This window comes from Streptomyces sp. NPDC026672, from assembly GCF_040638185.1.
In the GTDB taxonomy this organism is placed as follows: domain Bacteria; phylum Actinomycetota; class Actinomycetes; order Streptomycetales; family Streptomycetaceae; genus Streptomyces.
Genome location: NZ_JBEZXS010000038.1, coordinates 1 through 57313 on the forward strand (window position 1 = coordinate 1; position 57313 = coordinate 57313).

At 73.8% G+C, this 57313-nt stretch carries 47 protein-coding genes, 1 pseudogene and 1 riboswitch; of the genes and pseudogenes, 26 read left to right on the forward strand and 22 right to left on the reverse strand.

Features of this window, described 5'->3' with window-relative positions:
• Nucleotides 1-105: 105 nt before the first annotated feature.
• Entirely contained in the window at nt 106-882 is a 777-nt protein-coding gene (locus AB0F77_RS32950; RefSeq protein ID WP_358079747.1) for a hypothetical protein, read from the reverse strand.
• A gap of 185 nt (nt 883-1067) precedes the next feature.
• Between AB0F77_RS32950 and AB0F77_RS32955 the strand changes: the two genes are divergently transcribed.
• Entirely contained in the window at nt 1068-2039 is a 972-nt protein-coding gene (locus AB0F77_RS32955) for a nucleoside hydrolase (RefSeq protein ID WP_361955354.1), read from the forward strand.
• Nucleotides 2040-2055: 16 nt separating this feature from the next.
• Here the strand turns inward: AB0F77_RS32955 and AB0F77_RS32960 are convergent, their stop codons facing one another.
• Complete coding sequence (locus AB0F77_RS32960) at nt 2056-3132, reverse strand: HoxN/HupN/NixA family nickel/cobalt transporter (protein WP_361955355.1); 1077 nt, start codon at nt 3130-3132, stop codon at nt 2056-2058.
• A 28-nt stretch (nt 3133-3160) separates the two neighbouring features.
• Nucleotides 3161-3346, reverse strand: a riboswitch (cobalamin riboswitch).
• A gap of 129 nt (nt 3347-3475) precedes the next feature.
• Nucleotides 3476-4462, reverse strand: a complete 987-nt coding sequence (locus AB0F77_RS32965) for an LAETG motif-containing sortase-dependent surface protein (RefSeq protein ID WP_361955356.1) — start codon at nt 4460-4462, stop codon at nt 3476-3478.
• Nucleotides 4463-4756: 294 nt separating this feature from the next.
• Here AB0F77_RS32965 and AB0F77_RS32970 point away from each other — a divergent pair, with 294 nt between their 5' ends.
• The gene (locus AB0F77_RS32970; protein WP_361955357.1) at nt 4757-6415 is read left to right on the forward strand and encodes a glycoside hydrolase family 13 protein; all 1659 of its coding nucleotides are present in this window, start codon (nt 4757-4759) and stop codon (nt 6413-6415) included.
• 399 nt (nt 6416-6814) lie between these two features.
• On the opposite strand, the gene AB0F77_RS32975 is transcribed toward AB0F77_RS32970, so the two are convergent.
• On the reverse strand, nt 6815-7513 hold the full coding sequence (locus AB0F77_RS32975; RefSeq protein ID WP_361955431.1) for a DUF4142 domain-containing protein: 699 nt from the start codon (nt 7511-7513) through the stop codon (nt 6815-6817).
• Nucleotides 7514-7642: 129 nt separating this feature from the next.
• A complete protein-coding gene (locus tag AB0F77_RS32980; protein WP_361955358.1) occupies nt 7643-8134 on the reverse strand; it encodes a hypothetical protein in 492 nt (163 codons plus the stop codon).
• 186 nt (nt 8135-8320) lie between these two features.
• Here AB0F77_RS32980 and AB0F77_RS32985 point away from each other — a divergent pair, with 186 nt between their 5' ends.
• Together AB0F77_RS32985 and AB0F77_RS32990 are read left to right on the forward strand one after the other, a co-directional pair.
• Nucleotides 8321-8737 (forward strand): hypothetical protein, encoded by a 417-nt coding sequence (locus AB0F77_RS32985; protein ID WP_361955359.1) that lies wholly within the window; start codon nt 8321-8323, stop codon nt 8735-8737.
• Nucleotides 8738-8807: 70 nt separating this feature from the next.
• Entirely contained in the window at nt 8808-9707 is a 900-nt protein-coding gene (locus tag AB0F77_RS32990; protein ID WP_361955360.1) for a LysR substrate-binding domain-containing protein, read from the forward strand.
• Between the two features lie 317 nt (nt 9708-10024).
• Here AB0F77_RS32990 and AB0F77_RS32995 read toward each other — a convergent pair whose 3' ends face one another.
• On the reverse strand, nt 10025-10777 hold the full coding sequence (locus AB0F77_RS32995; RefSeq protein ID WP_361955361.1) for an SDR family oxidoreductase: 753 nt from the start codon (nt 10775-10777) through the stop codon (nt 10025-10027).
• Nucleotides 10778-11121: 344 nt separating this feature from the next.
• On the opposite strand from AB0F77_RS32995, the gene AB0F77_RS33000 reads away from it, so the two are divergent.
• From AB0F77_RS33000 to AB0F77_RS33010, 3 genes are all read left to right on the forward strand, one after another.
• Complete coding sequence (locus AB0F77_RS33000; protein WP_361955362.1) at nt 11122-11784, forward strand: SDR family NAD(P)-dependent oxidoreductase; 663 nt, start codon at nt 11122-11124, stop codon at nt 11782-11784.
• 146 nt (nt 11785-11930) lie between these two features.
• The gene (locus AB0F77_RS33005; protein WP_361955363.1) at nt 11931-12878 is read left to right on the forward strand and encodes an MIP/aquaporin family protein; all 948 of its coding nucleotides are present in this window, start codon (nt 11931-11933) and stop codon (nt 12876-12878) included.
• 169 nt (nt 12879-13047) lie between these two features.
• Nucleotides 13048-13407, forward strand: a complete 360-nt coding sequence (locus AB0F77_RS33010) for a metalloregulator ArsR/SmtB family transcription factor (RefSeq protein ID WP_361955364.1) — start codon at nt 13048-13050, stop codon at nt 13405-13407.
• A 29-nt stretch (nt 13408-13436) separates the two neighbouring features.
• Here AB0F77_RS33010 and AB0F77_RS33015 read toward each other — a convergent pair whose 3' ends face one another.
• Both AB0F77_RS33015 and AB0F77_RS33020 read right to left on the reverse strand, forming a co-directional pair.
• Nucleotides 13437-14918, reverse strand: coding sequence for an LCP family protein (locus AB0F77_RS33015; RefSeq protein ID WP_361955365.1), 1482 nt, complete (start codon nt 14916-14918; stop codon nt 13437-13439).
• A 153-nt stretch (nt 14919-15071) separates the two neighbouring features.
• Nucleotides 15072-15305: a hypothetical protein gene (locus tag AB0F77_RS33020; RefSeq protein WP_361955366.1), complete on the reverse strand. Its 234-nt coding sequence runs from the start codon at nt 15303-15305 to the stop codon at nt 15072-15074.
• Nucleotides 15306-15445: 140 nt separating this feature from the next.
• On the opposite strand from AB0F77_RS33020, the gene AB0F77_RS33025 reads away from it, so the two are divergent.
• Nucleotides 15446-16336, forward strand: a complete 891-nt coding sequence (locus AB0F77_RS33025; protein WP_361955367.1) for an ion transporter — start codon at nt 15446-15448, stop codon at nt 16334-16336.
• Nucleotides 16337-16363: 27 nt separating this feature from the next.
• On the opposite strand, the gene AB0F77_RS33030 is transcribed toward AB0F77_RS33025, so the two are convergent.
• Nucleotides 16364-17695, reverse strand: a complete 1332-nt coding sequence (locus AB0F77_RS33030) for a hypothetical protein (RefSeq protein WP_361955368.1) — start codon at nt 17693-17695, stop codon at nt 16364-16366.
• Nucleotides 17696-17808: 113 nt separating this feature from the next.
• Between AB0F77_RS33030 and AB0F77_RS33035 the strand changes: the two genes are divergently transcribed.
• Nucleotides 17809-19041 carry a molybdopterin-dependent oxidoreductase gene (locus AB0F77_RS33035; protein WP_361955369.1) on the forward strand — a complete coding sequence of 411 codons (1233 nt, stop codon included), beginning with the start codon at nt 17809-17811 and terminating at the stop codon, nt 19039-19041.
• A gap of 319 nt (nt 19042-19360) precedes the next feature.
• On the opposite strand, the gene AB0F77_RS33040 is transcribed toward AB0F77_RS33035, so the two are convergent.
• The 3 genes from AB0F77_RS33040 to AB0F77_RS33050 all read right to left on the reverse strand — a co-directional run bounded on the left by AB0F77_RS33040 (nt 19361) and on the right by AB0F77_RS33050 (nt 21905).
• A complete protein-coding gene (locus tag AB0F77_RS33040) occupies nt 19361-20143 on the reverse strand; it encodes a class I SAM-dependent methyltransferase (protein ID WP_361955370.1) in 783 nt (260 codons plus the stop codon).
• 431 nt (nt 20144-20574) lie between these two features.
• The gene (locus AB0F77_RS33045; protein ID WP_361955371.1) at nt 20575-21198 is read right to left on the reverse strand and encodes a DUF2064 domain-containing protein; all 624 of its coding nucleotides are present in this window, start codon (nt 21196-21198) and stop codon (nt 20575-20577) included.
• Complete coding sequence (locus AB0F77_RS33050) at nt 21195-21905, reverse strand: glycosyltransferase family 2 protein (RefSeq protein WP_361955372.1); 711 nt, start codon at nt 21903-21905, stop codon at nt 21195-21197. Before AB0F77_RS33050 ends, AB0F77_RS33045 begins: the two co-directional genes overlap by 4 nt.
• 163 nt (nt 21906-22068) lie before the next feature.
• Between AB0F77_RS33050 and AB0F77_RS33055 the strand changes: the two genes are divergently transcribed.
• A complete protein-coding gene (locus AB0F77_RS33055) occupies nt 22069-22791 on the forward strand; it encodes a response regulator transcription factor (protein ID WP_361955373.1) in 723 nt (240 codons plus the stop codon).
• Nucleotides 22788-23897 carry a HAMP domain-containing sensor histidine kinase gene (locus AB0F77_RS33060; RefSeq protein WP_361955374.1) on the forward strand — a complete coding sequence of 370 codons (1110 nt, stop codon included), beginning with the start codon at nt 22788-22790 and terminating at the stop codon, nt 23895-23897. The genes AB0F77_RS33055 and AB0F77_RS33060 overlap by 4 nt, the downstream gene beginning before the upstream one ends.
• A 13-nt stretch (nt 23898-23910) precedes the next feature.
• Here AB0F77_RS33060 and AB0F77_RS33065 read toward each other — a convergent pair whose 3' ends face one another.
• The 3 genes from AB0F77_RS33065 to AB0F77_RS33075 all read right to left on the reverse strand — a co-directional run bounded on the left by AB0F77_RS33065 (nt 23911) and on the right by AB0F77_RS33075 (nt 28677).
• The gene (locus tag AB0F77_RS33065) at nt 23911-24912 is read right to left on the reverse strand and encodes an NAD-dependent epimerase/dehydratase family protein (protein WP_361955375.1); all 1002 of its coding nucleotides are present in this window, start codon (nt 24910-24912) and stop codon (nt 23911-23913) included.
• Between the two features lie 74 nt (nt 24913-24986).
• Nucleotides 24987-26969 (reverse strand): peptidoglycan recognition family protein, encoded by a 1983-nt coding sequence (locus AB0F77_RS33070; protein WP_361955376.1) that lies wholly within the window; start codon nt 26967-26969, stop codon nt 24987-24989.
• Nucleotides 26970-27138: 169 nt separating this feature from the next.
• Entirely contained in the window at nt 27139-28677 is a 1539-nt protein-coding gene (locus AB0F77_RS33075) for a M1 family metallopeptidase (protein WP_361955377.1), read from the reverse strand.
• 144 nt (nt 28678-28821) lie between these two features.
• Between AB0F77_RS33075 and AB0F77_RS33080 the strand changes: the two genes are divergently transcribed.
• The gene (locus tag AB0F77_RS33080; protein WP_361955378.1) at nt 28822-29400 is read left to right on the forward strand and encodes a dienelactone hydrolase family protein; all 579 of its coding nucleotides are present in this window, start codon (nt 28822-28824) and stop codon (nt 29398-29400) included.
• A gap of 45 nt (nt 29401-29445) precedes the next feature.
• On the opposite strand, the gene AB0F77_RS33085 is transcribed toward AB0F77_RS33080, so the two are convergent.
• Complete coding sequence (locus AB0F77_RS33085; protein WP_361955379.1) at nt 29446-30351, reverse strand: hypothetical protein; 906 nt, start codon at nt 30349-30351, stop codon at nt 29446-29448.
• A 312-nt stretch (nt 30352-30663) separates the two neighbouring features.
• On the opposite strand from AB0F77_RS33085, the gene AB0F77_RS33090 reads away from it, so the two are divergent.
• Entirely contained in the window at nt 30664-31437 is a 774-nt protein-coding gene (locus AB0F77_RS33090; RefSeq protein WP_361955380.1) for a VOC family protein, read from the forward strand.
• Between the two features lie 79 nt (nt 31438-31516).
• Here the strand turns inward: AB0F77_RS33090 and AB0F77_RS33095 are convergent, their stop codons facing one another.
• Entirely contained in the window at nt 31517-33037 is a 1521-nt protein-coding gene (locus tag AB0F77_RS33095) for a ParB/Srx family N-terminal domain-containing protein (RefSeq protein ID WP_361955381.1), read from the reverse strand.
• A 340-nt stretch (nt 33038-33377) separates the two neighbouring features.
• Here AB0F77_RS33095 and AB0F77_RS33100 point away from each other — a divergent pair, with 340 nt between their 5' ends.
• Nucleotides 33378-35669 carry an N-acetylmuramoyl-L-alanine amidase gene (locus AB0F77_RS33100; protein ID WP_361955433.1) on the forward strand — a complete coding sequence of 764 codons (2292 nt, stop codon included), beginning with the start codon at nt 33378-33380 and terminating at the stop codon, nt 35667-35669.
• A gap of 165 nt (nt 35670-35834) precedes the next feature.
• Here AB0F77_RS33100 and AB0F77_RS33105 read toward each other — a convergent pair whose 3' ends face one another.
• Nucleotides 35835-37154, reverse strand: a complete 1320-nt coding sequence (locus AB0F77_RS33105) for an FAD-dependent oxidoreductase (RefSeq protein WP_361955382.1) — start codon at nt 37152-37154, stop codon at nt 35835-35837.
• A 269-nt stretch (nt 37155-37423) separates the two neighbouring features.
• On the opposite strand from AB0F77_RS33105, the gene AB0F77_RS33110 reads away from it, so the two are divergent.
• A complete protein-coding gene (locus AB0F77_RS33110) occupies nt 37424-38662 on the forward strand; it encodes a hypothetical protein (RefSeq protein ID WP_361955383.1) in 1239 nt (412 codons plus the stop codon).
• Nucleotides 38659-39312, forward strand: coding sequence for a hypothetical protein (locus AB0F77_RS33115; protein ID WP_361955384.1), 654 nt, complete (start codon nt 38659-38661; stop codon nt 39310-39312). The genes AB0F77_RS33110 and AB0F77_RS33115 overlap by 4 nt, the downstream gene beginning before the upstream one ends.
• A gap of 24 nt (nt 39313-39336) precedes the next feature.
• Here AB0F77_RS33115 and AB0F77_RS33120 read toward each other — a convergent pair whose 3' ends face one another.
• Nucleotides 39337-41820: a tetratricopeptide repeat protein gene (locus AB0F77_RS33120; protein WP_361955385.1), complete on the reverse strand. Its 2484-nt coding sequence runs from the start codon at nt 41818-41820 to the stop codon at nt 39337-39339.
• A 168-nt stretch (nt 41821-41988) separates the two neighbouring features.
• Here AB0F77_RS33120 and AB0F77_RS33125 point away from each other — a divergent pair, with 168 nt between their 5' ends.
• The 9 genes and pseudogenes from AB0F77_RS33125 to AB0F77_RS33165 all read left to right on the forward strand — a co-directional run bounded on the left by AB0F77_RS33125 (nt 41989) and on the right by AB0F77_RS33165 (nt 50915).
• A complete protein-coding gene (locus AB0F77_RS33125; protein ID WP_361955386.1) occupies nt 41989-45150 on the forward strand; it encodes a tetratricopeptide repeat protein in 3162 nt (1053 codons plus the stop codon).
• Between the two features lie 447 nt (nt 45151-45597).
• Nucleotides 45598-45978 carry a hypothetical protein gene (locus AB0F77_RS33130; protein WP_361955387.1) on the forward strand — a complete coding sequence of 127 codons (381 nt, stop codon included), beginning with the start codon at nt 45598-45600 and terminating at the stop codon, nt 45976-45978.
• Between the two features lie 173 nt (nt 45979-46151).
• Nucleotides 46152-46892 carry a DUF6879 family protein gene (locus AB0F77_RS33135; RefSeq protein ID WP_361955388.1) on the forward strand — a complete coding sequence of 247 codons (741 nt, stop codon included), beginning with the start codon at nt 46152-46154 and terminating at the stop codon, nt 46890-46892.
• Nucleotides 46889-47739, forward strand: a pseudogene (locus AB0F77_RS33140) (helix-turn-helix transcriptional regulator). The gene AB0F77_RS33135 and the pseudogene AB0F77_RS33140 overlap by 4 nt, the downstream one beginning before the upstream one ends.
• A 326-nt stretch (nt 47740-48065) precedes the next feature.
• Nucleotides 48066-48380 carry a DUF397 domain-containing protein gene (locus AB0F77_RS33145; RefSeq protein WP_361955389.1) on the forward strand — a complete coding sequence of 105 codons (315 nt, stop codon included), beginning with the start codon at nt 48066-48068 and terminating at the stop codon, nt 48378-48380.
• A complete protein-coding gene (locus AB0F77_RS33150; RefSeq protein ID WP_361955390.1) occupies nt 48377-48901 on the forward strand; it encodes a hypothetical protein in 525 nt (174 codons plus the stop codon). The genes AB0F77_RS33145 and AB0F77_RS33150 overlap by 4 nt, the downstream gene beginning before the upstream one ends.
• A gap of 9 nt (nt 48902-48910) precedes the next feature.
• Nucleotides 48911-49756, forward strand: coding sequence for a cupin domain-containing protein (locus tag AB0F77_RS33155; RefSeq protein ID WP_361955391.1), 846 nt, complete (start codon nt 48911-48913; stop codon nt 49754-49756).
• An 86-nt stretch (nt 49757-49842) separates the two neighbouring features.
• Complete coding sequence (locus AB0F77_RS33160) at nt 49843-50406, forward strand: SigE family RNA polymerase sigma factor (protein ID WP_361955435.1); 564 nt, start codon at nt 49843-49845, stop codon at nt 50404-50406.
• Nucleotides 50407-50474: 68 nt separating this feature from the next.
• Entirely contained in the window at nt 50475-50915 is a 441-nt protein-coding gene (locus AB0F77_RS33165; protein WP_361955437.1) for a PASTA domain-containing protein, read from the forward strand.
• 112 nt (nt 50916-51027) lie between these two features.
• Here the strand turns inward: AB0F77_RS33165 and AB0F77_RS33170 are convergent, their stop codons facing one another.
• A complete protein-coding gene (locus AB0F77_RS33170; RefSeq protein ID WP_361955392.1) occupies nt 51028-52365 on the reverse strand; it encodes a serine/threonine-protein kinase in 1338 nt (445 codons plus the stop codon).
• Nucleotides 52366-52669: 304 nt separating this feature from the next.
• Between AB0F77_RS33170 and AB0F77_RS33175 the strand changes: the two genes are divergently transcribed.
• Nucleotides 52670-53275, forward strand: a complete 606-nt coding sequence (locus AB0F77_RS33175; protein WP_361955393.1) for a 3'-5' exonuclease — start codon at nt 52670-52672, stop codon at nt 53273-53275.
• Nucleotides 53276-53456: 181 nt separating this feature from the next.
• Here AB0F77_RS33175 and AB0F77_RS33180 read toward each other — a convergent pair whose 3' ends face one another.
• Nucleotides 53457-55538: a cell wall-binding repeat-containing protein gene (locus tag AB0F77_RS33180; protein WP_361955394.1), complete on the reverse strand. Its 2082-nt coding sequence runs from the start codon at nt 55536-55538 to the stop codon at nt 53457-53459.
• 229 nt (nt 55539-55767) lie between these two features.
• Complete coding sequence (locus AB0F77_RS33185) at nt 55768-57159, reverse strand: helix-turn-helix transcriptional regulator (protein WP_361955395.1); 1392 nt, start codon at nt 57157-57159, stop codon at nt 55768-55770.
• Between the last annotated feature and the right edge of the window lie 154 nt (nt 57160-57313).

Below are 57313 nucleotides of genomic sequence, written 5' to 3' on the forward strand. Positions count from 1 at the left end.
GGATCAACGTGCTGTTCGCGATGCTCCGCGACGGCACCTTCTACGAACCCAGAACCCCACGCCTCGCTTGACGAAAGACATAGAGGCACCCCCCCGGGGGGCGGGTCAGGCCTGGAGGTGGCCCTGTTGGCGGATCTGGGTGAGGCGTTGGGTGCCCTGCTGGAGGGCCTGCGCCGTGGTGTCCGCGGTGTCGGCGCCCAACGAGCCGGTGGTGACGGTGATCGCGTCGTCGCCCACGCGGACCAGGGCGACGTCCAGCGTGAGGACCACGGGCTCGCCGTTCTCGTCCGGGGTCTGCCCGGTCACCGTGACCCGCAGTCCCTGGCGGTCGTCCCCGAGCGGCGGCAACTCGGCCGGGGCCACCTGCACGCTCTGCGGCCCGGCGGCGACGGTGGCCGTCGTGAACCCGGCGCACTCCTGCGGCAGCGTCCGCAGCCAGGCCAGCGTGCGGTCCACGTCCGCCGGGGTCCGGCTCGCCACCTGGTAGCGCAGTTGCGCCTGGTCCTCGCCGTCGTCGAGGGCGACCACGGCGGGCGGCGGCGAGGCGTCGCCGAGGAGGTCGTCGGCGTAGAGCACGTCCATCAGGCGCTGGCAGGCCGGCGTGGCCGCGGCCGACTTGAGGAGCCCGTCCCGCCAGGTCGCGGCGCCCTCGGTCGGCGTCCACGACCCCCCGAGGTCGGCGTCCCCGATCAGCGCGGAGCGCGCCTGGTCGGCGGTGAGACCGGGCTCGGCACCGGGGGAACTCGGCGAGGAGGCGGGGGACCTGGCCGCCTTCCGGGCCCCCGGCGCAGGCTCCCGGTCCAGCCACCCGGAGAACCCGGCGACCAGGAGCGCGCCGAGGGCGACGACACCCGTCAGGAGGCGACCCGAGGACGAGAACATGACGAACCTCCCGCACGGCACCACAGCACGACGACCGGACAGCTCCCACGCCACCACGACCGCACCCCGCCGACCATCGCGACGGGCCGTACGGGTGAGCGGGAACCGCCCCACCGGCGCATAGGGTCGGGGTTCCGGGGCCGGGCGGTCCCGTTCCGTGTCCGTGGAGTGGAAGGAGCACCGGAGTGAGCGACGGCAGGAGTGCGCGGATTCCCGTGATCATCGACTGCGACACCGGTGTCGACGACGCCCTCGCCCTGCTGTTCGCCGTACGGCACCCGGGGATCGACCTGCGCGCGGTCACCTGTGTCGCCGGGAACACCGACGTGGACGGCGTGGTCCGCAACACCCTGACCGTGCTGGAGACGGCCGGCGCCGGGGACGTGCCCGTCGCCCGGGGCGCCGAACGGCCGCTGATCGAGCCCGTCCGGTCGGCCCGGCACGTGCACGGCGCGGACGGCATGGGCGACCTCGGCCTGCCCGCGCCCACCCGCACCCCGGTCGACCTGGACGCGGTGAGCCTGCTGCGCCGCGAGATCCTCGCCTCCCCGCGCCCGGTCACCCTCGTCCCGACCGCCCCGCTCACCAACATCGCCCTGCTGCTGCGCACCCACCCCGAGGTCACCCGCAACATCGAGCGGATCGTGTTCATGGGCGGCGCGGTGGCCGGCGGCAACGCCACCCCCGTCGCCGAGTTCAACGTCTGGCACGACCCCGAGGCCGCCGCGGTCCTGCTCACCGCGGGCGTGCCGATCACGATGTACGGCCTCGACGTGTTCACCCGGGTCGTCGTGCCGGGCGCCCGGGTGCGGCGGCTGCGGGCGAGCGAGGAGCCCGGCGCCCGCCTCGCCGGCGACCTGCTGGCCCACCGCCCCGCCTCCCCCTACGACGACGGCGCCGACCCGGCGGGCGGCCTCGGCGACGCGGGCGCCGTGTGCGCGGTCGCCGACCCGGCGGGCCTCACCACCCTGCCGCTGCCCGTCGAGGTGTCCCTGGCCCCCGGCCCGACCCGCGGCCAGACCGTCGTGGACCGCCGCCCGCGCCCCGGCGAGTCCGAGATCCACGACGGCGTCCGCGCACAGCCCCTCGTGGACGTCGCCCTGGACGTCGACGTGGACCGCTACGTCCGGCTCTACCTGGACACGGTGGCTCCCTAGAAACCGGCGGCGGGCGCTACTCCCCCGCCGGTACCGCCCAGCGCTGCTCCACCTTCGCCACCTTCCAGTACGTCAGCGCCGCCGCCCACACGAGGACGAACAGGGCGACGACGACGTACCCGACGTTGTCGAGGTCGAGGCCGGCGATCCGGTCGGTGATCCCGTCGCGCAGACCGAGCTTGTCGTGCACCACGCCGACCAGCTCGATCGTGCCGATGAAGAACGCCACCGCGATGGACAGCCCGGTGATCGTGAGGTTGTAGAACACCTTGCGCACCGGGTGGGAGAACGCCCACTGGTAGGCGAAGTTCATGAACGTGCCGTCCAGCGTGTCGAACAGGCTCATCCCGGCGGCGAACAGCAGCGGCAGGCACAGCACCGCGTACCAGGGCAGGCCGGCCGCCGCGCCCGACCCGGCCATCACCATCAGCGTGACCTCGGTCGCCGTGTCGAAGCCGAGCCCGAACAGGAAGCCCAGCGGGTACATCTGACCGGGCCGGCTGATCGACCGGGTCAGCCGGCCGAGCACCCGGTTCATGAACCCCCGCGAGTCCAGGTGCCGTTCGAGGGCCCGCTCGTCGTAGGTGCCGGCCCGCATCGCCCGGAAGACCCGCAGGATGCCCGCCAGGGCCACCAGGTTGAGCGCGGCGATCAGATAGAGGAACGACCCGGAGACGGTCGTGCCGACCAGACCCAGCGTCCGGTGGGTGCGCGAGCCGTCGTTCATCAGCGTGCCCGCGAGCCGCGCGCCGCCCGCCACCAGCGCGGCCATCACGACCACCACGCTGGAGTGCCCCAGCGCGAACCAGAACCCCACCGACACCGGCCGCTTGCCGTCGGCCATCAGCTTGCGGGTGGTGTTGTCGATCGCGGCGATGTGGTCGGCGTCGAACGCGTGCCGCATGCCCAGCGTGTAGGCGGTGACGCCGAGGCCGACCCCGAACGCCCGGGAGCCGATCTCGTAGTGCCCGGGGGCGACCAGGAGGAAGAGGACCCCGAAGGCGGCGACGTGCAGGGCGGCTATCACCGCCAGCAGCCCCGCGGCCCGCACGGTGTCCTCGCGTCGCCAGCGGAAAACGGCAGCGTCGGTCATCGGGTTCACGCTCCAGCACCTCGTGGATCACTTCGTGAGCTGCCGTGGCCGGTCTCCTGGCTTACGGGGTGGTGCCTTCGCCGTCCCTGCCTTCCCGGTCGTTGGACCAGTGGCCCGGCTGCTGCCGGACGGGACGGGAACTCCCCGATCACAGTGGCGAGGGCCGCGTCGACCTTCCATCGACTTCCCGAGCACCACGGCCCGTCCACCGTAGGCGGCACGGGCCGTTCCCGCCCAGCCCGACGGGGGACGGGTAGGGAAGATCACAGAGGGTGCGGAGCGGAACGAACGGGGCGGGCGGCCGGTGCCCCCTCGTGGGGTCCGGCCGCCCGCCCGCGCGGGATCAGCCCTGCTGGGACGCGCGCTTGCGCTTGGTGAGGAACACCAGGGCGCCGCCGCCGACGAGGAGCACCGCGGCGCCCCCGGCGATCAGGCCCGTGTTGCTGTTGGCACCGGTCTCCGCCAGGTCGCCGCCACCGCCGTTCGGCGCGGGCGCCGGGGCGGTCGACGAGCCGGACGCGCTCGGCGCCGGGGTGTCGGCCGTCGGCGTGCCGGAGGCGGGCGGGGTCGACTCGCCGGCCGGCGGGGTCGTCTCCTCGGCCGGGGTCGACGGCGTGCCGGACTCCGGGGCGGACTCGGTCGGCGTGGCGGGCGTGCTCGGGCTGGCCGGCGGCTGCGACTCGGTGCTCGTGCACTCCTTCGTGCCGCCGTTCCAGGCCGCGATCAGCTTGTCCTTGATGACCGGGCGGTCCGGGCCCTTGGGCAGCTGACCGTGCTCGAAGCCGTCCTTGGTGTCCAGTCGGCCGTCGAACTTCACGGCACCGCGGTACAGGTCGATCTGCGCGAAGCAGCCCGCGTCCGGCACGGCGATGTCGAGGGTGTCGGTCGCGCCCGGCTTCACGGTCGCCGTGTCGAAGTCGACGAAGACCTGCTCGCCGGAGGTGGCGAAGGTGGCGCCGTGGGCGCGGTACGAGGCGAGGGAGGCGGTGCAGGAGGCGGCGTCACCGGCGGCGCGCACGCTGACGTGCACCTTGCCGTCCGCGGTGGGCTTGAGGGCCTGGTCGTCGACCCGGACGGAATCGAAGAAGCGGGTGCCGTCGAGGGAGAACTCGCAGCGGTCGGTCCCGGTCTCGGTCCCGGCGCCGGTGCCGGGCTTGTAGGAGCCGCCGGACTTCCAGCCGTGGCCGCCGGCCGCTCCGTGGGACCCCCCGTGGGACCCGCCGTGGGCCCAGGCGCCGGACGCGGCGGCGACGGTGGCGGCGCACAGGGCGAGCGTCGCGGCGCCCGTCCCCAGCAGGCGGCTCGCGGAGGCACGTCTCGCTATGGACATCTGAATCCCCATCTCAGAACCCGGGAGGACGGACGCGCGAGGGTCCGTGGTCCCGGAAGCCATGAAGGCGTAACGAAGCAGAAGAGACACCGGGCGCATTGGTCACACGCGCCCCGGCGTGCCCTCATGGTGGTTCGCTCCGGCGAAGGCTGTCAACCTGCCGTGACACAAGGGCACTTCCTGGTTCGTCACAACTTCATCACACAGGGAATGATCCGCTCCGGTCGGGAGGAAGGTTCGTGATCCCGGCAATGTGGACAGAGTTCACCCTGTCCACCCCCGAAGGGAGCCCGCGTGACCGACCTCTCCTCCAGGAACCCCGACTGGTGGCGGCAGGCCGTCATCTACCAGGTGTATCCGCGCAGTTTCGCCGACGCCGACGGTGACGGACTCGGCGACCTCAAGGGCGTCACCGAGCGGCTGGGGCACCTCGCCGCGCTGGGCGTCGACGCGCTGTGGCTGAGCCCGTTCTACCCGTCGGAACTGGCCGACGGCGGCTACGACGTGGCCGACTACCGCGGCGTCGACCCGCGGCTCGGCACCCTGGACGACTTCGACGCGCTGGTCGCCGAGGCGCACCGGCTCGGGCTGAAGGTCGTCGTCGACATCGTCCCCAACCACACCTCGCATCTGCACCCCTGGTTCGAGGAGGCGCTGTGCGCGCCGCCCGGCTCCCCGGCCCGCGACCGCTACGTCTTCCGGTCCGGGCGCGGACCCGGGGGTGAACTCCCGCCCACCGACTGGGAGTCGGTGTTCGGCGGCAGCGCCTGGCAGCGGCTGCCCGACGGCGACTGGTACCTGCACCTGTTCGCGCCCGAACAGCCCGACCTCAACTGGGACGACGAGGAGGTCCGCGCCGACTTCCGCACCACGCTGCGCTTCTGGTGCGACCGGGGCGTGGACGGCTTCCGCGTCGACGTCGCCCACGCCCTCGCCAAGGACCTCACCGAACCGCTGCGGGACGTGGGGGACATCGGGGCGACGGGAGAGGAGTCGCTGCTGCGGGTGCCGCCCGGCAGCCACCCGTACTGGGACCGCGACGAGGTCCACGAGATCTACCGGGACTGGCGGAAGATCCTCGACGCGTACACCCCGCCGCGCACGGCGGTCGCGGAGGCGTGGGTGCCGGCGGCGAGACGCGCGCTGTACGCCCGCCCGGACGAACTGGGGCAGGCGTTCAACTTCGAGTACCTCCAGTCGGGTTGGGACGCGGACGAGCTGCGGGGCGTGATCACCGAGTCGCTGGCGACGGCGCGGGCGGCGGGCGCCTCGGCGACCTGGGTGCTGTCCAACCACGACGTCGTGCGGCACGCGTCGCGGCTCGCGCTGCCGCCCGGCACCGACGAGAACGCCTGGCTGCTGTCCGGGGGCGGGGCTCCGGCCGTGGACGCGGCGGCCGGGCTGCGGCGGGCTCGGGCGGCGACGCTGCTGATGCTCGCGCTGCCGGGGGCGGCGTACGTCTACCAGGGCGAGGAACTGGGGCTGCCCGAGGTCGCGGACCTGCCCGTGAGCGTGCTCCAGGACCCGGTCTGGGAGCAGACCGACCACCGGCGCAAGGGGCGCGACGGCTGCCGGGTGCCGCTGCCGTGGACGCGGAGCGGGCCGTCGTACGGCTTCGGGTCCGGGCCGGGGTGGCTGCCGCAGCCGGCGTCGTTCGCGGCGTACGCGGTCGAGGCGCAGGCGGGGGTGGCCGGGTCGACCCTGGAGCTCTACCGGGCGGCACTGCGGCTGCGGCGCAAGCTGGTGCCGGCCGGGGAGGCACTGACCTGGACGCCCGGCGGACCACCCGGCGTCCTGACGTTCACCCGCTCGGACGCCTGGCGCTGCACGACCAACCTGTCACCCGACCCGGTACCGCTCCCCCCGGGCGAGGTCCTGCTGACCAGCGGAGACCTGGACGAGCGGGGGACACTGCCACCGGACACGACGGTGTGGCTGGGGGGAGGGGTGTAGGGGCCCGGGGGCCTGTCGGGCCGACGGGGGCGGGGGGGGGCTGGGGGGCTTGGGGCGGCGCGTGCAGCCGGGTGTGCGGGGCGTTCGGGCGGCCGTGGGGTGTGACCGGGACGCGTGTGGTCCGGGGGGTGGGTCGCTCGGTCGGCTGAAGAGCGGGGCTGGGGCGGCGTGCGTAGCCGACTGCGCGGGGCGTTCGGTCGGCTGTGGGGGTGTGATCGGCGGCGCGTGCAGCCGGGTGTGCGGGGCGTTCGGGCGGCCATGGGGGCGGCCACGGGGTGCGACCGGGCCCGGGGGCGGCCTGGAGCGGTCCGTGGTCGGTCCGGGGTCGCTCGCTCGGCCACGGGGTGTGACCGGGGTCCCGGGGTGGGCGGGGCGGCCCGTAGTCGGTTCGTGGGGTGGTCAGCCGATCGTGGGGGTGGGGCTGGGGGCGGCCGAGGAGCCGGGGGCGGGTGGGGTGAGGACCACCTGGGGCTGGCCCGGGGGCGGCGGGGGCGGGGTCATGTCCGAGGCGGGGAGCTTCGGCGGAGTGGTCTCCTGGAACAGCACCTGGTCGAAGTCGACCAGCCCCGTCTTCTCCATGACCGTGATGTGGTCGAGCACGGTGACGTTGGCCTGGTCGGCGAGCGCCCGCACCAGCGTGTTCTTGGTGGTCGAGCGGATCTTCGCGACCGTGTTGAAGATCTGGCCGTGCGTCACGCGCAGGATGTTGGCGAAGTCGGTGTCGAACTTCTTGCCGCTGTCCGCGGTCAGCGTGTTCACGAAGCCCTGCTGCTGGGGGCTGGGCTGGTTCGGGATGGTGATGTTCAGCTCGGGCGCGATCTTGCGGCAGCTCGCGTCGAGACCGGCGTGACCGGAGATCAGGTGCTGGCCGGCGGTGATCACGGCCTTGCTGGTGCCCTTCTTCAGGGCCAGTTGCCCGACGGGGTACTCCCACAGCCCGGCGGCCCGCACCTTCACCACGAAGTCCCGGTCCCCCTCGGTCAACGGCCCCCACTGCGTCTGGGCGATGACCCGACTCGGCGAACTCGACACCGTGCTCACACCCAGCATGCTCGGGTAGACGAGCGCCGAGAGCGTCAACACGAGCGCCCCGCCCACAAAGAGCGCACTCATGGCATTCCGAGAAACCCGCACCACGCCTCCTGCGACCAACGCCAGTTGCCGACTCGTACGAACCGGCCCCCCGCCCCTCGTCTTTGGCGTTGGTAAAAAAACGGAGCGACGCGGTCAGTAACGCAGCGCTGTCGTCACCGTGGTCGTCGTACGGGCCGGGAGGGTGTGGGTGCTGCGGGCCGTCGCCGTCGAAGTGGCGCCCGCGGGGACGTCCTTGAGGGTGACCACCACCGCGTCGACCGGCTTGCCATGCTGGTCCTTGTAAGTGACCTGCACCGCGAAGGACTTGGCGGAGCCGGCCGTGTTGCGGGCGGTCACCCCGACCGTGGTGCGGCCGTCCGGGGCGGCGGACGGCGCGGACAGCCGTACCTCGTCCCGCGCGTCGACGCCGTCCTTCACCTCGGCGAGCCGCCGCCCGGCCTCCGCCGTCGCCGACGCGAACGCGCCCGACGCCTCCGACGCCAGCGAGGCCGCCGCCGACGACGCCTTGCTCGCGGCGGACGACGGAGGCTCACCGTTCGTGTCCGAGCACGCCGTCAGCGCCGCCAGGGACACGGCCGCCGTGAGCACGAGTCCCGTCGCCGTTGCCGTCCTGGTCGTCGTCATTCCCTCACCTCCGTGGACGCGCGGCCCCCTTCCGGTCCAGTCAAGGGCCCCGCCCCCGCGCCCGCACCTCGATCACCCGTTCGGAGTAACCCCCGTGGTGGGCGGGGCGCGCCGGCCCGATCGTCGTAGGCAAGTCGTAGGCAACAGGACGACAGGGGGAGGTCACACCACACGTGGAGGTACGGCATGGCACAGCAGGCGCATTCGACGCACCCGGTGAACAGCGGCTGGGTCACGGGCGGACTCGTCTTCGCGGGCGTCCTGATGCTGGTGCACGGCATCCTCGCCATCCTCCAGGGCATCTCCGCGATCGCCGCCGACGACGTCTGGGCACGCATCGGCGGCTACGTCTACAAGATCAACCTCACCGGCTGGGGCTGGATCCTGCTGATCCTCGGCGTCGTCGCCGTCATCACCGGCGTCGGCATCCTCCGCCGCATGGAGTGGGCACGGGCCGTCGGCATCGCCCTGGCCGCGCTGAGCCTGGTCCTCCAGTTCCTCTTCCTGCCCTACGCCCCCGTCTGGGCCATCGTCATCATCGCCATCGACGTCTTCATCATCTGGGCCCTGGCGGTGTACGAACCGGAGCCCAGGACCGTCTGACCCGCTCGGCCCCGCTCGGCCCCGCCGCCCCCGTGCGACCCGTCCTCCCGGGCGTGGTGGCATGGGGGGCATGGAGCTGAGAGAGCTGAGGGCGTTCGTCGCGGTGGTCGAGGAGGGCGGGCTTTCGGCGGCCGCGCGGCGTCTGCACGTGAGCCAGCCGGCCCTGTCCCAGACGGTCGGCGGGCTGGAACGGCAGTTGGGGGTCAGGCTGCTGGTGCGCGGCAGCACGGGGGCGCGGGCCACCGAGGCGGGGACCGCGCTGCTCGGTGAAGCCCGCGCGGTGCTGGCCCGGCACGAGCAGGCGCTGCGCGCGATGGCCCGCTACACCGGTCCCGGCGGCGGGGCGCTGCGCATCGGGATTCCACTGGAGCTGCCGCCCGGTCTGCTGGACCCGGCGCTGGCGGAGTTGGCCGAGGCGTATCCGGACACCCGGGTCCGGGCCCGGCACCTGTCCACGGCGGAGCAGGTGGCCGCGCTGCGGGCCGGCGAGCTGGACGTCGGATTCCTGCGGGAGCGGCCGGCCGGCCCGGAGTTCGACGCGCTGCTCGTCGTACGGGAGCGGCTCGGGGTCCTGCTGGCCACGGAGCACGCCGAGGAACTCGCCGGGCCGGACGGCATCCCGTTGGAGGCGCTCGCCGGGTTGCAGTGGGTGGGGTTCCCGCGCGCGGGCAGCCCGGCGTGGTTCGACGAGCTGACGGCGGTCCTGCGGGGACACGGGCTCGATCTGGGGCCGCGGGCTCCGGAGGGGCAGGCGCTGATCGCGGACGTGAAGCTGGCGGCGGTCGGAGCGGGGCGGGCGTTCACCCTGGCGCCGCCCGGCTGGCAGCACCCCCTGCCCGAGCACGTCACCTGGTCCCCCTTGGTCGGCCACCCCCTGATCCGCCGCACCTGGGCCACCTGGCCGGCCGACTCCACCCGCCGGGACGTCGGTCACCTCATCGCGACCCTGGACCGGACGACAACACGCTGAGGCGAAGCCGACGGGGACCGGGGCCGGCGGACAGCGACGAGGGGGGGCGGTCGCTCGCGGCGCCGCCCCCCCGCACGCTCCCGCCATGAGCCGCCCCCGACACCGTGACGACAGCCCTGGCCGGGGCCCCGGGCGGCGCCGGGAATGCCGGTCGGCGCCGGGAATGCCGGTCGGCGCCGGGATCACCCGGCGGCTCTGGCAGCCCCTGGCCGTTGCCGGGCCCCTGGCTGACGCCGGGCCCCTGGCTGACGCCGGGCCCCTGGCTGACGCCGGGCCCTGGCTGACGCCGGGCCCCCGGGTGGTTCCCGCGGCCCCGGTCAGACCGCGGTGCGGCCTCCGTCCACTGCCAGGAGGGCTCCCTGGACGAAGCTCGACGTGTCGCTCGCGAGGAAGGCGATCGTCTCGGCGATCTCCTCGGGGGACGCCGGGCGGCCGGCCGGGGCCTGGGCGGCCAGACCGTCGAGGCCGTCGCCCATCGCCGCCGTGCCCTCGGTCCGCGTCGGTCCGGGCGCGACCGTGTTGACGCGTACGCCCCGCGGACCGTACTCGGCGGTCCACGCTCTGGTGAGGGTCTCCAGCGCCGCCTTGCTCGACGCGTAGAGCGCCATGCCGGCCACACCGTAGGAGGCGACCATCGTGCTGACGTTCACGATCGCCCCGTGCCCCCGCTCCGCCATGCCCGGCGCCAGCTCCGCCACCAGGTGGAACGGCGCCTTGACGTTCAGGTCGTACACCGCGTCGACGTCGCCCGCCGACGCCTGCTCGGTCGGTCCGAACGGGAAGACCCCCGCGTTGTTGACGAGGATGTCCACCCGCCCGCCGCCCAGCCCGGCCGCGTCCCGGGCCAGCCGCCGCACGGCCGACGCGTCCCGCAGGTCGGCGGCGACGAAGTCCGCCTTGCCGCCGTTCGCCCGCACCGCGGAGACCACCGCCTCGCCGCGTTCGGCGTCGCGGCCCGCGACGAGCACGTGCGCGCCCCGCTCGGCGAGCAGTCGCGCGGTCGCGGCACCGATGCCACTGGTCGCCCCGGTCACCAGGGCCACCCGTCCGGTCAGATCAACAGAACCCATGTGGGCCGTCCTTCATGTCGTAGTCGTTCGGAGGAGAACGCCGGGCGGCGGACGCACGCCGTCGCACCGACGGGAGTCCCCAAGGCGTGGCGGACGGCCGCGATTCCGGTCCGGCCACAGGCGGATCCGAGAGGTGCCATAAGCACCGCCGTGAGGCGCCCGAACTCCCGTCCGGCGTGATGAACGCGCTGGTCGGGGCCATAGGCGGTCGCTATGACCGCTCTCGGCGGGACGCATGGCCGGGGCGCGCCGCCGGCGATCCGCGGTCGACGGGGTGCGGTGGGAGACGTACCGTCGGTACCCGCCGTACCCAGTCAACGACCTCCGGAACGACGGGACTCCGCATGACCAGCATCGCCATCGTCGGGGCCGGGCCCGGCCTCGGGACCGCCGTCGCGCGCCGCTTCGCCCGGGAGGGGTACGCCGTGGCGCTCGTCGCCCGGGACCGCGCCCGGCTCGACGCGCAGGCCGCCGAGCTGGGCACCGAGAGCGTCACCGCCCGCGGGTTCACCGCCGACGTGCGCGACCCCGACGCGCTGGCGGCGGCCCTGGACGCGGCGGCGGAGGCGCTCGGCACCGTCGAGGTCCTCCAGTACAGCCCGCTGCCGCACCCCGACTTCATGCGCCCGGTCCTGGAGACCACCCACCGGGACCTGCTCGGACCGGTCGAGTTCTCGGTCTACGGTCCCGTCGCCGCCGTGCAGCGCGTGCTGCCCGGCATGCGTGAGCTGGGCCGCGGCACGATCCTGTTCGTCAACGGCGGCACCGCCGCCGTCCCGCACGCCGACCGCGCGGGCACGTCGATCGCGTTCGCCGCCGAGAGCGCGTACGGCCATCTGCTGCACGAGGCCCTCGCCCCCGAGGGCATCCACGTCGCCCAGCTCGTCGTCCCCGGCGCGATCGTCCCCGGCCACGCCCGCAAGGACCCGGCCGTACTCGCCGACGCCCTCTGGGACCTCCACCACACCCGCCACGGCTTCCGCCACTACGCGGACGACCTGGACTGACGCGCGCCGCCCCGTGATCGGCATGCGCGGAGTGTGATCGGGTGGGTCCGGGGCGTCGAAGGAATCGGTTCCTCGACAGGGTCCGAACCCGGTTTGTGCGCCACCATGGTCGTAATTGACCGGAATGCACCCTCAAGGGGGTCGAGATGGCAGTGGAAATCCCTCCCCTGATCAAGCCCTCGCGGCTGCGTCGCCGCGGTGGCCTGCTGGGCGAGTGTCTGGCGGAGTTCCTCGGGACGTTCGTGCTCATCTCCTTCGGATGCGGCGTCGTGGCCATGGCGGTCGCGGCGCTGCCCGGTTCGGGCCGTACGTCGGGACCCACCACGTTCTTCCTCGGCGCGGGCGACTGGCTGTTGATCACCTGGGGCTGGGCCATGGCGGTCGTCTTCGGCGTGTACGTCGCCGGCGGCGTCAGCGGCGCGCATCTGAACCCCGCGGTGACCCTGGCGTTCGCCGTGCGCCGCAAGTTCTCCTGGGCCAAGGTCGTGCCCTACTGGGCGTCGCAGATCGTCGGCGCCTTCGCCGGGGCCGCGCTCGTGTACCTCGTCTACCACGACGCGATCAACACCTTCGACGCCGCCATGAAGGGGCCGAAGAGCGGCGGACACACCCTCGCCTCGTTCTCGATCTTCGCCACGTTCCCCGCGCCGTACTTCCACGGCGGCATCTGGGGCCCGCTGATCGACCAGATCGTCGGCACCGCCTTCCTGGTCATGCTGATCGTCGCCGTCATCGACCTGCGCAACACGGCGGTGAAGGCGAACCTCGGCCCCCTGGTCGTGGGCTTCGCGGTCGCTGCGATCGGCATGTCCTACGGGGCGAACGCGGGATACGCCATCAACCCGGCCCGTGACTTCGGGCCCCGCCTGCTGACCTGGGTCGCGGGCTGGAAGGACCTGGCGTTCCCCGGCAGCGTGCCGGGGGCCTTCAGCGGCTACTTCTGGATCCCCATCGTCGGCCCGCTGATCGGCGGTGTCATCGGGGTGCTCGTGTACGACCTGTTCATCGGCGACGTCCTCCATCTGCGCGCCAAGCTGGGTGAGTTGCCGGAACCGGGCCGCACCCGGGCGGTCTCCACCGACGACGAGGAGTGACCGCCGCGTCCGCGCGGGACGGAGGGGTGCCCTCTTCCGCCGCGGGGCCGAGGAAGCGTCGGCCCGCCGTGAGCCGAAGGCGTTCCCGTTCGCCGTTCTCCCCCGCCCCGGCACCTACACTGGGTCGGCGCCCGGGCAGGGCGGTGGTGTGGGTGGACGGGAGAGGGCTGTGGCGCGGACCGGAGGAGGGCAGGACCCCTCCGCCGAGGTGCTGGCGGAGGCCGCCGAGGCCTTCGGGCTGCTCGCGTCGACGGCCCGGCTGCACATCATGTGGGCCCTGTCCGAGGGCGAGAGCGACGTCACCCACCTCGCCGACCGCGTGGGCGGCGCGCTGCCCGCCGTCAGCCAGCACCTCTCGAAGCTCAAGCTCGCCGGCCTCGTCCGCTCCCGCCGCGAGGGACGCCGGCAGATCTACTACGTCGACGACCCGGACGTCGTCACCGTCGTCCGGCTGATGGTCGGTCAACTCGCCGCGCGCGCCGCGCAGCCGACCGTACCCGCACGGCGGCTGCACGGATCCGGTGCCTAGTGCCCGCCTCCGCCTGAACCACCGGCCCGTCAGCCGCCCGAGCCGTACGTCAGGTTCGAGCACAGGTCGTCGTCGGCCGAGCGGGCGCCGTCGGCGACCGTGCTGGGCACGGCCGTCGGCGTCGGGGAGGCGCCGTTCACGAAGTCGGCGCCGACGACCACCTTGAGGCCCTGCCCGCCGATCGCCTGGAGCCCCGCGCCGGGGAAGAGCCGGGCGACGGTCCGCGCCCGCTCCTCCTGCCCGGCGCCGTACTCGACGACCGTGGTGGTGTGCCCGGCGCTGAGCGCGTTCGCGGTGCCGGTGACGGTGAAGCCGTGCCGGGTGAGCAGCGCGGCGGCCCGCGAGGCGAGCCCGCCGGTGGTGGTGCCGTTGTACACGGCGACGTCGATGCCCGCGCCGGAGACGCCGGCGGCCGGAGCGGGCGAGGCGGGCGCGGACACCTGTGCCGCCTTCCTGCCGCTGGCGTCCTCGCCGTCGATGGTGCGGTCGGCCTTGAGCGCCGCCCACAGGTCGGAGGCGTCCGGCTCGACGACGGCGACGCGCGAGCCCTGGTAACGCCAGGGGACCGTCACGAACTTGGTGTTGTGCAGGTCGACGTCCTTGAGGGACGTCGCGAAGGAGATCAGCCGGTCCGCGCTGCCGAGGCCGGGGTCGACCGTCATCGACCTGGTCGCGGCGGTGGCCAGCGGCAGCAGCCTGGTGGGAGTGAGCCCGTCGCTCTTGATCTTCTTCAACAGGCTGGAGACGAACGCCTGCTGGCGCTTGATGCGCCCTATGTCCGAGCCGTCGCCGATGCCGTGCCGGATGCGGACGTAGTCGAGGGCGCGCTCTCCGGAGACCCGCTGCTCGCCCTTCTTGAAGATCAGGGCGCCGCGAGTGGGGCGCTTGGGGTTCAGGTCGTTCTCGTACACGTCATTGGGCAGGCACACCTCGACCCCGCCGACGACCGAGGTCAGCGCCGCGAAGCCCTTGAAGTCCACGACCACGGTGTGGTCCACGCGCAGCCCGGTCAGCCGCTCCACCGTGTTCTGCGTGCAGGCCGGGTTGCCCTTCTCGGTCTGCCCCGTGGAGAACGCCTCGTTGAACATGGTCTGCTGCCGGGTCGCCGTCCAGGAGCCGTCCGGGAGCTTGCAGGGCGGGATGGTGACCAGGGTGTCGCGGGGTATGGAGACGGCGAGGGCGTGCCTGTGGTCGGCGTAGACGTGCAGCAGGAACGCGGTGTCGGAGCGGCCGATGTCGTCCTTGCTGCCGCCGCCGAGCGCGCTGTTGCCGTCGTTGCGCGCGTCCGAGCCGATGACCAGGACGTTCTCGCCCTTGGAAGCGGCGGCGTCGGGGCGGTTCTTGGACAGGCCGTCGCCGTCGAAGGTGTTGATGCCGCCGCTGAGCTTCAGATAGATCCAGCCGAGCCCGCCCGTGCCGAGGACCACCAGGGCGAGTGCGACGAGGAGCACGGTCCGCCAGGGTCCGCCTCTGCGTCGCGAGGGGGTCCCGTGGTTCCTGGTGGTCGTCATGCCCGCGTCCTCTCCGCCCCGCCCGCTCCTACGGAGGGGACGGCCTGCCTCGTTCCTTGGTTGTACAGTTGCGCAATGCGGCAACAGTGCGTAACGGGGACGAGGCGGGACTGACCCCCGGGAGCGGGGGGTGTGGCGGACGCCGGGCGGCTGTCATGGGCTGGCGACGTCGAAGCCGTAGCGCAGTGGCTCGGTCTTCACCTGGAAGTCCCTGCGGTAGATGAACACCGCCTCCGCGCGCACGCCGCCGGGCGGCGCGGCCTCCACCTGGCAGGGGTACGTCACCTGGATCACGCGCGGCCGGTCGGAGACCTTCATCCGCAGCCCGTGGGCCGGACCGCCGTCGAGCACGGCGGTCTCCCAGCCCGTCACGTCACTGGAGTCCACACCAAAAGTTTAGAGGTTGCGCAAGTTTTGTGGGCCGTGATGCCCGTCACCCGCGACCGCGACCGACGTCTCCCGGCCACCCGGACGATCTACAGTTCCGTAGAAGTGTCGTGCCCGGGTGAAGGAGCAGCAGCGGCAGGATGTCCGACCAGCACCGACAGGGCGTCGATGCCGCGCCCCCGGCCGCGCGGGAGCAACTCGCCCGGTACTGCCAGAACCTCACCGAGGCCCGGTGGTTCGCCCTCACCGTCTTCGGCGTGATCCTCGCCAACGCCGCCCTGCTCGGCGTGGAGACCTACAGCGGACTGGTCTCCGACTGGCAGCGCTGGTTACGTCTCGCCGAGCACCTCTGCCTCGCCGTCTTCACCGCCGAGATCCTCGTCCGGCTCGGCGCCCACGCCGACCGGCCCCGGGAGTTCTGGCGCGACCCCTGGAACGTCTTCGACCTGGCCGTCGTGGCCTGCGCCTTCCTGCCGGTCGTCCGGGAGAACACCACCGTCCTCAGACTGCTGCGGCTCGCCCGGGTGCTGCGCACCGCCCGCTTCCTGCCGCAGCTGCGCATCGTGCTGGTCGCCGTCGCCCGCAGCCTGCCCGGCACCCTCAGCTTCCTGCTCGTGGGCGCGCTGCTGCTGTACGTGTACGCCATGGTCGGCTGGGTCTTCTTCGCCCAGCACGACCCCGAGCACTACGGCTCCGTGGGCCGCGCCGTGCTCACCCTCTTCCTGCTGATGACCCTGGACGGCATCGGCGACGCCGTCCACGCCGGACTGGAGGTCTCCCGCTGGAGCCTCGCCTACTACGCCTCCTACGTGCTGATCGCCTCCTTCGTCCTGGTCAACGTCCTCATCGGCGTCGTCCTGACCTCCCTGGAGGAGGCCCGCCAGCTGGAGCAGGCCGAGGTGCCCGCGCCGCGCGCGCCGGACCGGGAGCCCGACCGCCAGCGGGACCGCGCACCCGACCGGGAGCCGCTGCGCGAGCGGGTGGCGGCGGCCCGCCGAGCCCTGGACGACCTGGAACGCGAGCTGCTGTGACCCCGGCCGCCGCGGCCGGGGCGCTCCTCACCAGCCCGTCAGCAGCAGGTGGTTGACGAGGAGGGCGAGCACGGCCTGGGCGGTAAGCCAGGCGCGCGGCCGGGGCAGCAGCGCACAGGCGGGCAGCAGCCACATCGCGAACGGCAGCCAGATCCGCTCGGTCTCCGCCTTGCTCAGCCCGGACAGGTCCGCGGCGAGAACGGCGAGCAGGGCGGCGGACACCAGCAGCGCGAGCCGGACCCGGGGCGGCCACCCGGCCGGCCGCCGCCCCGGCACCGCCCGCCACTCCCGCACCACCCGCCCCACCCCGGCCGCAGTCGCCGCCCCCGTCACGAACACCAGGCAGGCCAGGTCGGCCCACACCCAGTAGGCGTAAGGACGGATGCCGCCCACCCCCTGGTAGTAGCGCACTTCGAGCAGCCGGTACGCCTCCCACCAGTCGAAGCCGGCCCAGGTGAACAGGGCCGGTACGACGGCCGTGCCGGCGAGCAGGAACGGGAGCGCGCCGAGCCGGCCACGGCCCAGGAGCAGCACCGCCGCCCCGACGAGGGCCATCAGCGTGAGGCCGTACGACAGATAGCAGGTCAGGCCGAACAGCAGGCCCGCCCCCGCCGCCCACCAGCGGGAGCGGCCGGTCACCGCGAGCGCGAGCAGCGCGACCGCCCAGGCCGCGACCGCCGCGAACCAGCCGTCGGCCGAGGCGCCCACCCACACGGCCGCCGGTGCGAGGGCCAGGAACGGCGCGGCCCGCCGGGCGAGCCGCTCGGCGGTCAGGGCCCGCAGCGCCACCAGCACCGCCACGCCCGCGCTCGCGCCGGTGGTGACGCACCAGGCCCCGGCCCAGCCACCGCCGCCGAGACCGATCCGGTCCAGGCCGACGAAGGTCAGCGTCGCCGCCGGGGGATGACCGGCGATGTGCGCGGGCCAGTGGTCGGGCGACTGGATCAGGATGTGCCGGCCGAAGTCCCGCAGGGTGGCCGGGACGTCGGAGAAGCGGTCGACGACCGTGAGGTACTCATTGGGGGTGGTGAGCCGGCCCGCCACGCCCCGGCGCCAGCCGTCGACCAGCGCGAGCGACCACGTCCAGGCCATGGCGGTGCCCCACACGCACACCAGCAGGACCCGCCAGGGCAGCCGGGCGGCGAGCGCGGGGCCGTACGCCACCACCCCGGCCGCGACGAGCACGGCGGCCGGGGTGCCCGGTCCGAGGTGCGGATGCCAGTCGGCGAACAGCGGGGGCCAGCCGACGAACAGGGTGTGCCGGGTGTCCTGGAGGTGCCGGCCGACCAGGACGGCCGCCACGACGAGGAGGGCAGCGGCGGTGGTCGCGGACAGGTCGCGGAGAGGGGCGCGGTTCACACCGGAACGCTAGGCCGCACGGCGGCACGCAGGGTCCACCACGACGCCGACGTCAGCGTTTCGTCATCGCTCACGGCCCCTTTCCGGGCCCCCGGCCGTCCTACGGTCGGGGCATGCGCGACGACCCACGCCTCCCCTCCTCCCCCGGCTTCTGGCGCAGCCCCCTGCGCGGCACCTGGCTCACCTCCGTGCTCGGCGTCGTACTGCTCGGCGGGATCACGGTGCTGTTCGTGACCGGGCTGCTGTCGTACGCCGCCTACAACCCGGACCTGTCCCCGGTGAACGACACGACCCCGGACAAGGGTCTGCTCGGCTTCTACCTGTTCGCGTGGCCGACCGGGCCGCACTGGCTGTACCGGCTCACCCAGGGCGTCCACGTCACCCTCGGCATCACCCTGGTCCCGGTGCTGCTGGCCAAGCTCTGGTCGGTGGTGCCGAAGCTGTTCGCGCTGCCCCCGGCGCGCTCCCTCGCCCACGCGCTGGAGCGGATCTCCCTGCTGCTGCTCGTCGGGGGCGCGCTCTTCCAGTTCGTGACCGGGATCCTCAACGTCCAGCTCGACTACGTCTTCCCCGGCTCGTTCTACCCCCTGCACTTCTACGGCGCCTGGGTGTTCGTCACCGCCTTCGCCGCCCACACCGTCCTCAAACTGCCCACCGCCGTCCGCACGCTGCGCGGGTCACGGCAGGAGCGCGACGACCTCACCGCTCCCCGGCCCGACGCGCCCACCACCTCGCGGCGCGGCGCGCTGCGGCTGGTCGGGGGCGCCTCGCTGCTGCTGTTCCTGACCACCGTCGGACAGAGCCTCGGCGGCGCGCTGCGCAGGACCGCCCTGCTCGCACCGCACGGCGGGGCCGACCCCGGCTCGGGACCGGGCGGCTTCCAGATCAACAAGACGGCCGCCTACGCGGGCATCGACCCGGCCGAGACCGCCGACGACGCGTGGCGGCTGGTCGTCACCGGCCGCACCGGAACCGTCCGGCTCAGCCGCGCCGAGCTGCTGCGGATGCCCCTGTACAGCTCCGCGCTGCCCATCGCCTGCGTGGAGGGCTGGTCCACCGACGACCAGTGGTGGCGGGGCGTGCGGCTGCGCGACCTGGCCGCGCTCGTCGGGTACGACCAGGATCCGCCGGACGTGCTCGTCGAGTCCCTCCAGCGGCACGGCGCCTTCCGCCGGGCCGCCCTGCGCGCCAACCAGGTGGCGGACGCGCGCTCGCTGCTCGCCCTGTACGTCAACGGCGAGGAGCTGACCCCCGACCACGGCCACCCGGCGCGGATCATGGTGCCCGCGGCGCCCGGGGTGCACAACACCAAGTGGGTGGCCAGGATGACGTTCGGAGACCTGTGATGCGCCGCCTGCCCCGCCTGCCCCTCGGCAGTCCTCTGCAACTCCTGCTGCTCGCCTGCTCGTTCGCGCTCGCGGGGTACGTGGGCGTCCGACTGCTCGCCGGAGACTGGTTCGGGGTCGTCCTCTGGTTCGTGGGCGCGGCCCTCCTGCACGACCTGGTGCTGCTGCCGCTGTACGCGGGCGCCGACCGGGCGGTGACACGGGGGCTCGGCGCGGTCGGGCGGCGGGCCTGGACGCCGTACGTGCGGGTGCCCGCCGTGCTGTCCGGGCTGCTGCTGCTCGTGTGGTTCCCACTGATCAGCGGGAGGGTGGCCGACCGCTACCGGTCGGCCACCGGGCTGTCGGTGGACGTGTTCCTCGGCCGCTGGCTGCTGATCACCGCGATCCTCTTCGGCGGTTCGGCGCTGCTCCTGGGGCTGCGGCTGCGCAGGGCGACGAAGCAGCGGCCGCCGGCCGTCCACTGACCTGCGGTGCGCCAGCCCCGGGGGCGGGCGCACCGCAGCAGCGCGCGGGTGCCGAGGCGGGCCCAGGGGAAGGCGGCGCCGGTGTCCTCCCGGGAGCCGTCGGCCCGGACGATCCGGACGCTCAGGCGTTCGTCGACGTCCAGGGGGACCGTCTCGGCGATCAGCAGACCACCGGGGACGAGGAGCCGGGCCAGCCGGTCGAGGAGGGCGCGGGGGTCGCCGCCGATGCCGAGGTTGCCGTCGAGGAGGAGGGCGGTGCCCCAGCGGCCCTCGGCGGGCAGCCGCTCGAACACGGAGCGGCGCAGCACCGGGCCCTCGCCCCCGGGGGACGGGGAGCCGAGCCGGCGCGCGGTGTGCGCGACGGCGGCCTCGCTGACGTCGATCCCGAGCGCGGTACGGCCCCGGGCGGCGAGCTCGGCCACCAGCCGCCCCGGACCGCACCCCACGTCGAGCACCGCGCCCTCGCACCTCCGCAGCACGTCGAGGTCCACCCCGTCGGCGACCCCGCACCACCGCTCGACGTCCAGCGGCAGCAGCCACCCGTCCCCCCGGGCCAGGAACAACGGCCCCCGCCCGGCCCGCAGCGCGTCGGCATAGGGATCACCGGCCCACGCCCGCCCACCCACCTCCGCACCCACGCCCTCCTGAGGAGCCCGCCCGCCCCGAGCGGTCCCCACCAGAGTCCGGACGCCCTCCACCGGCCCGGTGGCCACGGCGCCCTCGGGCTCTCTTGCGCCCGCGGCGGATTCCCGCGGGGCGCTGCCGGCCGGTGCCGGGGTGAGCGCCCCGGGGGTGGGTGCGGCGCGCGGGTTCGTCGGGGTGTCCGGGGTCGGGCTCCGGGGCGGGGTGACCGTCGGTGTGCGTGTGCCCGGGGTGGGTTTCCGTGGGGTGTGGTTCGTCGACGCGGGGGTGGTTGTCCGGTCGGGGTGCGGGGGCTTTGTCGGTGTCGGGGTGCCGGGGGTGGGGTTCCGGGGGCCGGCGACCGTCGGCGTCGGGGTGTTCGCGGCCGGGTCCCTCGGGGAGCCGCCCGCCGGTTCCCGCGTGTTGGTCGTCGCTCGGTGTGTCGTGCTCATGCGTGTCCCCCTTCTTGGTCCCGGAGTCGGGACAGTTCCCGGGCGAAGGCGGTGTGCGGGGACGCGGCGGCGACCGCCTCCGCGTCGGCCGCCGTGTCGACGTCCCGCAGGGGCGGCAGGTCGTGGACGCGCAGGCCCGCTTCGGTCAGGCGACGGCGCTGGAGCTCTCCGGTGCGCGGTGCCGACATCGGGACGCCCCGCAGCAGACCGGGGTCGGGATCGGCGAGGCCGAGGGCCCAGAAGCCGCCGTCCTCGGCCGGTCCGAAGTACGCCTCGCAGTCCGCGAAGTCCACGCTCAGCAGCTCGGGCGTGAGCTGCGGGGTGTCCATGCCGACCAGCAGGGCGGGCCCCGCACACCCGGCGAACGCGGCGGCCAGCCGTTCGTCCAGACCCCCCGCGCACTGCGGCACGACGTCGAAGCCGGCCGGCACCCAGGGGCCCGGCCGGCCGTCGAGCACCAGGACCCGGCGGCGGGCCGGCGCCGCGGCGACCGCGCGCAGGGTGTCGGCGAGCGCCGCCCGCGCGAGGGCCGCCGCCTCGGCCGGGGAGAACGGCGGGGTGAGCCGGGTCTTGACCCGACCGGGAAGCGGCTCCTTGGCGATGACGAGCAGCGTGGTCACCGCGGACCGGCCCCCGCCCCGGGCGCCTCGGCGAGGATCCGGCTCATGTCCCGCACCGCCTGCCAGGTGCCCCGCCAGGTCCCGGTCACCTTGGACGCCCCCGCGCGCGGCAGGTACGGCACGTCGTGCTCGGCGACCCGCCACCCGGCGTCGGCGGCGCGCACCACCATCTGGAGGGGGTAGCCGCTGCGCCGGTCGGTCAGGGCGAGGCCGAGCAGCGGTTCGCGGCGGGCGGCGCGCAGCGGGCCGAGGTCGTGCAGGCGCAGCCCCGTGCGGCGACGCAGTATCCGGGTGAGCGCGAGATTGCCCGCGCGGGCGTGCGCCGGCCAGCTGCCCCGGCGCTGCGGCCGCCGCCGGCCGAGCACCAGGTCGGCGGCGCCGGCGCGCACCTCGCGCACGAAGGGGACGAGGTGCGCGGGATCGAAGGAGGCGTCGCAGTCGCAGAAGCAGACGACGTCGGCGGTGGCCGCGGTGAGTCCCGCGTGGCAGGCCGCGCCGAACCCGCGGCGGGGTTCCGTCACCACGGTCGCGCCGAGCGCGCGGGCGAGGTCGGCCGAGCCGTCGGTGGAGCCGTTGTCCACGACGAGTGCGCGCCAGCCCGCGGGAACGCGGGCCAGCACCCAGGGGAGCGCGGCGGCCTCGTTCAGACAGGGGAGCACGAGGTCGACGTCCGGCGGTGGGGGAGGAGAGGTCGTCACGGCACTCACCCTACGAGTGCGAAACGGACATAACGGTCCGACGCTGCTTACGGAAAACGGACGTCCGCAGCACGGCGCGAGCACGGCGCGAGTTCCTTACGGAACACGGACGTCCCGCTCCCGGCGGGTCCCGGGTGCGGCACGTCCGCACGCGGGGTGCGACGCTGGCCGTATGGAGCAGCAGGCGGACGAACGGGCACCGGCGGCCCGCGTCCTGGTCGTCGACGACGACCCCACGGTCGCCGAGGTCGTCGCCGGATACCTCGACCGCGCCGGATACGCCGTCGACCGCGCCGAGGACGGCCCGGCCGCACTCGCCCGCGCCGCCGCCCACCGTCCCGACCTGGTCGTCCTGGACCTGATGCTGCCCGGCATGGACGGCCTGGAGGTGTGCCGCAGACTGCGCCACCACGGGCCCGTGCCGGTCATCATGCTCACCGCCCGCGGCGACGAGGACGACCGCGTCCTCGGCCTCGAGGTCGGCGCCGACGACTACGTCACCAAGCCGTTCAGCCCCCGCGAACTGGTCCTGCGCGTCGAGTCGGTGCTGCGCCGCACCCTGCCGCGCACCGACGTGCGCCCGCTCGCCGCGGCCGGTCTCACCCTGGACCCCGCGGCCCGCCGTGCCCTCAAGAACGGCGGCGAACTCGCCCTCACCATCCGCGAGTTCGACCTGCTCGCCTACTTCCTGCGGCATCCCGGCCGGGTCCACAGCCGGCAGGACCTGATGCGGGAGGTCTGGGGCTGGGACTTCGGCGACCTGTCCACGGTCACCGTGCACGTGCGCCGGCTGCGCGGCAAGGTCGAGGACGACCCGGCCCGGCCCCGCCTGATCCAGACCGTGTGGGGCGTCGGCTACCGCTTCGAGGCCGCCCCCGCGCAGGAGGAGGCATGACCCCGACCCTGCTCATCGCGCTGTACGCGTTCCTGGGCGCCGTGGCGGCCGGGGTGCTCGGCGCCGGCGCGCTGTGGCTGCTGCGCCGCCGGTCGCTCACCGCCTCGCTGACCGTGGTGGCGTCCGTCGCCGTGACCGCCATGCTCGCGGGCACCCTCGCCGTCGCCTGGGCGATGTTCCTGTCCCCGCACGACCTGAAGGTCGTCACGACCGTGGCCGGCATGGCCACCGTGGTCTCGCTGGTCACCGCGCTGCTCCTCGGCCGCTGGGTCGTCGCCCGCAGCCGCGAGCTCCAACTCGCCGCCCGCTCCCTCGGCGACAGCGGCGACTTCCCCGCGCCCCACGGCCCGGCCACCGCCGAACTCGCCGCGCTCAGCCGGGAACTGGCGGCCACCGGCGCCAGGCTCGCCGAGTCCCGCGACCGGGAACGCGCCCTGGAGTCGTCCCGGCGCGAACTGGTCGCCTGGATCTCGCACGACCTGCGCACCCCGCTCGCCGGGCTGCGCGCCATGGCGGAGGCCCTGGAGGACGGGGTGGCCGCCGACCCCGAGCGCTATCTGCGGCAGATCCGCACCGAGGTGGAGCGCCTCAACGACATGGTCGGCGACCTCTTCGAGCTCTCCCGCATCCACGCCGGCTCCCTCGCCCTGTCCCCCTCCCGGATGTCCCTGTACGACCTGGTCGGCGACGCCCTCGCGGGGGCCGACCCGCTCGCCCACGAGCTCGGGGTGCGGCTGGTGGGCGAGGGCGTCGAACCGGTGCCCGTGGAGGTGGACGGCCGGGAGATGAGCCGCGTCCTGGGCAACCTGCTGGTCAACGCGATCCGGCGCACCCCGGCCGACGGGACGGTGGCCGTCGCCGCCGAGCGCCGGCCCGAGGGCGTCGTGCTCTCGGTGAGCGACGGCTGCGGCGGCATCCCCGAGGAGGACCTGCCGCGCGTCTTCGACACCGGCTGGCGCGGCACCCACGCCCGCACGCCCCCGGCCGGTGCGGGCCTCGGCCTCGCCATCGTGCGCGGCATCGTCGAGGCCCACCGGGGCACGGCCACCGTCCGCAACATCCCCGGCGGCTGCCGCTTCGAGGTGACCCTGCCGACCGCCCCGTGAACGGCGGCGGGACTCACTCCCCCCTGAGCCCGGCCTCCGCGAACTCCCGCATCCCGTCCGCGAAGCCGACCTCCGGCTTCCAGCCCAGGCCGGTGCGCAGCCGCGTCGAGTCGGCGGTGATGTGGCGGACGTCGCCGAGCCGGTACTCGCCGGTCACCACCGGCTCCGGGCCGCCGTACGCCGTGGACAGGGCGCGGGCCATCTCGCCCACCGTGTGCGGTTCGCCGCTGCCGGTGTTGTACGCGGTGAGTGCGCCCTCCGCCGGATCCGCCTCCAGCGCCGCCAGGTTGGCCGCGGCGACGTCCCGCACGTGCACGAAGTCCCGGCGCTGGCACCCGTCCTCGAAGACCCGGGGCGCCTCGCCCCGGGCGAGCGCGGAGCGGAAGAAGGAGGCGACCCCGGCGTAGGGGGTGTCGCGCGGCATCCGCGGCCCGTACACGTTGTGGTAGCGCAGCACCACCGCGGACCCCCCGGTGGTCCGCGCCCAGGCCGCCGCCAGGTGCTCCTGCGCGAGCTTGGTCGCCGCGTACACGTTGCGCGGGTCGGCGGGCGCGTCCTCGCGGACCGTCCCTGGGGTCAACTCGGCTCCGCAGGAGGGGCACTGCGGCTCGAAGAGACCGGCCGCGAGCCGCTTCTCGGGCCGGGCCGCGGGCCGCACCGCCCCGTGCCGGGCGCAGGTGTAGCGGCCCTCCCCGTACACCACCATCGACCCGGCCAGCACCAGCCGCCGTACCCCCGCGCGGGCCATCTCCGCCAGCAGGACCGCCGTACCGAGGTCGTTGCGGGAGACGTACTCGGGAGCGTCGGCGACGCCCGAGCCGAGGCCGACCATCGCCGCCTGGTGGCAGACGGCGTCGGCCCCGGCGAGCGCCCGGGCGACCGCGTACGGATCACGGACGTCGGCGCCCGGCTCCGTGCGGACGTCGTACACCACGGGGTCGTGCCCGTGCGCCGCCAGCGTCTCGACGACGTGCGACCCGATGAACCCGGCTCCGCCGGTGACCAGTACGCGCATACCGCGCACGCTAGGCCGCCGGCCCCCCGGGGCGGGGAGCCACGGCCGTCGTGTCACCACTCCGTAAGACCCGCTCACCGCGGCTGCGGGCCCGCGTTCCCGGACTCCGGGGCCGCCGGTGCCGGCGGGGTCACCACGTCCACGTCGGCCGCGCGGACGTAGGCCAGCCGGTGGCCGAGCTGGATCTCGTAGTACTGCTCGTCGCCCCTGATCACCGGGCTCGGCCCCGCGCCGAAGGACGAGCGGTCCACATAGGTCCCCGTCACCCGGGACCCCGTCACGTACCGCTGCCCCTCCGGGATGCTGTACGGCAGCGGCGACTCGGTCTGCGGCTGCGTCCCGTCCGGGTACGCGGAGTCCTCCGGCAGCGCCCGCCCGTACACCGGGATCTCGCCCGTGCCGTCCTTCGGCGTCACCAGCTTCCCGGTCGCGCCCACGGCCGTCGGGTGGTCCTGCGGGTTCTTGAACCACGCCTTGTGGCCCTGGAACCAGATCGCCGTCCAGTCCCCGCTGCGCCCGGCCGCCGCGAAGGTCTGCCCGGCCGAGACCCGGGAGCCCAGGTCGCTGACGCCCTCGGTGGAGTCCGCGCCGTCCGGGTGCCGGCCCGGGTCCTGGATCAGCGGCGCGTCGTCGTCCGGCTCGGTGTGCAGACGCACCGCGCTCGAACCGTGCGGGGGACAGGGCTCGTCGCCCCCCGTGCAGCCGATGTAGCGCGGCTTGTGGGTGCGGTAGTCGGGCAGCACCATCAGCACGGGGCTGTCCGGTCCCGCCGTGGCCCTGAGCGGTGCGCCCAGCAGGTCGAAGTAGTGCCGCCAGTCCCAGAAGGGCCCGGGGTCCTCGTGCATGTCGGGGATGGTGCTCGCGGTCGGCGACGGCACGTTGTCGTGACCGAAGATGTGCTGCCGGTCCAGCGGGACGTGGTACTTCTCCGCGAGGAAGCGGACCAGCCGGGCCGAGGAGCGGTACATCTGCTCCGAGTACCAGGCGTCGGGCTGGGTGAGGAAGCCCTCGTGCTCGATGCCGATGGAGCGGGCGTTGACGAACTGGCTGCCCGAGTGCCACGCCTCGTCCTTGGTGCGCACGTGCTGGGTGATGTGCCCGTCGCTGGAGCGCACCGAGTAGTGCCACGACGCCTCGGTGGGATCCTGCACCGTCTGGAGCATGGACCGCAGCGACGCCTCGGTGTCGTGGATGACGATGTACTCGATCTTCTGGTCCGCGGGCCGGTTCGCCGGGTCGTAGTTGCCGTACCGGTCCTCGTCGACCTCGGTGTACGGCGCGCTCAGCCAGGAACAGGTCAGCTCCTGCGGGCACTCGACCTGCTTGGGCCGGGCCGCGTCCCGGGGGCGCGTGGCGCGGGGCCGCACACCGGGGTGCGCGGCGAGGGTGACCTGCTGCCCGGCGTCGGTGGTGCGCCGGGCACCCTTGCGGATCACGTCGAACACGTCGTCCGCGTACGTCGCCGACGAGGCGGCGTCGGCCGTGCCCGCGAACCGCGCCACCGCGTCCCACCAGTCCGCCGGGTCCGTGCTGAGCGGCTTGCCGAGCTGCCGCTGGGCCGACGCGAGCAGCGCCGCGCCGCCGCGCACGTTGGCCGCCGCGTCGGTGCGCAGCCGTGCGGCCGGCTCCCCGATCAGCCGGGCCGCCCGGTGCAGGTCCGTCGGCTGTTTGCCGGCCTCCGGGGCCTGCGCGGGGCTCGCGGCGCCGCCGGGCAGCGGACGGGGGCTGCCGTGCGGGGGCAGGGACGGCGCCGGGACCGGGCGGACGTCCACCAGGTGCATCGGACCGTAGCCGCCGGCGACGCTCGGGGTGCCCGGATGGGAGTCCCAGCGGGACTGCTGGTAGGCCACGCCCAGCAGCACGCTGCTCGGCACCTCGTACTCCTTCGCGGCGGCCGTGAACTCGTGCTGCAGCCGCAGGCCGGCCGGCACCTCGTCGTCATCGTCGGGCCCGAGCAGCAGCGGTAGCAGCAGCGCCGCGAGCGCGGTCGCGCAGATCAGCCGGTGGTGTCCCCGGACGGCACCCGGGACTCGGGGGACGACGCGTCTTCTCCTCACGGGTGTCTCCAACCATGCTCGTCGCAGCCAGGACCGACGCAGCAGGGACGAGGCGAGTCGCCCGGCGCCGCCCCTCGTACGTTTCCGTGCCTGGCGCGCCGCTGCGCGCCAACCGTCAACCGCGTGGACCAGCGACCCGGCACAGGCCACCCGGTCGGCGGCAGCGGGTTCACTCCTCGACGGGGTCCGTCCGCCAGTCCGGGTGGCCGGGCATCGGCGGGGTGTCGGGGCCGTACAGCCAGGGCTCCAGAAAGCCCGTCAGGTCCCGGCCCGCCACCTCGGAGGCGAGCGCCATGAAGTCCCGGGTGCCCGCGGCCCGGCCCTGATAGCGCGTCACCCAGGTGCGCTCGATCCGCTCGAAGGCCGCCTCGCCGACCTCCTGGCGCAGCGCGTACAGCACGAGGGCCGAGCCGTCGTAGCGCATCACCTTGAACAGGGTGTCCGCGCCGGGCTCGGCGGGCGCCCCGTCGTCGTGGCGCCACCGGTCGTGCTGCTCGTAGGCGTCCCGCATCGCCTCCTCCAGGTCCGGGCCGCCGTGCTCGCTGGTGTAGAGGCGCTCGTAGAACCGGGCGTGGCCCTCGCTCAGCCACAGGTCCGACCAGCGCCGGATCGCGACGCTGTCGCCCGTCCAGTGGTGGGTCAGCTCGTGCACGAGGTCGCGTTCGGCGGCCACCCGGTCGCCGAGCAGGGCGGCGCTCGGCACCACGGACAGCGACTGCGTCTCCAGCGCCACGGGCAGGTCGGTGTCGCCGACGAGCACGCCGTAGCGCCGGAACGGGTACGGGCCGAGCCGCCGCTCCAGCCAGGCGAGGTGGGCGGGCGTCAGGGCGCGGTAGTCCCCGGTGTCGCCGACCAGCGCGTCCGGCACCGCGTCGCGCACGGGCAGTCCGTGCGGCCCGGTGGCGTCGACGAAGGTGAACCGCCCGATCGCGAGCTGCACGAGCTGCGCGGCGACCGGTGCCTCGGAGTCGTACGTCCACCGGGTCCGCCCGCCGGCCAGCCGCTCCTTCCCCACCAGCCGTCCGCCGGCCACCGCGGTCAGTCCGGGCGGGGTGGTGACCCGGAAGGTGACCGGTGCGCGCAGGCTCGGGTGGTCGTTCGCGGGGAACACCATGCGGGCGCCGTCGGGCTGCGCGTACAGCAGCGTGCCGTCGGGGGTGGGCACCCAGCCGTAGGTGGCGATCGCGTCGGAGCGGTGCCGCTGCTGGGTGGGGTCGGCGGTGTAGGTGACGCGCACGGTGAAGGCGCGGCCGTCCGGGACGGGCCGGGCGGGGGTGACGACGAGTTCGTCGCCGTCGCGCTCGGTCCGCGCGCGTACGCCGTCCACGGTGACCGTGTGCAGGGTGTTGCCCGCGAAGTCGAGGTCGAAGCGGGACAGGGCCTGGGTGGCGGTGGCGCGCACGGTGGCGGTCGCCGGGAACGGGGTGCGGGGGGCCCGCCAGTCGAAGTCGAGGGTGTAACGGTTCACCGTGTAGCCGCCGTTGCCGGCGAGCGGCATCAGCGGGTCGCCGATCCCGGGGGCGCCGGGGGAGGGTTTCGCGGGGGCGGGCGCGTGGTGTCCGGGGGGTGGGGCGGTGGTGTCCCGGCCGGTGCGGTGGCCGGTGCCGGGGAGCACGGCGGCGAGGACGGCGGCCCCGGTCAGCCCGGCGGCACCGGTGAGGAGGAGGGCGGTGCGGCGGGTGGGCCGGGCGCGGCGGGTGCGGATCATGGCCGCAATATGGCAGCGTGTGGGGCGGTTTGCTACTTATGTCAGGTCAGATGACCGCTCTCGGGCGGGGTCCGGGTGGACCGGCGCGGGTCTAGGATGCGGACTGATTTTCGGAAAGATGTTCGACTGATGGGGAGTCCGACGATGGCCGAGGTCGTCCTGTTCCACCACGCCCTGGGGCTCACCGCGGGTGTCACCGCGCTGGCCGGCGAGATCCGCCGGGCCGGACACACCGTGCACACCCCCGACCTCTTCGAGGGGCACACCTTCGACACGCTCGACGCGGGCATGGAGTACGTGCGCGAGACCGGGTTCGGCGAGGTGATCGGACGCGGGGAGCGCGCCGTGCGGGACCTGCCCGCCGCCGTCGTGTACGCCGGGCTCTCCGTCGGGGTGCTGCCCGCCCAGAAGCTGGCGCAGACCAGGGCCGGGGCGCGCGGCGCCCTCCTCTACTACGCGTGCGTCCCCGTCACGGAGTTCGGCGCGGCCTGGCCCGGGGGCGTGCCCGTCCAGGTCCACGGCATGGACGCCGACCCGGTCTTCGCCGGGGAGGGCGACGTCGACGCGGCCCGCGACCTCGTCGCCTCGACCGAGGGCGCCGAACTCTTCCTCTACCCGGGGGACCGGCACTACTTCGCCGACCGCACGCTCGACTCGTACGACCCGGAGGCGGCGGAGCTGCTGAGGGAGCGCACGCTGGCGTTCCTGGCGCGGATGGCCTGACCGGCCGGTCCCCGGGGTCCGGCCGGCCTCACTTCGCGCCCGGTGTCAGAGGCAGAGCACCAGCACGCACAGCTGGGCCGGGTCGGTCGACGCCGGGGGCGGGGTGGTCTGCGGGGTGCCCGGGTCCGTGCCGCCCGACGGCGGCGGTGTGTTGTCGGACTGCTGCGGCGGGGCGGACGGGGTGCTCTGCGTCGGGTCCTGGGCCGCCGGGGGCGGGGTGGCCGACTGCTGGTGCGGGACCGTCGAACGGGCCGGGAACGGGGTGACGGCGCCGTCCGGGCGGGTTCCCGTCAGCGGGACGCCGCCGGGCTGTCCGGCGGCCTGCCCGGGGGACACCGTGCGCTGGTGCGGGACGCCGGGCGCCGTGGTGCGGTCGCCGGGTGCCTCGTGTCCCGGGCGTCCGGCGGCGGGCGTGGCGGGCGAGGCGAACACGGGGCCGGGCGCGGCGTCCGGCGCCGCGTCCTCGGCCCCGCCCATGCTCCGGTTGTCGGGAGCGGACGTGGCCTGCGCGCGGTGGCCGGAACCCCGGTCCATGGAGGCGACGGTGAGTCCGCCGCCGACGAGCGCGACGGCCGTGGCGACGACGGCCCTGCGCTGGTTCTTCTTCCAGCGGGCGAGCTGACGGCGGCGGGCGGCGCGGCCCGTCCCGACGGCCGACGCGTCCTCGGCGTCGACGTCCGGGTACGCGTCCGCCGGGTCGTGGGTCTCCGGGCGGGCCTCCCCGGGAGCGGCGGCGTACGGCGTCGGGCCGTCGTCGTGCCACGTCGCCGTACCGGCGGGGGGGACGGCCGGTTCGCGCACCGCGGGCGCCGCCGCGGGCTCCCAGCGGACCGGCGCGTGGGCGGACGGGGCCGGCGCGATGCGCGGGGCTATGTCGGGGGCGTAGGCGCCGCACCCGGGACACACCAGGGCGCCGTTGAGATGGCGGCGGCACGAGGAGCAGTAGTCCATGACGGGTCTTCCTGGGTCGCTTGCGCCGTCGCCCGCCGGGCCCGGCCTGGTCGCGCTCGCACAGGGTCTCGAGCGGGCAGCAACGCTAACGGGGTATTCGCCGGGCTGTGTGCAGTCTGTGTGGGACTCCTGCGCAGATTCCCCGTGTACCTCGCGCGCATCACCGGTCACAGCGGTAACGGGGCCCGCGCGGTACGGCGTTCCGCAGCGCGGGTGAAACACCCCGTCCCGTACGGCAGTTCGGCCGCCGCCGGGCGCGCGGGGCGGGCATATTGACCGGGTTCCCGCACCGGACCCGCAGGAGGAGATCCCATGCTCGGCACCGACTTCCGCACCGGGTCGCCCATCTGGCTCGACCTCGGCAGCCCCGACACGGACGCGTCCGCCGCCTTCTACGGCGCCGTCTTCGGCTGGCGGTTCCAGTCCGCAGGGGAGGACGCGGGCGGCTACGGGTTCTTCCAGCAGGACGGCAGGACCGTCGCCGCGCTGGGCCGGCTGACCGAGGAGGGGGCGCGGGCGGCCTGGACGACGTACTTCCACAGCCCCGACGCCGGCGCCACGGCCGAGGCGGTGCGGGCCGGGGGCGGCACCGTACGGGTGGAGCCGTTCGACATGGGCGGGCCGGTGATGGCCCAGTTCACCGACCCGCAGGGCGCGCGGTTCGCGGTGCTGCGGTCGGACCGGGGCCTGGAGCGGACCTCGGCGGACAACACGCTTGTGTGGGTCGAACTGCACACCGCGGACCCGGAGTCGGCGATCGCCTTCTACCGCGGCCTGTTCGGCTGGCGCTCCGAGGAGATGAGCGCGCCCGGCATGACCTACCGGGTCCTCTCCGTCGCCGAGGGCGACCGGCAGGAGGGCTCGTTCGGCGGCGTCGCCCCGCTCGCCGACGACCACGAGGAGCCCCGCTGGGTCCCCTACTTCGCGGTGACCGACCCCGACGCGACCACGGCGACGGCCCGGTCGCACGCCGGCACGGTCCTCATGCCCCCCGCCGACGTCCCGGAGGTCGGCCGCATCGCCTGGCTGACCGACCCCCACGGAGCCCCCTTCGCCCTCCTGAGGCCGAACCCCCGCCAGGGCTGACACGGAGGGAGGGGCGTACGGAAGGACGCCCGCCCCCGGCCGGTCGGGCCAGGGGCGGGCGTGGGGTGCGGAGTGGGGGTCAGAGGGTGGCGCACTGGCCCGATCGGGGGCCCCGGACCGTGTTGGGGCGGTCGGCGTTCGTCGGGGCCGGGCTGTTGGCCGCGCAGGACAGCGGGCCCGTGACGGTGTTGCCGGAGACGGTGACCGCCGCGTTGGCCGTGAGCTGCACGGGACCGGTGACCGTGTTGGGCGTGCAGCCCGTGCCGCCGACGACCACCGGACCGGTCGTCCCGGTCACCGACAGCGGGCCGGTGAGGGTGGTGCCGCACAGCTGGACCGTGCTCGCCCCGCTCGTGCCGACGGGACCCTCCACCGTGCTGCCGCGGGAGACCAGCGCCGCGCCCGGACGGACGGTGACGGGGCCGCTGACGTGGGCGCGGTCGAGGCAGGTGACGCCGGAGGACACGGTGAGCGGGCCGCGGCGGGTGCCGGTGACCGTCGTGGTGCAGGCCGGGGCCGGTACGACGTCGGCCTTGAAGTCGAGCGCGTAGGCGAGCTTGCCCGGCTTGGCGTCGTCGATCGGCTTGGCCAGCTTGGCGAACTCGCCGCCCGTCTCCTTCTTGCCGTCGTTCCACTGCGCCATCCGGCCGAGCTCACCGGCGGTCTTCCCGCCCGCCACGAGGTCGTCGTCGCCGAGCGCGGCCATCGCCTGGGACGCCTGCTTCACCAGGCCCAGGTAGGCGGCCGGGTCCGACAGCTGTGCGGGGGTGACGCCCAGCCGGGCGCGCAGCCAGGTGTCCCAGTAGAACTCCAGGAACTCGGCCGACTCGTCGGGCACGGAGTAGCCGATGTCCCGGGTGAAGTAGACGAGACCGCGGTACGGGTCGTCGTGGAAGTTCGCCAGGCCCAGGTGCTGGGGCAGCTGGTCCACGGTGATCGGCCGGTCGTTCTCGTCGCGCAGCCAGACCTTCTGCTCGTCCTTCATCCGCTGCCAGAACGCGCTGGTCGACAACGAGCTGAAGTTGTCGGTGATCCGCACCCGGACGTGCAGGTCCGGGCCGCCGTCGGGCAGCTCGTCCAGCTCGGTGAAGGTGTGGTGGCCGTCCGTCAGGTACAGCGCGCCGCCGGGGCCGACCACCGCCGTCTTCATGGCCGCGACGCTCTCCGGCGTCTCCTGGCCGACCGGCAGTTCGCAGCTGAAGCTCGACGGGTCGTCCAGCCGGGCGCCCGGGTTCACGGACGCGGCCTCGACCTGGCCGTTGGTCTCGCAGAAGTCGTCGAACCGCTTGTTGAAGTCGCCGTTCGCCTCGTCCTTGTCCGAGCGGTAGCGGCCGAGCTTGTAGTACACCTCGTCGTAGCCGAGCACCGACTGCGTCGGGTGCAGCTCGCCCAGCGTCACGTCCAGCAGCTCGCCGGGCCGGACGCAGGTGTGCGCCGCCGCCCCGGAACCGCAGTCCTGCGCCTGCGTCCGCCCCTGCCCCTGGGCCTGTGCCTGCGCCGTGCCCGCCCCGCCGGCGGCGAACGCGCCGCCCGCCAGGACCGCGGCCGTCAGCAGCGCCGCCGCGCGGCGTCTCGGACGCCCGTCACTCGCTTCCCGCATGGTGCCTCCCCTTCGAACGGACGCCCCCCGGCGCCCGGTTCACACCGCAGGACATTCACATGCCGGGGCGATCACCGGATGGACCCCGGGTGAACACACGGTGGCGTGCGCACCCGCGAAACGGGGCGCTGACCCCGAATTCGCAGTGGCATACGTCACTTCGTCCGGCTTCCCCGTGATGCCCGCCGACCGGGGTGCGCTGTAGGGGCAGGGGCGCATCCCTGAGGGGATCGATGCGGATGCGCCGTTCGTGACTGACTTCCGCGGCCCGGTGCGGCCGCGCTGTGGGGTGGGAAACACCGTGAGCCGACGTACGTCGCATGCGTACAGACCCTTGAGCCTGAAACGGAGGGTGTGGTTGACCCTCGGTGCCGTCGTCCTGGGCGGCGGGGGCGTGGTGACGTACGCCGTCGCCAGCCCCGCGCACGACTCCGGCGCCACCCACCGGCCCAAGCGGCCGGTGAAGGTGTACGACCTCGCCCTCAAGGGCACCTCGGGCGGCAAGCGGGAGCTGGCCCGCACCGGGACCCGGCAGTTCTCGATGCTCGGTGTGTCCTGGACCGGTGCCACCAAGCGGCTCGACGGCACGGCCCAGGTGCGCACCCGCTCCCTGGCGAACGGCGAGTGGAGCGACTGGCGGGACCTGGAGGTCACCGCCGACCCGATGGAGCGGCCGGGGCCCGGCGTGCGCGGCGCGTCCGAGCCGCTGTGGGTCGGCCCCTCCGACGGCGTCCAGGTCCAGGTCCGCCACGAGGACGGCACCACGGGCGCGCTCCCCCAGGGCCTGGAGGTCAACCTCGTCGACCCGGGCGTGGTGACCGACGCGGAGACCCGTGTCGACACCGCGGACCCGGCCGGCTTCGCGGTCGCGCAGACCACGGGCACCGAGACCCCGGCCACCGGCACCGAGACCCCGGGCGCCACCCCCACCGACACGGTGGCGCCGAGCGACGGCACGACGACGGACCCGACCCCCTCCGACACGGTGGTCCCGCCGGACCCGGCCGACGTCCCGACGAGCGACGCTCCGACGAGCGACGCCCCGACCACCGCCGCGCCCAGCACCTCGGCGCCCGCCTCCCCCTCGGCCGGCGTGCCGACCGCGCCGCCCTCCACGGTGCCGCAGCCGCCCGTGGTCTCCCGCTCCGCCTGGGGCGCCGACGAGTCGATGAGCCCCGACCCGTCCGAGTACAACACGGACGTGAAGGCCGTCTTCGTGCACCACACGGACGGCGACAACACCTACTCGTGCGCCGACTCGGCCGCCGTCGTACGCGGCATCTACGCGTACCACGTGCAGGTCAACGAGTGGAACGACATCGGCTACAACTTCCTCGTCGACAAGTGCGGCACCGTCTTCGAGGGCCGCAAGGGCGGTATCGGCCTGCCCGTCCTCGGCGCCCACACCTATGGCTGGAACCGTGAGTCCGCGGGCATCGCCGTCCTCGGCGAGTACTCCTCCACCGGCGCCTCGAACGCGGCGCTCGCCGCCGTCGCCCGGATCGCGGCCTGGAAGCTCGGCCAGTACCACGCCGACCCCGCCTCCACCGTCCAGCTCACCGCCGGCGCCACCCAGCCGAACTACTTCGGCACCAAGTTCACCGCGGGTACCGCGTACACCTTCCAGCGGATCTCCGCGCACCGCGACGGCTACAACACCCAGTGCCCGGGCAACGCCCTCTACGCCCAGCTGCCCACCATCCGCGCCTGGGCCGCCGGACCGGTCCAGGGCCTGAAGACCACCTCGGTGAGCGGCGCGAGCCTGTCCGGCTCGACCTACTACACCAAGGGCGCGATCACCCTGCACTGGTCGACCACCACACCGGCCGCGCTGATCTCCAAGTTCGAGGTGCTGGTCGACGGCAAGGCCGTCACCACCGTCGCGGGCAGCGCCACCTCGGCCTCCGCCACCCTGGCCGTCGGCACCCACACCGTCGCCGTACGGGCCGTGCACCAGTCCGGCAGGACCGCGACCGGCACCGCGCTGAACGTCGTCGCGGACACCACCGCGCCCACCTTCACCACCGCGCCCACGCTCACCCTGCGCACCGGCACCGTCAACACGACCGCCGTCCCGGTGACCCTCGGCTGGAAGGCCGCCGACGACAAGGCGCTGCGCCAGGTGGGCCTGCTCGCCCCGGGCACGGCCACCTTCGGCCCGACCACCACCTCCTCCAGCCGCACGGTCACCTCCGGCACCGCCACGACCTGGTCGCTGCGCGCCTACGACTGGGCCGGCAACTACCGCACGGCCTCGCCCTCCTTCACCCCGCTGGTCCTCCAGGAGACCTCGGCGGTCAAGTCCGGCAGCTGGAGCGCGCGTTCGTCCTCCAGCTACCTCGGCGGGAAGTCGTACTCCAGCGGTTCCAAGGGCGCGAGCCTGACGTGGACCTTCACCGGCCGCTCCGCCGCGTGGGTGGTCTCGCGGGCGAGCACCTCGGGACAGGCGTACGTGTACGTCGACGGCGTCAAGGTCTCGACGGTGGACCTGAAGTCGGCGACGACGTCGTACCGGCAGGCGATCTGGACGAAGTCCTGGTCGAGCAGTGCCAAGCACACCGTGAAGATCGTGGTCGTCGGCACCAGCGGCCGCCCGACGATCACCACGGACGGCCTGGTCTACATCAAGTAGGCACAGAGAACACAGACGCACGGACCGGACCGACGACACGTGGCGCCGGCCTCCCGACCTTGAGCGGTCGGTGGGAGGCCGGCGCCACGTTCCCGTTCCTGCCCGTGTCGTACCCGAGCCGCGCCCTCCTTCTCGCGGCCACGGTGACGGCCGTCGCCCTCCTGATCACGACCAGGGGGAAGCCGGGCCTGCGCCCGGCGCGGGCCCCCGGCCCGCTCCGGCCCGCCAGGTCGACCAGGCCCGTTGGCTTTGTTGGTTCGGGCCGCCCACGTGTTTTGTCCGGCGTCCCGCGTGCCGGGCGATGCGTGTGGCGGCGAACTCGGTGCCGGCCACGAACCTGAGCATCGGCCCGAAGGACGGCGCCGCGAGCGAGCCCGTGAAGTACAGCCCCGGCACCGACGCCTCGAACGCCGCGCCCAGCCGGGGCGCCCGCGACCCGGGCACACAGGCCACCGCGCCGCGCACCTCCGGGGACAGGAAGGGGAGGGCGTCGAGGTCGAGGCGGTAGCCGGTGGCGGCGAGGACGTGGTCGACGGTGACACCGTCCCGCCCGCCGCTCCGCCCGACGACGTCCAGCCGGACACGGCCGTCCGCCAGGACCTCGCCCCTGACGACCCGGCAGTCCGTGCGCACCCGTACGACCCCCTCCACCCGCTCCCGCAGCCACCATCCGCCGGACGGTCCCAGCGCCCGCCGGAACAGCAGCATGCGGGCCGCGGCGGGCAGCCACCGCACCCCGCCCGGCGATCCGCACACCGCGGCCAGGGCCCAGCCGGTGCCCAACGGGGAGGCGGGCGCGGCGAGTCGGCGTGCTCTGGAGCGCACGGGCGTGGGCCGCGCGCCCCACAGCACCGCGCCCTCCCGGACCAGCACCTCCGCCTCCGCCCCCGCCTCGTGCAGCAGCGCGGCGCTCTCCAGCGCGGACTGCCCGCCGCCGACCACCGCGACGCGCCGTCCGGCGTACCGGGACAGATCGGTGTGCTGACTGCTGTGCGAGACGAGGCCCTCGGGGTGCGGCCGCCCGTCGGGCGTGAGCCGCAGCAACTCCTCGGGCACCTGGGCGAGTCCGCCGAGCCCGGTGGCCACGACGACGGCCGCGGCCGTCACCTCCCGCCCGTCGTCCAGCCGTACGGCGAACACGTCGCCCGCCCGCCCGACGGCGGCGACCCGGGCGGGGTCGACCGCGCCGACGTACCGCTTCTGGAACCACTGGCCGTACCGCACGAACACGTCGCACGGGATGGGCGTCAACTCGGTCAGCTCCGGTTCGCCGTGCACCCGCCGGAAGTCGGCGAGCCGCGCGCCCGCCTCCGGCGCCGACAGATCGGTGGCGTCCGGGGTCGACTTCAGGAACATCCCGGTGGCCATGGCGTGCCGCCAACTGCCCATGACGTCCCCGAACACCGCCACCGGCACACCGGCCGCGCGCAGATGCGCCGCGACGGACAGCCCGTAGGGCCCGGCCCCCACCACGACGACCGGCAACTCCCGCCCGTCCCCACCCCGTTGACGCGCAAACGACTGAGACACCCGTCCCCCCGACTGGTCGTCGTCCCCTCCGCCGCTCAGTGTCACGCATCGGAGGCGACCCGACACCGAAACCGGAAGGTGTTGCCAAAAATATGGTCGAACCGTTGACCCCCGATGGCCTCCCGACCGGGAGCAAGGGCGCTGCAAGGTGCCTGCAAGGAAAGTGCCGTGCGGTCCGGGCATCCGCCCTCCGTCAGACGACGCGACGAGCGACGGGGGATCGCATGTCCTTGGCAACCACCGGGACGGCACTGATCGAACAGGGACACTGGCTGACCGTGCGGGACTGCAAGCGGGTCTTGGTCGTGGTCCACACGGTGACGTTCGCACAACGGCTGCGGGAGGTGTTCGACCTGCTCAACGCCGACCTGCGGATCCAGGTCGTGTTCACGGCCGCGCCGCACGCGTTCGGCGACGGAGTCGTCCCGTACCTGCGGGGACTGGGCATCGTCCCGGTGCCCTGGGAGGAGGCGCTGCGGGCCGACTTCGACCTCGCGCTGGCCGCGGGATCGCGGGGACTGCACCGGCTGAGGGCCCCGGTGCTGCGGATCTCGCACGGGGCCGGCCACATCAAACCGCTCACCGACCGCTCGGCGCTCGCGCCGGGGGAGCCGCGGGTTCCCGGCATGCTGAGTCCCCGGCATCTGCTGCACGACGGCCGGGTGGTGCCCCGGGCGATCGTGTACGCCCACGAGCGGGACGTGGTGGAACTGGCCCGCACCTGCCCCGAGGCGCTGCCGGTGGCGCAGGTCGTGGGGGACCCGTGCGTCGACCGGATCACCGCCGGCCGGCACCGGCGCGACGACCACCGGCGGGCCCTGGGCCTCGAACCCGGACAGCGGCTCGTGGTCGTCACCTCCACCTGGGGGGCCGGCGCGACGTTCGGGCGGCTCGACTCGCTGCTGCCGCACCTGCTCGGGCAACTGCCCCGCGACGCGTACCGGGTGGCGCTGCTGCTGCACCCGAACGTGTACGCCGGGCACGGGGCGTGGCAGGTGCGGGGGTGGCTGGGCGGCTGCGACGGGGTCGCGCTGGTGCCGCCGGAGGCCGACTGGCAGGCACTGCTGATCGCCGCGGACTGGGTGGTCGCCGACCACGGTTCCTCCGGGGCGTACGCGACGCTCACGGACGCCACGATGCTGCTGACCCCCGGTCCCCGGCGCGAGGTGGCGGCGCACTCCCCGGCCGCGCTGCTGGCCGCGGTCGCGCCGGTGCTCTCGCCGCTGCACCCGCCGGCCGAGCAACTGGAGTACGCGGCACGGCTGCGGGCGCCCGGCCAGTACGACGAGGTGGCGGCGTCGCTCTCCTCGGCGCCCGGCGAGTTCCACCGCCGGATGCGCGCGGTCGTCTACCGCCTCCTCGCCCTCCCCGAACCGGCCCACCCCCCGACGGTCACACCGCCGCCTCCCCTTTCCCCCCTGGAGAGTTGGGACGTACGCGCACCGAGGGGGGCGACACGATGACGGAGCCCGGCGCCCGCCCGGCGGTGTTCTCCCGCGGGTGGACGACGGTGTGCTTCCCGGGCCCCGGGTGCCGGGGGGACCGGCTCGGCGGCGCCGGGGACGGACCGTGGGGCGCCGGAGCCGGACCGTGGGGCGGTGTCGGTGTCGAGTGGTGGTCGCCGACCGGGCGCGGGCTCGCGGTCGTCCGGGCCGGCACGCCGTCCGGTCCGGCGGGCTGCTGCCCCGTGCCCTGTCCGCGGCTCCCGTGCGACACCCACCTGTGGGCGGAGGCGGACGCCCCGCACGGTTCACCCGTGTCGCCGCCCGTGGAGCGCGCCGATGTGGTGTGCGCCAACATGGAGAGCGCCAACATGGAGAGCGCTGATGTGGTGTGTGCCGACGTGGTGTGCGGCCGTGGGCCGTCGTCGGTGCGGGACCTGCTCGCACGGCACCCCGGTTGCCTCGTCGCCGCCGCTCCCGCACCCGGTGGGGCGGTCGCCGTCGGGGTCCGGGGCGGGGCGGGCGGGCCGTGGTGCGGGGCGGTCCGGCGCGGCGGCGCGGTCTCCGTCCGTGTCGTCGCCTCCGTCACGCACGCGTGGCTCGCCGCCGGGAGGCACCCGGGCACCTTGCTGTCCGTGACCCCGGTGCCCGGCCCCGTGACGGTGCCGTAGCCGGAGAGGCGGCCGGCCGTGGGATCACAGGTCCCGCAGCCGGCCGTCCAGGCGTCGCGCGTCCTCGGGATCGAGCTGCCGGAACAGGGCGAGCGCCGCGCGGTAGTGTTCCGCCGCCTCCGTCCCCTCCCCCCGGCCCTCGGCGGCCAGCCCCAGCCACTCCAGGCAGCGCGCCTCCCAGTGCCCGGACCGGGCGTCACCCTCCCGGAAGCCCCGGAGCGCCCGCTCCAACAGGCTTACGCCCTCGCCGTGTTCACCGTCCCGGACCAGGACGTGGCCGAGCAGCGCCCGCACCCGTGTCTCCTCGTACGTCTCGTCCAGCGCCGCCAACTCCTCGGCGGCCCACGCCAGATGCCCGGCCGCCGATACGAAGTCCCCCGTCTCCAGCGCCGTTTCCCCCAGCCGCCGTCGGGTCAGCGCCGCGCCCCGCCGGTAACCGATCGACTCCCGCAGCCGCAGGGCGTGCTCGAAGTGCGCGCGGGCCTCGTCGAACCGCCGGGCCAGCAGCGCGAGATGGCCGAGCCCGTTCACGGCCTGCGCCTGCTGCCGTACGTCCCCGTCCGCCACGGCCGCTCCCAGCGCCTCCCGGTACCAGTCGGCGGCCTCCGCGTACCGCCCCGCGGCACGCAGCCCCATGGCACCCGAGGTGAGCATGCGGTCCCGGCCCGCCGCGGAGCCGTCGTGCCGGGCCGCTTCCAGCCCGAGGCGATGGGCCTCGACCCACAGATCGGTGGGCCGGTGCCGCTGGAACAACGGCCAGGCCACGTCGGCCAGCCGCCAGCACGCGGTGTGCCAACCCGCCCGGGAGCAGTGCCGGACGGCGCCCATGATGCCGTGGCGATGGGTGTCCAGCCAGGTCAGCGCCGCGTCGGGGCCGGCTAGCGGGGTGGGCGCGACGCCGTCCACCACGATGTCGTGCCCCGGCAGCCGGTGTGCTGGAGTGAGGATCGCCTCGGCCGCGGCCGTGGTGGCCAGACACCAGTCGACGTACCGCCGCAGCGTCCGCTCCCGCCCGTCCGGGTCCTCCCGCTCCGCGCCGAGCCGGCGGGCGTGCGGCTGGACGAGGTCGTGCAGCCGGTAGGTGTCCGGGCCCGTCTCCTCCAGGAGGTTGGCCTCCACGAGGGTCTGCACGGCCAGGTCGGTCGTGTCGGCACCGCCCGGCGTCGGCGCGGCACCGGCTACGGCGGCCAGCGTGAACAGGTCGTACCGGTCCGCGGGCAGCAGCCCCATCCGCCGGTAGAGCGCGGCGCCGGGACCCGGCAGCAGGTCGTACGACAGATCGAGCGCCCTGCGCAGCACCGCCTCCCCGTCCGCGCGCAGCACGTCGGCGGCCCCGCCCGGCCCGCGCCGCAGGCTCTCGGCGAGCGCGGACACGGAACGGTGCGGTCGCACGGCGAGCTGGGCGGACGCCAGACCGACGGCGAGCGGCACCCGCCCGCACAGCCGGACCACCTCACGCGCGGCGACGGGCTCCCGGGCCACCCGTGTCCCGCCGCCGACCGTGAGGAGTTCGACGGCCGACTCCACCGGCAGCCCGTCGAGACGGTGTACGGCCGCCCCGTCGGCCCGCAGCCCCGTGAGCGAGTTCCTGCTGGTCACCACGGTGAGTCCGGCGGGGGCGCCGAGCAGCAGGGGCCGTACCTGGGCGGAGGTGAAGGCGTTGTCCAGCAGGACGGCGAGCCGCAGGTCCGCGGTGAGCGAGCGCCACAGGGCGCCGCGCCGGGTGGTGCCGGCCGGCGGCGAGGACACCCCGAGGGCGACGAGGAAGGCTTCGAGGACGGTGCCGGGGGCGACGGGTCCGTGCTCCTCGTCGACGGCGTGCCCGGACAGGTCGGCGTAGAGCTGGCCGTCCGGGAACCGGCCCGTGTTCTCGTGCAGCCAGTGCGCGACGAGGGTCGTCTTGCCGACGCCGGCGAGCCCGGTGACCGCCAGCACGCGGGACTCCTGCCCGGGGCCTTGGCCCAGCAGTTCGTCCAGGGCCCGCCGGTCGTGCTCGCGGCCGATGAACCGGGCGGTGACCGGCGGGAGTTGGCGGGGGACCGGTCGCCGGGGGCGGGGCGGTTCGGGCCGGTTGTGGTAGTGGATGCCGCCGTACACGTCACGGGCCTGCACGCTGGGGCCGTGCAGCACGGAGTTGCCGCCGATGACGTTGTGGGTCGCCGCGGGGGCGGCTGGACGCGTGGGCGTGTGCCGCCGTGACCAGGCGGTGAGTGCCGCGCCCGCCGGGCCGTCCTGCGCGCGGACCCGGTCCAGTTCGTCGGCGAGCCGCCGCAGTGCCGCCCCGGTCCCGTCCGGCGGCCAGAGCCGGGCCACGGCCGGGTCGGTGGGGGCGAGCGCCGTCACGACACCGGCCAGCTCCGCCCACGCGGCGGAGTTCCGGTCCGCGGCGCAGGCCGCCAAGGCCGCGTGCAGGGCCGTCCCATGGCCCGTACGGTCCGGGCGGTCCGAACGGTCGGCACGATCCGCACGGTCGGCACGGTCCGGGCGGTCCGACGGGAAGTCCTCCACGGTGCGGCTCCTTCAGGTGCGGGCGGTGCGGGTGGTGCGGGTGGTGCGGCGCGCGGGTGCGATGCCTTCGAAAGCCCTCCCCGTTCCAGGCGGGAGGGGAACAGATTGGCTTCCAACTCGCTCAGTTTTGGACTTAGTTGGCTCCCGTATGGTCTCGATGGCAGGTTCATGGCAGTCTCGAACGCCCGGCCAGCAGAAGGCCCTACCGGCGGGAGGACGCTGGTGGAGTTCGAAGTTCGACTTTCGGGATCGGTCGAAGTACGAGCCGCCGGCCGCCGCAGTGACCTCGGACCAACCCAGACCCGTGTTGTGCTCGCCGCCCTCGCCTGGGACGCCGACCGTTTCGTCAGCGTGGACAAGCTCATCCACCGCGTCTGGGACGAGCACCCGCCCGTCAAGGCCCGGGAGGCGCTGCACTCCCACGTGTCGAGGATCCGCCGCGCCCTGCGCACCGTCGGCGGTGAGGCACCCGCGCTGGTCAGCCGGACGAACGCGTACATCCTGCACATCGACCCCGACCGGGTGGACCTGCGCTGCTACACGGACCTCGTCCACCAGGCCCGTTCCCTGCGCGGGAGCGACGAGCCGGCGGCGCTGCGCCTGCTGGACCGGGCGGACCGCCTCTGGCGCGGTGAACCGCTGGCCGGGATCGCCGGCTCCTGGCCGGAGCACCTGCGGGCGGCCGTCGGCGAGACACGGGTGACGGCGGCCACGACCCGCGCCGAGATCCTGATGGGCCGGGGCGGGTTCGCCGACGCGGTGCCCGTCCTGCTGCCACTGGTCGAGGAGCGCCCCGTCGACGAGGCCATGGCCGAGCTGCTGGCCGTCGCCCTCTACGGCAGCAGCCGTACGGCCGAGGCGACCAGGCTGCTCCAGCGCACACGGCAGCGCGTCGTGCGGGACATCGGCCTGGACGCGGGCCGTGGGCTGCGCCGTGTTCACCAGGGCATCCTGTCCGGAACACCCGCGAGCGACCTGCTGCGGCGCGCGGACCGGACCGGGCCCGCACCCGTCCGCCCCGTCCCTGCCGCGCGTCGGGCCCCGGACAACCTGCCGCGCGACGTGCCCTGGGTCGGCCGCCGCGACGAACTGCGCCGGCTCGGGGCGGTGCTGCGCGAGGACAAGGGCGACGGGGGTGTCGTCGTGACCGTGGAGGCGATCCACGGCATGGGCGGCGTCGGGAAGAGCGCGCTGGCCGTGCACCTCGCGCACGGACTGCGCGACCGCTACCCGGACGGCAGGCTCTTCGTGCACCTGGGCGGCGGGGGATCACCGGACCGTACGGCGTCGTCCCCGGTCCGTGTGCTCACCGAACTGCTGCGGCTGCTCGGCATGGACGTGAAGGACCTCCCGCGCGACACCGACGAACTGGTGGCGCTGTGGCGCTCGACGGCCCAGGACCGCCGCATGCTGGTGATCCTGGACGACGCGGCCGACTCGGCCCAGGTCCGCCCGCTGCTGCCCGGCGCCTCGCCCACGGCGGTCGTCGTCACCAGCCGCAGACGCCTGCCCGGACTGCCGGGCGTACGGGCCCTCTCGCTCGACCTGCTGCCGCCGCGGGACGCGGTCGCGCTGTTCACCCAGCGACTGGGGCAGCGCCACGGCACCGACGAGGCGGACCTGGCGGAGATCGTCCGGCTCTGCGACCACCTGCCCCTGGCCGTCGAGATCGCCGCCAGCCGACTGCTCGCGCGCCCGTCGTGGACCACCGCGGACCTGCTGCGGGAACTGCGCGGAGGAGTGAGCGGGGGTGCCCGGCTCGCGGCGCTGCGGGACGGCGAGCGGTCCATGGCGCATGTGTTCGCGCCCTCCTATCACGCGCTGAACGCCGAACAGAGGCTGGTCTTCCGGCGTATCGGTCTGCACCGGGGGGTGGAATTCGGCCCGGCCGCGGTGGCGGCGCTGACCGGACTCTCCGTGGAGGCCGCCGAGCGGGTACTCGAAGAACTGATGGTGCATCAGTTGGTGGCCGAGCCGACTCCACACCGTTTCACCATGCACGATCTGCTGCGCGGATACGCACGTTCACTGATCGACAAGGGCGAGACGGACTCCGCGGAGGACATCCACCGGGCGGTGCGCGATCTGATGGCCCATTACATGTGCGTTGCTGACCGGGCCGACCGTCTGGCCTATCCATTCCGCTCAAGGATCGCCCTCGACGCCGACGGCGACGGTGGTGCGCCACCGCGGACGGAGGTGGCCGACGCGCAGTCGGCGGAGTCCTGGTTCATCACCGAGAGCGCCAATCTCCTGGAGACGCTGACCTGGTACGCGGAGCACGCGCCGGAACGCCGGCTGGCCCTCGCGGTGCACGTGCTCGCGGGGTTCCTCGACATGGAGGGTCATCTCGCCACGGCAGAGCCCCTGTTGAGGCGGGCCGTCGCCCACTGGGACGCCGAGGGGGACCGGGCGGCGCGGGCGCGGGCGCTCCTGGACCTGAGCGCCGTGCACACCCATGGCTCCCGCTACGAGGAGGGCGTTGCGGACGCCCGGGAGGCCCTGGAGACGGCACGGTCACTGGGCGACGCGGAACTGGAGGTCCGCTGCATCCACCAGTTGTCGATCCTGCTCTGGCAAACGGGAGAATACACATCGGCCCAGTCACTCCAGAAAAGGTCGCTGGATCTGCTGACGAGGGTCGGCGACACGTTACAGATGGCGCGCAGTCACAATCTCCTGGGCATCACTCACTTACACCTGGCGGAAAACGAGGAAGCCTTTTCCTCTTTTGAGAAGGCGTTGGTTCAATTCACCATGCTGGACGACGCACGTGGTCGATACAGCACGCTGAATAATTTGGCCAAGTTGCACCAAAGGATGGGTGATCTCGCTGCGGCGGAAGAGGCCTTTCGTGGCGCGATCGGTGTAGCCGAATCGACCGGTAGCAAAAGGGATCAGGCGACCATCCGCATGAATTTGGCCAGTGTGCTGGAGGCGCGCGGGAAACCGGACGAGGCCCTGGCTCTGTACAACGCCATCGTGCCGGTGCTGAGAGAGGTGGGCGATCGGCGGGCTCAAGCCATAGCGCTGAACGGTACCGGCAGAGCGCTACGCGTGATCGGCCGCGGTGAGGAAGCCCTGACCTGGCATGAGGAGGCGTTGGACGTGGCACGCCGAGTTCATGCTGTAGGCGAGGAAATCGATTTTCTGTTCGACCTCGCTCAGGCAGAGCAGAGCGTGGGCCGGGTCGAGTTGGCCGTGAGCCACTTGGAGCAGAGCCTGATCGTGAGCCATCGGGTGGGCGCCCGCGCGGAGGAGGACCGTGCGGCGCGCGCTCTGAGCGAACTGCGCGGAGAGTTGGACAGGTTCCCCGAGTCGGGCCGGTAATCCGTCGCCGGCCCAGCCGTTGATCTACGCGCATCAAATTCCCTATTGCGTAGAATGCGTGTGCGATTGTGTGGCGCTCGCGTGAGTCCGGTAGCCTGCCGATCGCCGACCGGGGGGGTGTCGGCCTGGAATTCAACGGATAGCGGGGTTGGCTCGGCTTTACGGCTCTGTGTTCGAATCCCGTGATGACCTAGAACGGAAAGTGGATGAGCAGAAAGCTTTTGCTCGTTGTCGTGTACACGTGCATAGGGTACGTGATGGCCCGGGACCTGCTTCCGCCGTCGGGCGGCATCTGACGGCAGCGCGTTCGCCGCGCCGGGGTCTGGTCGCCGTCCTCGTGGCTCGGCCCCGGACGCCGGGCAAGGCCGATTGACGGCTCACCGGAGGGTGTCCGTCCGTGGTTACCCTGGATTTTTCGGGCCGTTCGTGGCAGACGGGGGCGTGGGGATGGACGAGATCTCGGGGCTTGTCATGACGGTCGCGGCCGGTGCCGCCGGGGAGGTGGGCCGGCACCTCTGGGAGACCCTGGTCGCCCTCGTGCGCCGCACTCCCGATGAGCCCGCGGCGGTCAGGGCGACGGCCGAGCCCGAGTTGACCGCCCTCGGCGAGGCCCCTCACGACCCCGACCGGGCAAGCGCGTTGAGCGACGCGCTCCTGCTCCGCGCGCAACAGGACCCGGCCTTCCGCACGGCCCTCACCGACTGGTGCCGGCACGCCCGCTCATTCCGCAGCGACGACAATTCCACGCATAACACTGTGGGCGGGGGCTCCCAGTCCGCCCCGATCCTCCAGGGCCGCGACTTCTCCAACATCACCTTCGGAAGCTGACGCCCGGCGCAACCAGGGGGCTCGTTCAAGCGTGAGCCCCGGGTGCAGGCGCATCGGCGATTGCGAGCAAGCGGCCGGACCACTCACGGCGGAAGCAATCCCGAGCAATCCGTCCGCGCCCGCGCACGATCCGCAGCATGCTGAGGGTCTAACCAGCGCAGATGGAGGGCGACATGACGCTCAGGCTCATCGGCACCACCAGCGACGAAGGAGACTGCCCCACCCTGTACGAGATCGAGGGCACAGATGAGATCCTCGTCCAGGGCGACCGCGAGATCGAGCCCCAGCACCTGGCCCAGCTGCGCGACGTGAAACCGTCCGAGACCTTCGTACGGGTACCCCGCAGCCTGCTCACGCGCTACGCCCCGCGAACCGAGGCCCCCGAACTGGTGCCGTTCTCCTCGATCACTCACCTGTTCCGGGAGTTCCGGCACACCGCCTGGCGGCTGGAGACCCGCCGCGGCTACGCCTCCGACCGCAGCGGCCCGAAGTGGTCCCGTTGGCAGGCCGGGGAGGACATCGTCGCGGAGCCGGCCAATGCATGGCGCGAGAACGTCGCTGCGCAGACCGCCGCCGGGAAGCGATTCGAGCGCGTCCGCCTCGTCGACGAACCGGCCACAGAGGGCCAGCGGTTCCTCCTCGCCAGCGCCCCGGGCAACGTCGCCGCCGGCGAGGACATCCGCAACCTCACCCGCGCCCGGGCGCGGGAACTGCGGCTGCCGGACTTCGACTTCTGGCTGTTCGACTCGAAGATCCTCGCGCGGTTCGCGTTCGACGAGGAGGACACCACCCTTGGGGTGTACGTCACCGAGGACCCGGCTGAAGTCCTCGCCGCCTGCCAGGCCCGTGATGCCGCCTGGCACCACGCCGTTCCTACAGCCGAGTTCGCTGAGCGGGTAGCTTCCACCGTGTGACCACCGACTTCCAGACGGCACGCGAAGCCCTCGGTGCCCGCTGCGCGAGCTGCGCACCGAGGCCGGTCTGGAAGGCAAAGACCTCGCGGCCGAACTCGGCTGGCAGACATCCAAGATCAGCCGCTTCCAGAACGGCAAGCAGACCCCCACCAAAGCGGACCTCACCGCCTGGGCGCAGGCCGTCGACCGCCCGGACGCCGAGGACGAGCTGCACGGGCTCCTCGCCGCCCTCGGCATGAAGGAGCAGCGGCACCGCTCGTGGCAGCGCCAACTCGCGAGCGGACACCGTGGCCGCCAGGAGATCGCGGTCAAGCTGACCGACCACACCCGTCACATCCGCGGGCTGGAGGTCAGCCGCATCCCGGGCCTGTTCCAGACGCCCGAGTACGCACGCGCCCTCTTCGACGCGCTGGCCGACTTCCGCGGCATCGCCCCGAACACGGAGGCGGCTGTCGAGGCACGGATGCGGCGGCAGGAAGCCCTTTACGACCCGGCCAAGTCGTTCCACTTCGTGCTGTGCGAGGCCGCCCTGTACCACCGCGCATGCCCGACGGACGTGATGGCCGAACAACTGGACCGGCTGTTCAACCTGGTGGGCCGGCGGCGCATCGAGCTGGGGATCATCCCCTTCGGCGCGCAGCTGCGGCGCACCGTCCCGCACGGCTTCTGGATCTATGACCAGAAGTTGGTGATCGTGGAGACGATCGGCGAGGAGCTATGGCTGCCCGGGGCCGAGGACATCGCCCTGTACGAGCGGGCCTGGGAGTGGCTGTCGGCGGCAGCCGAGTACGGTGCACCGGCGCGGCGCCTGATCGGCCGCGCGCGGGCGTCACTGAGCCTCGCGTAAGGAATCCGCGCAACCGGTCGGGCTACTCGCGCAATCGCGCGCAATCGGCGCCCGGCCGCGCAATCACCCTGCATATGGTCCTGCCATGGCTCATCCACCGATGCGCTTCGCCGCACTGTACGAGGCCGGGGACTCGTGGCTCGTCCGCTGCTCCTCGCGGCCGAACCTGTGTCCTGCGGCGCACGCTGCGACCAGCCATCCGGAAGAGGGACGCAAGCCGGTCGTACGACGTCGTCTCCTCGCACCCGGCACAGGTCGAGCCCCGGGGTGGGTGCACCACGGCTCGGAGACCGCCTCTCCGCGAGCAGGATCACTGGAGGTCGGACATGGCCAGGCCCAACCTGTACGAGGTGCCCGCAGCCGTCGACACGCCCGCACGAACGTGGTGCGGCGGCAATCTGGGCGGCGACAACGAGACGTGCGTGACCACCACGGCGCTGGCCGGGATGGATGCGTACATCGTCGGCGATTCGAAGCCCGAGGGCTTCGGGCGCGAGCTGCGCATGACCGGCGCGGAGCTCGACACGTTCGCCGTCGACTGGGCCCGCAGCCGCGGCCTGGCGCTCCAGCCGAGCGCTCCCTCGTCGCACACAACGGGCCGCCCCTCCGCCATGGGGCGGCCCGTCCCGGAGGACGTATGACCACCACCGCACCTGCGGCACCCAAGCTCACCAGCCAGACATGGACCGGCCACTGGCACGGCTACGGCCCGTGGGCCGGCTCTCCCACCGTCTACGCCAAGGAGGGCAGCAGGAGGCCTCCCCATCCTGTGCGGCCGGCGACGGAAGCAAACCACGCCACCCGCTACCAGGAGGCTGCCGGCGAGTTCGCCACATCCAGCCTCCCCCCCCTGATGTCCGGCCATTGGCTGGCCAAGGAAGGCCGGACCGCGGCCGACCGCACCTGGACGGACGTCACGGACGTCGTCCAGTGGCTGGAGAGGCACTACATCGACCAGCCTCCCTTCGAGCGGACCGACGGTCTGCGGGCCTACGTCGGTCTTGAGGTGAAGGTCGCGTACGCCTACGACGTCCTCCCCCGGGGAGTCGACGTCGCCTGGATCCACTACACGCAGTCCCGGAACCTGTTCTCGGCCAGCATCGTGTGCTTCCCGAACCTCTTCCACCCGGACCTTCCGTGTCCGCTGCTCCCTCGCGGCTGAGGAGACCGGATGTCACTGAGCCTGCTGCTGCCCCCGCAGGGGTTGGCCGAACTTCTCTCCGAATGGCCGGCAGAACCGCGCGTGTACGAACGCGGGCGCACAGCACTCGACAGCGTCGTCACCGTCCGCTCCCTGCACGAGTGGATCGACAGCGGTTGTGTCCCTGCCGCCGAGGTGGCCGTCATGAAGGCCGGACCGTCCAACCGGGAGGCGTTCAAGTCCAACGGGCGCACCGACCCCGTCAAGCTCCGCAAGCTCTACGCCGACGGCCACAGCATCCGCCTGGGCAACCTCCAGCGCGTCATCCCGGCCTTCGCCGGCATGACCGAGGCCATCCAGCGGGAGACCGGCTACAGCAACTACGTCCACGCCTTCCTCACACCGGCCGGTGAGCAGGGTCTGCTCCACCACTGGGACCAGCAGATGGCGGTCGTCGTGCAGCTTTCCGGGGTCAAGACGTGGCAGTTGTGGCGGCCGGTGCACGACGCCCCGATGCGCGAGTACCAGGAGTCCTTCCGGGTCTGGCAGCCCGGGTTCATCCCGGCCTGGGAGGCGGCCGGACCGGACATGTCGATCGACCTTGAGGCCGGACAGACACTGGTGCTGCCGAGAGGCTGGGTGCACAACCCTCATGCCCTGAACAGCGAGTCGGACAGCGTCCACCTCACCTACGCCATCCGGGAGCGCACTCCGCTGTGGCTCGCCGAGCAGTTGGTGGCGCGGGCGATTCAGGAGCCGGAGTTCCGGCGCATCATCCTGCCCCGGGACATCACCCCAGACAGCCTCGCTCTTCTGGCCGGGGCTCCGAGCCCCCCAGAACCCGGACTGTCCCGCGGCCGAGGGCGAAGTGTGTGACCCGGGTCTCATCGCTTACCGGTGTGCAGCAGGCGCCGGGGCTTCTACGTCGGGGAGGGGTGACAGGAAGGGAGGAGCGTGTGGATCTGGTGACTGAGCGGGAGTCGCGTGCCGGGCTCGGCGAAGTCGGGCCGGTGGAGAGGGACTTCCACGGGTTCGTCGTCGCGCGGTCGGCCGTACTGTTCCGTGGCGCCCTGGTCCTGACGGGAAACCGTGAGGCGGCGGAGGACCTGGTCCAGGAGACCCTGGAGCGGGCCTGCCGCAAGTGGCGCGTCATCGCCGCCAAGGACGCTCCGGACGCCTATGTGCGCCGGATCATGGTGAACCTGGCCAACGACCGGTGGCGCAGGTTCCGCCGCACGGCCCCGTACCGGGCCGACGGCGACACGGTGGCGGCACAGGACCAGTACGGGCAGGTGGACACCAGGGACCAGTTGGTCCGGGCCCTCCAGGGTCTGCCGATGCGGATGCGGACGGTGGTGGTCCTGCGGTTCTTCCACGATCTGTCCGACGACGAGATCGCGGCCGACCTGGGGATCTCACCGAGCACCGTACGCTCGCAGCTCGCTCGCGGGATCGCCAAGCTCAGAGGCCAGTTCCCCGCACTCTCCGGCCCTTCGACGCAGCAGCCCGCGGAAGGAACACGATGACGTCACACGGTCCATGGCCTTCCGGGGGCCCGGGTCACTCACCCTTCGAGCAGGAACTGGTGAACGCCATGCAGCACTTCGCCAACGGCGCCGAGACGCCGCACTTCGACTCCGCCGCCATCGTGCGCGGGGCCCGCCGCAAGCGGGCCACGACCATCGCGGGCATCGCCGCCGCCCTCGTGGTGGTCGGCGGCGGCACCGCCCTGGCCACCATCGGCAGCGGAGGCGGTTCGTCCACCCCGCAGACGGCCCCCGCCGCCACGGCCACCGCCACTGCGGCCGACACCACCGTGCTGCTCGGCCACGGCAACGGCAAGACCAGCACCATCCCGTTGGGCGGCGTGGACTCGGGGACGGCCAAGGCCCTCCTCGCGAAGAACGGACTCCACGTCGAGTTCGCCAAGGGGGCCTGCGACGGCAAGCCGACCTCGGTGATCGCGGTCAGCCCGCACAGCCCGACCGTCGTGAACCAGGGCGACACGATCCGGGTGACCCTCTGCGCCGGGTGACCCCTTCGCGCCGGATGATCCGGCACGGCCTCAGGGACCAAGGGGCCTGAAAGGGTGGTGGCCCCGCCGTAATCGGGGCCACCACTCCCGTGCATGCTACGGACGCGGCGCGTCAGCCGTCGTCGTCCCCGCCCTGCTTCCCGTGCCCCCGCCCCTGGCCCCCGCCGTGATCGTCCGGGCCGCTGTCACCGCCGCCACCGCCGCCGTCTCCCCGGCCGCCCTGCGCACCCTGTGCGCCCGGCGACGCCTCCACCGCGTTGCCCGGCACCACCTCGGGGCTCCCCGGGGCGCCGCCGTCGGACGTCGTGGTGGGCGACGGGGTGTCCGCCGTCCCGCTGTCCGGGGAGAACCACGCCATCCCCACGAGCACCGCGGCCACGAACAGCGCCACTCCGGCCACGGCCCCCGCCACGCGCGCACGCCGTGACACGACCTCGCTCACACCCGCCCGGCGACCCCGGCGCCCGGTGCCGGACGGCAGGACGTACGTGGTGGACCGGCTCTCCCCGGTACCGGTGCCGGGGCCGGGGAACGCGCCGCCGGCCGGTCCCGGGAGGGCGCCGCCCGGCAGGGTCCCGGACGCCCGCGTCGGCGGCACCGCGGCGCGCACCGGCGCGGCCACGGGCAGCGGTTCCGGCCGCCCCCGCCACGCCCCGGAGCCGAACCACTCCGCGACCTGGTCGGCGCTCGGCCGTTCCTCGGGGCGCTTGGCGAGCAGCCCGAGCAGGTAGTTCTCGAAGGCGGGCGGCAGTACGGCGCCCAGCTCGCGCGGCGGTACGGGCACCGCGTCCAGATGCTGGTGCAGTACGCCGATGGGGGTGTCCGCCTCGAACGGCGTGCGCCCGGTCAGGAGTTGGTAGAGCACACAGCCCAGCGCGTAGAGGTCGGACGCCGGTCCCGCGGGCTGCCCGAGGGCGCGCTCCGGGGCCAGGTAGAGGCTGGTGCCGACGATCTGCCCGGTCGCCGTGAGCGCGGCACCGGGGTCGTCCACGAAGCGGGCGATGCCGAAGTCGCCGATCTTGAGCGAACCCTCCGCGTCCAGCAGGAGGTTGGCCGGCTTGATGTCCCGGTGGACGATGCCCTGCCGGTGTGCGGCGGCCAGCCCGGACGCGGCCTCGGTGGCGATACGGGCCACCCGTTCCGCGCTCAACGGGCCCGAGCCGCCGAGCAGATGGGCGAGGCTCTCGCCGTCGACCAGCTCCATCACCAGGAACAGCCGGTCGTCGTACGCGCCGAAGTCCAGGACGCCCACCACGTGCGGGTGGTTGAGGCGGCCGGCGGTCTGTGCCTCCAGCCGGAACCGGGAGGTCGCCGTCGTGTCATTGCTCTGCGGGAGGAGCAGCTTGACCGCCACGGGCCTGCCGGCCATCCCGTCGTACGCCCGCCACACCTCCCCCATCGCGCCTCGCCCGATGGGATCACGCAGCTCGTACCGGCCCGCTATCAGCACCTGTGTTTCTTCCTCATGCCACAACACCTCCACGTCCGCCGCCGACCACAACTAGCCGCGCCCAAACGGGAGATGAAGGTGAAAAACGCAGCCGCTCAAGCCTACCCGTGTTCCCGGGCGCCCAGGTTCCCCACGGTTCCCCCACCTGCCCCCGCCGGCTCCCGGCGCAGTGGCCGTGAAGTGATACGGGCGCGCGGGACCGGGAGTTCACGCCAGTACGATCCGAGGCCGGATGCCCTCGCCGGGAGCCACGATGTCCCCGTGGACACGGGCGGCGCGGGGGACGAGAAGAGGGAGACCCGCTGTGCCGACGTCGACGTTCGTGTTGTTCGACCTGGAGTTCACGACCTGGCCGGACGCGCTGGAACGGGACTGGGGCGGGGAGGGACAGCTCCGGGAGATCGTGCAGATCGGCGCGTTACGCGTGCGCGAGGACCTTTCCGTCGTGGAGGAGTACGAGACCCTGGTGCGACCGGTCGTCAACCCCCGGCTCTCCCCCTACTTCACCGAGTTGACCGGCATCGACCAGGTGACGGTGGACCGCGAGGGCGTCCCCGCGGCGGAGGCGCTCGGTGACTTCCTGGGCTTCTGCCGGGGGGAGTCGACGCTGTCGTACGGCAACGACATGGTCGTCCTCGGGGAGAACATCGGCTGGGCGCGCGCCCGGGGGGAGCGGGTCGAGAACGGCTTCCTCGCCACCCCCTTCACGAACATCCGCCCCTGGGTGAACGCGCGCGCCCCGCAGACCGCGGACGTGAACGTCGGCCGTCTGTGGCAGGTCCTCGGTCTCCCCCGGCCCGCCGCGGGCGATGAGCACTCGGCCCTCTTCGACTGCCACTCCTTCGCCGCGGCCCTCAGGCACCTTCGTTCCACCGGCGCCGTCCTCCCCGAGGGCCGGCCGCGCCCGTGACCGCGCCGTAGGGCGGGCGCCGTACCGCACGCGCCCGGAACGGCCGGCGGCCCAGCACGCGCCCGGAACGGCCGGCGGCCCAGCACGCGCCCGGAACGGCCGGCGGCCCAGCACGCGCCCGGAACGGCTGGCGGCCCCGCACTGCGTCGAGTGCGGGGCCGCCGGGTGGTGGTGCGGTGGGTCAGGAGGTGGTGCGACGGGTGAAGGAGGACCGCAGGGAGGGCACCTCGGCCGGACGGAGGGTCCCGGCGGCGCCGGGCGTGACCTCCGCCCTGGGACCGGCCGCCGTGGCGCCTTCCTCCGTCAGGGCGCGGGCGGAGAGCCCGGCCTTCGACGCGGACGCCGGGACCGGCGGGGTGCCACCGGCGTACCAGTGGGTGCTCATCCAGTCGCTGCTCGCCGCGATGGCCGTACCGATGTCGGTGCGCATGGCGGGCGCGTACGAGTCGTTGCCGCCGAAGGTCTGCACCATCCGGACGCTCGCGGACTCACCGGTCAGGTAGTCGGCGGTCCCCGGGGAGAGCCGCGCGATGGTCGACCACAGGACGGGACCGTAGGTCGCGGTGGCCGCGTTGCCCGCCACGGCGTTCTGCCAGCTCCAGGTGTTCTCCACGGTCGTGACGTTCGGCGCCGTCCACCAGAAGCGGGCCAGGTTGACCGCGGTGGCCTCGGTGTCGGCCCCGCTGACGTCCCAGAAGGACCAGGGCTTGTTCAGCGTCGTGTTCTCCAGCGCCTTGCGGGAGTTGGTGCCGACCGAGACCAGGTTCGTCTTCGCCGGGTCCAGGCCGTTGAGGTAGCTCTGGACGGACGAGGGAACGGTGGTGCCGCGGGTCAGCAGCACCACGCCGGTGCCGCGGTAGCCCAGCGCGCCCGCCGCCGAGGAGGCGGAGATCGGGTCGTGGTAGTCGTTGCCGTCGGCGACGAAGATCCAGCTCGGGGTCGCGGCGATCTGCTTGGCGACCCGCGCGGACACCGAGGCCAGGTCGGTGCCGCCCAGCCGCAGCGGCTTGTAGCCGAGGGCCTGCACCTGGCTCTCCACACCGGTGCCCAGCAGGTTGGTGCCACCCACCAGGTACACGGTGCTGCCCTTGGGCAGGGAACGCTTCAGCTCGGTGACCGCGGCGGCGTCCAGCGCGTTGCCGGAGGTCAGCAGCACCGGCCCCTGCTTCTCGGAGGCGAGCGAGACGGCCGGGGTCGCGTACGTCGCGTTGCCCTTGTTGACCAGGACCGCCGACTTGGCCGGCAGCAGGCCCGGGATGTGCGCCGCGCCGAGCGTGTCGAAGGTCCAGCGGGACGCGGCGTCGTCGATGCCGATGTCCCCGGTGCCGTACACGCGGACCAGCGTGTCGTGGCGCAGCGGCTGCCAGGCGGGCTTGCTCGCGGTGGTGGAGAGCGTGGTGACCGAACCGTCGGACAGGGTCAGGACCTTCGCCGTGACGGCGCCGGAGACCGGGTCGACCGCGTCGTACGCGATCCGTCCGCCCGCGGGGTCCCAGGACAGGTCCTTGTGGTCCACGGCGTCGGTCGTCACCTGGGTGGCGCCGGTGCCGTCGGCCGCGGCGGTGAAGATCTGCCGGCGGCCGTCCACGACCTTGGTGAAGGCGAGCGAGGCGCCGTCGGCGGAGTACGCCGGGTACGAGGCGCCGCTGACGATCTTCTTGATCGTCCTGGTGTCCGGGTCGAACGCCCAGACGTCCGGCCCTGCGGGGGACCCGCACGGGTCGACCCGGACGAAGGCGACGGTGCCGTCGGGGGCCGTCGTCGGCTGGCCGTCGCAGGATCCGGAGGGCCGCAGGCTCTCCGGCAGCAGCGGCTCCGAGCCGTACGAGCCGTCCGAGGGCCCGTGGAAGAGTTCCGAACCCGTGCTGGAGACGATGGCACTGCCGTCCGCCCAGTAGACGGCCGAGTCCCAGCTCCCGCCCGAGACGTCGCCGTCCGGGCCGGGGAGCGTGATACGGGAGGTGGTGCCGGTGACGCGGCCGGTGTTGAGCTCGCCGGGCGACCCGACGACGACCCGGCTGCCGTCCGGCGACCAGTTCGGGGTCAGACCGGCGGTGTTGGTGATGCCGGGTACGGACTGGAGCCCGGTCCCGTCCGGATTGACGGTGACGACGCCGGAGCCGCCGTAGAGCGCGATCCGGCCGCCCACCGGTTCGGTGCCGTCGGCGGCCTGCGCGCCGGGCGCGGTCGCACCGATGACACCGGCCGCCAGCGAGGCGGCCGAAGCGAGCACCGCGAGGCCGCGGCGCGTACGTGAACTCAAGAAAAGCCCCCCAAGAAGATGGTGTCCGACCAGCCGCCGAGCCCACCGGTCCCCACCCGCACATCCCGTGCCCCGGCACCCACCCGCCCGCCGGGGCACCCACGCCCACGGCCGAGCCACTCGACGGCGCCCGTGAAAATACCTCCCGCAGATGATCTTCACGGGGCCGGTGGATGAACACTTGGGTACGGAGGGGAAGTTGAGGCCCGCCCGACCGCCGGGGGTCCGCTCAGCCCTCCATCCGCTCGATCCACTCCCCGCCGCCCAACGGGTAGTCGTAGCCCGGCCGGTCGGCGTCGGCGCTGGTGCGGAACGGGGTGCCGTTGTCGTCGATGTGGACCGTGCCGTGGCGGGTGCCGCTCGACCAGTCCAGGGTGAGGTCCCAGCGGACGTCGTGCGCGGTGCTGTGCGCGGTGACGTAGAAGACCTCCGGGTCGGACTCGCTCACCTTGTACGGGAAGTCGCGCTGGCCGTTCTTGACCGTGGCCGCGGGACTGCCGGCGTCGAGGGCGACGTCGAACGACCTGGTCTCGACACCCCCGCCGCAGCCGACGCCCATCGCGTAGTCGTTCCAGGCGAGCGGCGCCCCCTTGCTGAGGATCCGCACGTGCAACGCCTCCAGTACGACGGTCTCCGCGCCCGTGCCCTGCACGGTGAGCGCGACCCGCTGCTCCCCCGAGGACACCGCCCCGTACGCGGCGGCCCAGCGCGGCGCGTCCTGCTCACCCGCGGGCGGACCGACCTGCCCGGGTTCGCTGTCGACGAGGAAGTGCTGGCTGCACGGGCTGTCGTAGACGTACGGCCGGGTGCCGACGGTGAGAGGGACGGCGTTGTCGTCGGCGGCGGGCCCGGCCGTCCGCCTGCTGCCGCCCTCGGCGGCACCGGGCTCCTCGGACTCGGCCGCGGGCGAGGCCGGGGCGGACGCGGACGGTTCGTGGTCCTTCGCGCTCGGGGACGAGGGGGTGGACGGCTTCCCGGTGTCCGTCGGCCCGCCTGTACCGGTGACCGGGGCCGTGCCCCCGGCGGCCACCTGGTCCGCCGGGCCCTTCCCGCCCCCGCCGCCCGGCAGTTGCACGGCGAGCACCGCGGCCCCCAGCACGACGACCGCGGCGGCACAGGCGACCAGGACGGTACGGCGCCTGCGGCCCGGTGACGGGGCCGCACCGGCACCGCCCGTCACGTCGACGACAACCGACTCGTCGACAACCGCCTCGTCGTGCTCGGCCTGCCGCGTCTCCTCGATCCGCTGGGTCTGCTCAGTCTGCCCAAGCGGTGCGGCGGAGGCGGTGGTCGCGGCCGCCGGCACAGGCGCGGGAGCCGTCGGTCCCCCCGCCGGGCCCGCCGTCTGATCCGTGCCCCGCCCCCGCGTCGCGTCCGCGAGGATCCACCGCCGGTGCAGCTCCACCAGTTCCTCCGGCGTCGCCCGGCAGGCCCGCGCGAGGCGTTCGACCGGTCCGTACTCGACCGGTACGGCGGTGCCGTTGCAGTAGCGGTGCAGCGTGGACGTACTCATGTGCAGCCGCTTGGCCAGCACCCCGTAGCTCAGCCCCGACCGGTCCTTGAGCTCCCGCAGCAGCTCCGCGAACGCGTCCGCCCCCGCGGCCCCTGTTGCCCCCGCCACCCGTTCCTCCGTCCCCCGGCGTTCCAGTCAAGCGTTCCAGGGGCGTGGTCCTTCCCCTGGTCAGAGTGCGTTTCGGTGTTCCAGCGTCCCCAACTGCCCGCCGTGCGTTGCCGCTGGGACGGATCACCTCGCAGTCTTCGGTCATCCAATCACC

Excerpts from the sequence above, each read along its gene's own strand:
- AB0F77_RS32950 (WP_358079747.1), bottom strand. The coding sequence starts at position 882 with ATGTTCTCGTCCTCGGGTCGCCTCCTGACGGGTGTCGTCGCCCTCGGC.
- AB0F77_RS32960 (WP_361955355.1), bottom strand. The coding sequence starts at position 3,132 with ATGACCGACGCTGCCGTTTTCCGCTGGCGACGCGAGGACACCGTGCGG.
- AB0F77_RS32965 (WP_361955356.1), bottom strand. The coding sequence starts at position 4,462 with ATGTCCATAGCGAGACGTGCCTCCGCGAGCCGCCTGCTGGGGACGGGC.
- AB0F77_RS32980 (WP_361955358.1), bottom strand. The coding sequence starts at position 8,134 with ATGACGACGACCAGGACGGCAACGGCGACGGGACTCGTGCTCACGGCG.
- AB0F77_RS32985 (WP_361955359.1), top strand. The coding sequence starts at position 8,321 with ATGGCACAGCAGGCGCATTCGACGCACCCGGTGAACAGCGGCTGGGTC.
- AB0F77_RS32990 (WP_361955360.1), top strand. The coding sequence starts at position 8,808 with ATGGAGCTGAGAGAGCTGAGGGCGTTCGTCGCGGTGGTCGAGGAGGGC.
- AB0F77_RS32995 (WP_361955361.1), bottom strand. The coding sequence starts at position 10,777 with ATGGGTTCTGTTGATCTGACCGGACGGGTGGCCCTGGTGACCGGGGCG.
- AB0F77_RS33000 (WP_361955362.1), top strand. The coding sequence starts at position 11,122 with ATGACCAGCATCGCCATCGTCGGGGCCGGGCCCGGCCTCGGGACCGCC.
- AB0F77_RS33005 (WP_361955363.1), top strand. The coding sequence starts at position 11,931 with ATGGCAGTGGAAATCCCTCCCCTGATCAAGCCCTCGCGGCTGCGTCGC.
- AB0F77_RS33015 (WP_361955365.1), bottom strand. The coding sequence starts at position 14,918 with ATGACGACCACCAGGAACCACGGGACCCCCTCGCGACGCAGAGGCGGA.
- AB0F77_RS33025 (WP_361955367.1), top strand. The coding sequence starts at position 15,446 with ATGTCCGACCAGCACCGACAGGGCGTCGATGCCGCGCCCCCGGCCGCG.
- AB0F77_RS33035 (WP_361955369.1), top strand. The coding sequence starts at position 17,809 with ATGCGCGACGACCCACGCCTCCCCTCCTCCCCCGGCTTCTGGCGCAGC.
- AB0F77_RS33055 (WP_361955373.1), top strand. The coding sequence starts at position 22,069 with ATGGAGCAGCAGGCGGACGAACGGGCACCGGCGGCCCGCGTCCTGGTC.
- AB0F77_RS33060 (WP_361955374.1), top strand. The coding sequence starts at position 22,788 with ATGACCCCGACCCTGCTCATCGCGCTGTACGCGTTCCTGGGCGCCGTG.
- AB0F77_RS33065 (WP_361955375.1), bottom strand. The coding sequence starts at position 24,912 with ATGCGCGTACTGGTCACCGGCGGAGCCGGGTTCATCGGGTCGCACGTC.
- AB0F77_RS33075 (WP_361955377.1), bottom strand. The coding sequence starts at position 28,677 with ATGATCCGCACCCGCCGCGCCCGGCCCACCCGCCGCACCGCCCTCCTC.
- AB0F77_RS33080 (WP_361955378.1), top strand. The coding sequence starts at position 28,822 with ATGGCCGAGGTCGTCCTGTTCCACCACGCCCTGGGGCTCACCGCGGGT.
- AB0F77_RS33085 (WP_361955379.1), bottom strand. The coding sequence starts at position 30,351 with ATGGACTACTGCTCCTCGTGCCGCCGCCATCTCAACGGCGCCCTGGTG.
- AB0F77_RS33090 (WP_361955380.1), top strand. The coding sequence starts at position 30,664 with ATGCTCGGCACCGACTTCCGCACCGGGTCGCCCATCTGGCTCGACCTC.
- AB0F77_RS33095 (WP_361955381.1), bottom strand. The coding sequence starts at position 33,037 with ATGCGGGAAGCGAGTGACGGGCGTCCGAGACGCCGCGCGGCGGCGCTG.
- AB0F77_RS33110 (WP_361955383.1), top strand. The coding sequence starts at position 37,424 with ATGTCCTTGGCAACCACCGGGACGGCACTGATCGAACAGGGACACTGG.
- AB0F77_RS33115 (WP_361955384.1), top strand. The coding sequence starts at position 38,659 with ATGACGGAGCCCGGCGCCCGCCCGGCGGTGTTCTCCCGCGGGTGGACG.
- AB0F77_RS33125 (WP_361955386.1), top strand. The coding sequence starts at position 41,989 with ATGGCAGTCTCGAACGCCCGGCCAGCAGAAGGCCCTACCGGCGGGAGG.
- AB0F77_RS33130 (WP_361955387.1), top strand. The coding sequence starts at position 45,598 with ATGGACGAGATCTCGGGGCTTGTCATGACGGTCGCGGCCGGTGCCGCC.
- AB0F77_RS33135 (WP_361955388.1), top strand. The coding sequence starts at position 46,152 with ATGACGCTCAGGCTCATCGGCACCACCAGCGACGAAGGAGACTGCCCC.
- AB0F77_RS33145 (WP_361955389.1), top strand. The coding sequence starts at position 48,066 with ATGGCCAGGCCCAACCTGTACGAGGTGCCCGCAGCCGTCGACACGCCC.
- AB0F77_RS33150 (WP_361955390.1), top strand. The coding sequence starts at position 48,377 with ATGACCACCACCGCACCTGCGGCACCCAAGCTCACCAGCCAGACATGG.
- AB0F77_RS33155 (WP_361955391.1), top strand. The coding sequence starts at position 48,911 with ATGTCACTGAGCCTGCTGCTGCCCCCGCAGGGGTTGGCCGAACTTCTC.
- AB0F77_RS33165 (WP_361955437.1), top strand. The coding sequence starts at position 50,475 with ATGCAGCACTTCGCCAACGGCGCCGAGACGCCGCACTTCGACTCCGCC.